The 57,671-nt window shown below is 64.1% G+C and carries 48 protein-coding genes (1 of these 48 cut by a window edge); 28 read left to right on the plus strand and 20 right to left on the minus strand.

The annotated features are described in order from the left end of the window. Positions 1-318 precede the first annotated feature (318 nt). From QCE63_RS28115 to QCE63_RS28155, 9 genes are all read left to right on the plus strand, one after another. Positions 319-1,353: a M14 family zinc carboxypeptidase gene (locus QCE63_RS28115; protein WP_309837745.1), complete on the plus strand. Its 1,035-nt coding sequence runs from the start codon at positions 319-321 to the stop codon at positions 1,351-1,353. Beyond that, the gene (locus tag QCE63_RS28120) at positions 1,350-2,132 is read left to right on the plus strand and encodes an alpha/beta hydrolase (protein WP_309837746.1); all 783 of its coding nucleotides are present in this window, start codon (positions 1,350-1,352) and stop codon (positions 2,130-2,132) included. Before QCE63_RS28115 ends, QCE63_RS28120 begins: the two co-directional genes overlap by 4 nt. A 395-nt stretch (positions 2,133-2,527) precedes the next feature. Next, positions 2,528-2,767 (plus strand): hypothetical protein, encoded by a 240-nt coding sequence (locus QCE63_RS28125; protein WP_309837748.1) that lies wholly within the window; start codon positions 2,528-2,530, stop codon positions 2,765-2,767. 127 nt (positions 2,768-2,894) lie between these two features. Then, on the plus strand, positions 2,895-3,785 hold the full coding sequence (locus tag QCE63_RS28130) for a GNAT family N-acetyltransferase (protein ID WP_309837750.1): 891 nt from the start codon (positions 2,895-2,897) through the stop codon (positions 3,783-3,785). 77 nt (positions 3,786-3,862) lie between these two features. Next, entirely contained in the window at positions 3,863-4,519 is a 657-nt protein-coding gene (nthA, locus tag QCE63_RS28135) for a nitrile hydratase subunit alpha (RefSeq protein ID WP_309837752.1), read from the plus strand. Then, positions 4,516-5,193 (plus strand): nitrile hydratase subunit beta, encoded by a 678-nt coding sequence (nthB, locus tag QCE63_RS28140; protein WP_309837753.1) that lies wholly within the window; start codon positions 4,516-4,518, stop codon positions 5,191-5,193. Before nthA ends, nthB begins: the two co-directional genes overlap by 4 nt. Then, positions 5,186-6,031 carry a nitrile hydratase accessory protein gene (locus QCE63_RS28145; RefSeq protein ID WP_309837755.1) on the plus strand — a complete coding sequence of 282 codons (846 nt, stop codon included), beginning with the start codon at positions 5,186-5,188 and terminating at the stop codon, positions 6,029-6,031. The genes nthB and QCE63_RS28145 overlap by 8 nt, the downstream gene beginning before the upstream one ends. Positions 6,032-6,058: 27 nt before the next feature. Next, on the plus strand, positions 6,059-6,445 hold the full coding sequence (locus tag QCE63_RS28150) for a tautomerase family protein (protein ID WP_309837756.1): 387 nt from the start codon (positions 6,059-6,061) through the stop codon (positions 6,443-6,445). After that, complete coding sequence (locus QCE63_RS28155; RefSeq protein ID WP_309837757.1) at positions 6,442-7,140, plus strand: 4'-phosphopantetheinyl transferase superfamily protein; 699 nt, start codon at positions 6,442-6,444, stop codon at positions 7,138-7,140. Before QCE63_RS28150 ends, QCE63_RS28155 begins: the two co-directional genes overlap by 4 nt. Positions 7,141-7,156: 16 nt before the next feature. Here QCE63_RS28155 and QCE63_RS28160 read toward each other — a convergent pair whose 3' ends face one another. After that, positions 7,157-7,663 carry a YgjP-like metallopeptidase domain-containing protein gene (locus QCE63_RS28160; protein ID WP_309837759.1) on the minus strand — a complete coding sequence of 169 codons (507 nt, stop codon included), beginning with the start codon at positions 7,661-7,663 and terminating at the stop codon, positions 7,157-7,159. Between the two features lie 259 nt (positions 7,664-7,922). On the opposite strand from QCE63_RS28160, the gene QCE63_RS28165 reads away from it, so the two are divergent. Then, positions 7,923-8,450: a metal-dependent hydrolase gene (locus tag QCE63_RS28165; RefSeq protein WP_309837761.1), complete on the plus strand. Its 528-nt coding sequence runs from the start codon at positions 7,923-7,925 to the stop codon at positions 8,448-8,450. Between the two features lie 22 nt (positions 8,451-8,472). Beyond that, positions 8,473-8,967 carry an LEA type 2 family protein gene (locus QCE63_RS28170; RefSeq protein WP_309837763.1) on the plus strand — a complete coding sequence of 165 codons (495 nt, stop codon included), beginning with the start codon at positions 8,473-8,475 and terminating at the stop codon, positions 8,965-8,967. Here the strand turns inward: QCE63_RS28170 and QCE63_RS28175 are convergent. Next, positions 8,961-9,389, minus strand: coding sequence for a cupin domain-containing protein (locus QCE63_RS28175; protein WP_309837764.1), 429 nt, complete (start codon positions 9,387-9,389; stop codon positions 8,961-8,963). The two genes, QCE63_RS28170 and QCE63_RS28175, sit on opposite strands and share 7 nt — an antisense overlap. Before the next feature lie 224 nt (positions 9,390-9,613). On the opposite strand from QCE63_RS28175, the gene QCE63_RS28180 reads away from it, so the two are divergent. Beyond that, positions 9,614-14,467 (plus strand): NAD-glutamate dehydrogenase, encoded by a 4,854-nt coding sequence (locus QCE63_RS28180; RefSeq protein ID WP_309837766.1) that lies wholly within the window; start codon positions 9,614-9,616, stop codon positions 14,465-14,467. 383 nt (positions 14,468-14,850) lie between these two features. Further along, a complete protein-coding gene (locus tag QCE63_RS28185) occupies positions 14,851-16,239 on the plus strand; it encodes an FAD-binding oxidoreductase (protein WP_309837768.1) in 1,389 nt (462 codons plus the stop codon). A gap of 18 nt (positions 16,240-16,257) precedes the next feature. On the opposite strand, the gene QCE63_RS28190 is transcribed toward QCE63_RS28185, so the two are convergent. The 3 genes from QCE63_RS28190 to QCE63_RS28200 all read right to left on the minus strand — a co-directional run bounded on the left by QCE63_RS28190 (position 16,258) and on the right by QCE63_RS28200 (position 19,701). Next, positions 16,258-16,593 carry a host attachment protein gene (locus tag QCE63_RS28190; protein WP_309837770.1) on the minus strand — a complete coding sequence of 112 codons (336 nt, stop codon included), beginning with the start codon at positions 16,591-16,593 and terminating at the stop codon, positions 16,258-16,260. A gap of 129 nt (positions 16,594-16,722) precedes the next feature. Continuing rightward, complete coding sequence (locus QCE63_RS28195; protein ID WP_309837771.1) at positions 16,723-17,406, minus strand: Fe2+-dependent dioxygenase; 684 nt, start codon at positions 17,404-17,406, stop codon at positions 16,723-16,725. A 54-nt stretch (positions 17,407-17,460) separates the two neighbouring features. Beyond that, on the minus strand, positions 17,461-19,701 hold the full coding sequence (locus tag QCE63_RS28200) for a TonB-dependent siderophore receptor (RefSeq protein WP_309837772.1): 2,241 nt from the start codon (positions 19,699-19,701) through the stop codon (positions 17,461-17,463). A 262-nt stretch (positions 19,702-19,963) separates the two neighbouring features. Here QCE63_RS28200 and QCE63_RS28205 point away from each other — a divergent pair, with 262 nt between their 5' ends. After that, complete coding sequence (locus QCE63_RS28205) at positions 19,964-20,146, plus strand: hypothetical protein (protein ID WP_309837774.1); 183 nt, start codon at positions 19,964-19,966, stop codon at positions 20,144-20,146. 92 nt (positions 20,147-20,238) lie between these two features. Here the strand turns inward: QCE63_RS28205 and QCE63_RS28210 are convergent, their stop codons facing one another. The 8 genes from QCE63_RS28210 to QCE63_RS28245 all read right to left on the minus strand — a co-directional run bounded on the left by QCE63_RS28210 (position 20,239) and on the right by QCE63_RS28245 (position 33,689). Continuing rightward, positions 20,239-24,957, minus strand: coding sequence for a cellulose synthase subunit BcsC-related outer membrane protein (locus tag QCE63_RS28210; RefSeq protein WP_404990199.1), 4,719 nt, complete (start codon positions 24,955-24,957; stop codon positions 20,239-20,241). Further along, complete coding sequence (gene bcsZ / locus QCE63_RS28215) at positions 24,951-26,120, minus strand: cellulose synthase complex periplasmic endoglucanase BcsZ (protein ID WP_309837777.1); 1,170 nt, start codon at positions 26,118-26,120, stop codon at positions 24,951-24,953. Before bcsZ ends, QCE63_RS28210 begins: the two co-directional genes overlap by 7 nt. A 1-nt stretch (position 26,121) precedes the next feature. After that, positions 26,122-28,641 carry a cellulose biosynthesis cyclic di-GMP-binding regulatory protein BcsB gene (gene bcsB, locus QCE63_RS28220; RefSeq protein WP_309837779.1) on the minus strand — a complete coding sequence of 840 codons (2,520 nt, stop codon included), beginning with the start codon at positions 28,639-28,641 and terminating at the stop codon, positions 26,122-26,124. Beyond that, positions 28,641-30,857, minus strand: coding sequence for a UDP-forming cellulose synthase catalytic subunit (bcsA, locus tag QCE63_RS28225; protein WP_309837781.1), 2,217 nt, complete (start codon positions 30,855-30,857; stop codon positions 28,641-28,643). The genes bcsB and bcsA overlap by 1 nt, the downstream gene beginning before the upstream one ends. After that, complete coding sequence (gene bcsQ / locus QCE63_RS28230) at positions 30,854-31,642, minus strand: cellulose biosynthesis protein BcsQ (protein ID WP_309837782.1); 789 nt, start codon at positions 31,640-31,642, stop codon at positions 30,854-30,856. Before bcsQ ends, bcsA begins: the two co-directional genes overlap by 4 nt. Beyond that, positions 31,639-32,376: a cellulose biosynthesis protein BcsP gene (gene bcsP, locus QCE63_RS28235; protein ID WP_309837783.1), complete on the minus strand. Its 738-nt coding sequence runs from the start codon at positions 32,374-32,376 to the stop codon at positions 31,639-31,641. Before bcsP ends, bcsQ begins: the two co-directional genes overlap by 4 nt. A 120-nt stretch (positions 32,377-32,496) precedes the next feature. Continuing rightward, complete coding sequence (gene bcsD, locus QCE63_RS28240) at positions 32,497-32,952, minus strand: cellulose biosynthesis protein BcsD (RefSeq protein WP_309837784.1); 456 nt, start codon at positions 32,950-32,952, stop codon at positions 32,497-32,499. A 539-nt stretch (positions 32,953-33,491) separates the two neighbouring features. Beyond that, positions 33,492-33,689, minus strand: coding sequence for a hypothetical protein (locus tag QCE63_RS28245; RefSeq protein WP_309837786.1), 198 nt, complete (start codon positions 33,687-33,689; stop codon positions 33,492-33,494). A 441-nt stretch (positions 33,690-34,130) separates the two neighbouring features. On the opposite strand from QCE63_RS28245, the gene QCE63_RS28250 reads away from it, so the two are divergent. Next, on the plus strand, positions 34,131-34,745 hold the full coding sequence (locus QCE63_RS28250) for an NAD(P)-dependent oxidoreductase (RefSeq protein ID WP_309837787.1): 615 nt from the start codon (positions 34,131-34,133) through the stop codon (positions 34,743-34,745). A gap of 32 nt (positions 34,746-34,777) precedes the next feature. Here QCE63_RS28250 and QCE63_RS28255 read toward each other — a convergent pair whose 3' ends face one another. From QCE63_RS28255 to QCE63_RS28275, 5 genes are all read right to left on the minus strand, one after another. After that, positions 34,778-35,245 carry a DUF3331 domain-containing protein gene (locus QCE63_RS28255; RefSeq protein ID WP_309837788.1) on the minus strand — a complete coding sequence of 156 codons (468 nt, stop codon included), beginning with the start codon at positions 35,243-35,245 and terminating at the stop codon, positions 34,778-34,780. Between the two features lie 255 nt (positions 35,246-35,500). Then, complete coding sequence (locus QCE63_RS28260) at positions 35,501-36,337, minus strand: ABC transporter permease (RefSeq protein WP_309837789.1); 837 nt, start codon at positions 36,335-36,337, stop codon at positions 35,501-35,503. A gap of 13 nt (positions 36,338-36,350) precedes the next feature. Beyond that, positions 36,351-37,622 carry an ABC transporter permease gene (locus QCE63_RS28265; RefSeq protein ID WP_309837790.1) on the minus strand — a complete coding sequence of 424 codons (1,272 nt, stop codon included), beginning with the start codon at positions 37,620-37,622 and terminating at the stop codon, positions 36,351-36,353. A 66-nt stretch (positions 37,623-37,688) separates the two neighbouring features. Beyond that, a complete protein-coding gene (locus QCE63_RS28270; protein ID WP_309837792.1) occupies positions 37,689-38,723 on the minus strand; it encodes an ABC transporter substrate-binding protein in 1,035 nt (344 codons plus the stop codon). Positions 38,724-38,794: 71 nt separating this feature from the next. Then, positions 38,795-39,904 carry an ABC transporter ATP-binding protein gene (locus tag QCE63_RS28275; RefSeq protein WP_309837793.1) on the minus strand — a complete coding sequence of 370 codons (1,110 nt, stop codon included), beginning with the start codon at positions 39,902-39,904 and terminating at the stop codon, positions 38,795-38,797. Positions 39,905-40,106: 202 nt separating this feature from the next. Here QCE63_RS28275 and QCE63_RS28280 point away from each other — a divergent pair, with 202 nt between their 5' ends. The 12 genes from QCE63_RS28280 to QCE63_RS28335 all read left to right on the plus strand — a co-directional run bounded on the left by QCE63_RS28280 (position 40,107) and on the right by QCE63_RS28335 (position 55,922). Further along, positions 40,107-41,600, plus strand: coding sequence for a PLP-dependent aminotransferase family protein (locus QCE63_RS28280; protein ID WP_309837795.1), 1,494 nt, complete (start codon positions 40,107-40,109; stop codon positions 41,598-41,600). A 418-nt stretch (positions 41,601-42,018) separates the two neighbouring features. After that, positions 42,019-42,570: a fimbrial protein gene (locus tag QCE63_RS28285; protein ID WP_309837796.1), complete on the plus strand. Its 552-nt coding sequence runs from the start codon at positions 42,019-42,021 to the stop codon at positions 42,568-42,570. Between the two features lie 111 nt (positions 42,571-42,681). Beyond that, positions 42,682-43,422 (plus strand): fimbria/pilus periplasmic chaperone, encoded by a 741-nt coding sequence (locus tag QCE63_RS28290; protein WP_309837798.1) that lies wholly within the window; start codon positions 42,682-42,684, stop codon positions 43,420-43,422. 269 nt (positions 43,423-43,691) lie between these two features. Then, the gene (locus QCE63_RS28295; protein ID WP_309837799.1) at positions 43,692-46,190 is read left to right on the plus strand and encodes a fimbria/pilus outer membrane usher protein; all 2,499 of its coding nucleotides are present in this window, start codon (positions 43,692-43,694) and stop codon (positions 46,188-46,190) included. A 154-nt stretch (positions 46,191-46,344) separates the two neighbouring features. Then, entirely contained in the window at positions 46,345-47,337 is a 993-nt protein-coding gene (locus QCE63_RS28300; RefSeq protein WP_309837800.1) for a fimbrial protein, read from the plus strand. 78 nt (positions 47,338-47,415) lie between these two features. Next, on the plus strand, positions 47,416-47,925 hold the full coding sequence (locus tag QCE63_RS28305) for a fimbrial protein (RefSeq protein WP_309837803.1): 510 nt from the start codon (positions 47,416-47,418) through the stop codon (positions 47,923-47,925). A gap of 446 nt (positions 47,926-48,371) precedes the next feature. Continuing rightward, positions 48,372-48,893: a fimbrial protein gene (locus QCE63_RS28310; RefSeq protein ID WP_309837805.1), complete on the plus strand. Its 522-nt coding sequence runs from the start codon at positions 48,372-48,374 to the stop codon at positions 48,891-48,893. A 201-nt stretch (positions 48,894-49,094) separates the two neighbouring features. Beyond that, on the plus strand, positions 49,095-49,250 hold the full coding sequence (locus QCE63_RS28315) for a hypothetical protein (RefSeq protein WP_309837807.1): 156 nt from the start codon (positions 49,095-49,097) through the stop codon (positions 49,248-49,250). Between the two features lie 1,001 nt (positions 49,251-50,251). Then, positions 50,252-51,376, plus strand: a complete 1,125-nt coding sequence (locus tag QCE63_RS28320; protein ID WP_309837809.1) for a hypothetical protein — start codon at positions 50,252-50,254, stop codon at positions 51,374-51,376. Further along, positions 51,264-52,496, plus strand: coding sequence for an HlyD family efflux transporter periplasmic adaptor subunit (locus QCE63_RS28325; RefSeq protein WP_309837811.1), 1,233 nt, complete (start codon positions 51,264-51,266; stop codon positions 52,494-52,496). The genes QCE63_RS28320 and QCE63_RS28325 overlap by 113 nt, the downstream gene beginning before the upstream one ends. Positions 52,497-52,498: 2 nt before the next feature. Further along, positions 52,499-54,607 carry a peptidase domain-containing ABC transporter gene (locus QCE63_RS28330; RefSeq protein ID WP_309837813.1) on the plus strand — a complete coding sequence of 703 codons (2,109 nt, stop codon included), beginning with the start codon at positions 52,499-52,501 and terminating at the stop codon, positions 54,605-54,607. Then, positions 54,600-55,922 carry a TolC family protein gene (locus QCE63_RS28335; RefSeq protein WP_309837815.1) on the plus strand — a complete coding sequence of 441 codons (1,323 nt, stop codon included), beginning with the start codon at positions 54,600-54,602 and terminating at the stop codon, positions 55,920-55,922. Before QCE63_RS28330 ends, QCE63_RS28335 begins: the two co-directional genes overlap by 8 nt. A 7-nt stretch (positions 55,923-55,929) precedes the next feature. Here the strand turns inward: QCE63_RS28335 and QCE63_RS28340 are convergent, their stop codons facing one another. Continuing rightward, positions 55,930-56,511 carry a TetR/AcrR family transcriptional regulator gene (locus QCE63_RS28340; protein ID WP_309837817.1) on the minus strand — a complete coding sequence of 194 codons (582 nt, stop codon included), beginning with the start codon at positions 56,509-56,511 and terminating at the stop codon, positions 55,930-55,932. Positions 56,512-56,631: 120 nt separating this feature from the next. Between QCE63_RS28340 and QCE63_RS28345 the strand changes: the two genes are divergently transcribed. Continuing rightward, on the plus strand, positions 56,632-57,099 hold the full coding sequence (locus QCE63_RS28345) for a nuclear transport factor 2 family protein (RefSeq protein WP_309837818.1): 468 nt from the start codon (positions 56,632-56,634) through the stop codon (positions 57,097-57,099). Positions 57,100-57,107: 8 nt separating this feature from the next. Here QCE63_RS28345 and QCE63_RS28350 read toward each other — a convergent pair whose 3' ends face one another. Next, positions 57,108-57,671, minus strand: the 3' portion of a protein-coding gene (locus tag QCE63_RS28350; protein WP_309837820.1) for a transporter. 459 nt of this gene lie beyond the right edge of the window; the window shows 564 of its 1,023 coding nt (coding positions 460-1,023); the start codon falls outside the window, past its right edge; its stop codon occupies positions 57,108-57,110.

The raw sequence follows: 57,671 nt of genomic DNA on the forward strand, positions 1-57,671 counted from the left end.
CGAACCACAGAGGCGAACCACAGAGGCGAACATAAGGCAGTGATTCGATTCTAGGTGACGAAGCGCTTTCGCGCAGTGACCGTCGCTGCGCGATGCACACGGCGCGAGGCTGTCGCAAGTCGTCGCATCGACATATTGCGTGCCGATCATCCGCCTATACTCGGGGCTTCCGGGTGGAGCGCAGCGGCGTCGCCAGTGCTCGGTCAGCACAAGGTCAGCACGATGTCAGCGCCGCGCCAGCGAGGCACCGAAACACGGAACCACAGTCTGATTCAAAAATCGCAGCACAGAACAGATACAGGACCGCGGGCCGTCGTCATGAACGCAAGCAGTGTCGTCACCAGCAGTTTTCCCGAGATGGACGAACTCGAGGCGCTTCGCGTCGCGGGCGGCGCGCACTTCGAATGGCGCACGCGCTGCGAAGTGCGCGCGCGCGGACAGGTCTTTCCGCTGCTCACCGCGTCCATCGGTTCCAATGATCCGGGCGCGCCCGCCATCGGCTTCTTCGGAGGCGTGCATGGGCTGGAATGCATCGGCACGCAGCTCGTGCTCGAATACATGCGCGCCTTGCTGACGCGCCTCGAATGGGACGACACGCTGCAACAGCAATTGCGCGCGATCCGTCTGATCTTCATGCCGATCGTCAATCCCGGCGGCATGTTCGCGCGCACGCGGGCGAATCCGAACGGCGTCGATCTGATGCGCAATGCGCCGCAAAGCGCCGAGGGACGGGTGCCGTTTCTCGCGGGCGGGCAGCGCATCGGGCCGTGGCTGCCGTGGTATCGCGGTCCCGTCGACGGCCACATGGAAGCCGAAAGCGCCGCGCTGCTCGGCGTGGTCGAGGAAGAGCTGATGTCGCGGCCGCTCAGTTTCGCGCTGGACTGCCATTCGGGCTTCGGCTGGGACGACAGCATCTGGTTTCCGTATGCGCGCACCGAGCGGCAGATGGCGCATCTGCCGGAGATGTTCCTGCTCAAGCGGATGTTCGAGGAGTCGTACCCGCATCACGGCTATGCGTTCGAGCCACAGAGCCACCAGTACCTGCTGCACGGCGACCTGTGGGACTTCGCTTACGACCGCTCGCGCCCGCCCAACATTTTTCTGCCGATGACGCTCGAACTCGGCTCCTGGCGCTGGATCCGCAAGAATCCGATGCAGTTGTTCTCGCGGCTCGGCATCTTCAATCCGATCAAGGCGCATCGCACGCGGCGGGTGCTGCGGCGTCATCCGAACTTTTTCGATTTCCTGACGCGCGCCGCGTATTCATCGCAACGCTGGCTGCCGGGCGGCGCGCCGCGCGACGAACTGTTGCGGCGCGCGCAGGCGCACTGGCAACGCACGGGCCTCCGATGAGCCAATGGATCCTGCTGCGCGGCCTCACGCGTGAAACGCGGCACTGGAGTGGTTTCGACGCGGCGCTGGTGGCGCACGGGCTGGCGGAAGGCGCTGAGGACATCGTTGGTATCGATTTGCCGGGCAACGGTGTGGAGCAGGGACGCCCGGCGCCGCTCTCGGTCGAGGCGATGATGGAATTCATCCGCGCCCGGGCCACGGCACTTGGCGTACGCATGCCGTGCCGGGTGATCGCGATGTCGCTCGGCGCGATGGTGGCGACCGCCTGGGCGCAACGGCATCCCGACGATATCGAGCGCCTGGTGTTGATCAATACCAGCATGCGGCCGTTTGCCAGCATGCACGAACGACTCCGGCCGTCGGCGTGGCCGGTGTTGCTGCGCATTGCGGCGAACTCGCGGCGGCCTGGACCCTGTGAAGCGTTGATTCATCAGCTGACCTGTCATCGGCAAGACGGCGCGGACGCGGACATCGCGCACTGGACGGCGTTGCGGCGCACCCACGGCGCCAGCGCGGGCAACGCTTTGCGGCAACTGCTCGCGGCGGCGCGGTTTCGCGCGGAGAAGCAAATGCCGGCGGGGAAAGCGCTGGTGCTGTCGGCGGCGGGGGACCGGCTGGTCGATCCCGTCTGTTCGGTACGCGTCGCGATGCACTGGGGCGCTGTGCATGCCGTGCATCCGTGGGCCGGCCACGACCTGCCTCACGATGACCCTGAATGGACCTGTCGCGCCATTGTCACGTGGCTCGCCGCGCTCGAAGCGCAGGCAGCGCGGGCGTGAAATCGGGCCCCTCGCGCTTCGAGCGCGTTGGCCTTGCGCAGGAACAGCGGCATCGGCGGCCCATCCGCCGGGCGATTTCAAAAAAGGGACATCGGAGCGTCAATACGGGGACGCAGGCATTGCGTTACCTTGGAATCGGCATCAGGCTTTTCCGTCAGGCAGCGACGTGTCCCCCGCGCGACTCCACCCCGACCCTAGGGAAACTTCGTGTTGCGCCGCAGCATGGCATTGCGTATGCTGTTCCATGAGGCGGCAGGGGCCGTCCGTACGGCCATCTGTCAGGCCGTGTTCACATTCGGCAGCGGATTGAACTTTGGCAAGCCAGCCGCCGGCAAGCAAGGCGAGCGTCGAAGGCAGCAGGCGGGCCTTGCGGACATCGCGGGAAGGAGCCGCACATGGAACTGACCACAACGTCGAACCCGACGCTGCACGTCTTCCATCAGGAAGGCGGGTGGCACTGGGGCATCACCATCGAACGCGCAGCGGGCGGTGGCATGAAGGTCGTCGCTTACAGCGACGAAGGCTTCGATTCGGAAGAGCAGGCGCGCGAGGACGGCGAGCATGTCCTGCGTTCGGAAGACTGGCGTTCGCGCCAGAGTTTCAGCCGCAGCGAGCGGCGACACGGGTATTCCTGAGCGGGGCGGCGCGTCATCGTCCCGTTCTTTCCGCACATCCTCCGCAGTCCGCCGCTCTTCCCGCATCTTTTCCCCACATCAGAATCGCGCGACACTGAAGTTCCTTCAGTTCGATGAGGTCGCCCACATGTCCTCCATGGAAGCCCCGTCGCGCGCCCGTCCCGATGATGCACGCTTCACCATCCGCCGCATGACGCCGCCCGAGGTGCAGAGCGCGCTCGACTGGGCCGCCACGGAGGGCTGGAACCCCGGTCTCGACGATGCCCGCGCCTTCTTCGCCACCGACCCGCAAGGTTTTTTAATCGGCACGTGGGACGGCGAGCCGATCGGCTGCCTCTCGGCGGTCGCCTATGACGACGCGTTCGGCTTCATCGGGCTCTACATCATGCGTTCCGGATGGCGCGGCAGGGGCTTCGGGCTACGCCTGTGGAACGAGGGCATGGCGTACCTGGGTGCGCGCAACATCGGACTCGACGGCGTGCTCGCGCAGCAAGCCAACTATCGCAAGTCGGGGTTCGTGTTGGCGGGCCGCAATGTGCGCTATGAAGGCGTGGCGCGGGCCAGCGTAGAACCGGTCCAGACGACGCTGACCCTTGCCGACGCGAAAGCTGTTCCCTTCGCCACGCTGCTCGACTATGACGCGCGCGTGTTCGGCTGCCGGAGAACAGCATTTCTGCAAGACTGGTTGACGATGCCGCAGGCATGCGCACGCGTGGCGCTGTCCGGCGATAGGGTGCGCGGTTTCGGCGTCATCCGCCGCTGCGCGCACGGCTACAAGATCGGTCCGCTCTTTGCCGACGATTCGCCCACCGCGCATGCGCTGTATCGCGCGCTCGTCGCGGAGGTCGCGGGTGAAACCGTGTTCCTCGACGTCCCGGAAAGCAATCCCGCGGCGGTCGCGCTCGCTGTCGGGCGTGGCATGACGAGCGTGTTCGAAACCGCGCGCATGTACACGAGCGGCGCGCCGGACGTGCCGCTCGACCGGGTCTTCGGCGTGACCACGTTCGAACTGGGTTGATACGCGCTTGCCCGATGTTTGCACGCCTTCGCGCACTCCGGTAACGTGATGCGTCTGTGTCACTCGCGAGACCGCTCATGAGCCACGATCACCCTCATCACCACGACGACCACGACCACGACCACGCCGGCAGCCCGCTGCCTGAAATGGATCTGCGCGTGAAGGCGCTCGAATCGCTGCTGGTCGAGAAAGGCTATATCGATCCGCAAGCCCTCGATATCTTCATCCAGACCTACGAGCACAAGGTCGGACCACGCAATGGCGCGCGTGTCGTGGCCCGTGCATGGAGCGATCCGCAGTTTCGCGCGTGGTTGCTGGACGATGCCACCGCGGCCATTGCATCGCTTGGTTTCACCGGACGCCAGGGCGAACATATGGTCGCGCTCGAAAACACCGCGCAGATTCACAACATGGTCGTCTGCACGCTGTGCTCGTGCTATCCGTGGTCGGTGCTCGGCTTGCCGCCGGTGTGGTACAAGTCCGCGCCGTATCGGTCGCGGGCCGTCATCGATCCGCGCGGCGTGTTGCAGGACTTCGGTGTCCGCTTGCCGGACGAAGTCGAACTGCGCGTATGGGATTCGACGGCCGAGGTCCGCTATCTGGTCCTGCCGATGCGCCCGCCCGGCACCGATCATCTCGACGAAGACGCGCTCGCCGCGCTCGTCACGCGCGATGCGATGATCGGCACGGGTCTCGCGTCGAGTCCGTCGGAAGCAAGCGAGGTGGCGGCATGAACGCGGCGCACGACATGGGCGGCATGCAGGCCTTCGGGCCCGTCGAGATCGATCCGTGCGATGCACCGGGCGCGTCGCCTTTCCATGCGGACTGGGAGCGGCGCGTGCTGGCCGTGACGCTCGCGATGGGCGCGACGGGTCAGTGGAACATCGACACCTCGCGGGCCGCGCGCGAAAGCCTGCCGCCTGCGCAATATCTCGGCAGCAGCTACTACGAAATCTGGTTCGAGGGCTTGAAGAAGCTGTTGCTCGCGAAGGGCCTGGCGAGTCCAGCCGAGATCGAGGCCGGTCATTCGCAGGCCGCGCCCGTCCCCAACGTGCGCATGCTGCGAGCCGCGGACGTCAGCGCCGCGTTGCTGCGTGGCGCGCCGGTCGATCGTCCGGAGCAGGCACCGGCGCGCTTCGCCATCGGCGACACCGTGCGCACGAAGCTGATGAATCCGCCCACACACACGCGTCTGCCGCGCTATTGCCGGGGCAAGAGCGGACAGGTGATCGCGGTGCGCGGCGCGCACGTTTTCCCCGATGAAAACGCCCTTGGCCACGGCGAGCATCCGCAATGGCTCTACACGGTGCGTTTCGACGCCGCCGAGTTGTGGGGCGCGGACACGAGCGCGTCATCGGTGTGCGTGGATTGCTGGGAGCCTTATCTTCTCGATGCCGCGCATGCATGACATGACCCTGAACGATCCGGCACTCACCCCGCTGCAACTGCAGGAACTCCGCGCCGCCCTGCCGGCTTTGCCCTTCAACGACGATGGCCCGGTGTTCCGAGCGCCGTGGGAAGCGCAGGCTTTCGCGATGACGCTCGCCTTGCACGAGCGCGGGGTGTTCACGTGGCAGGAATGGGCGCATGCATTGAGCGAGGCGATCCGCGCGGCGCAGGCCGCCGGCGATCCCGATCACGGCGACACCTACTATGCGCACTGGCTGAGCGCGCTCGAACGCCTGAGCACGGCAAAGGGCTGCGTCAGCCAGGAGACGCTGACGCAGCGCCGCCACGAGTGGGACGAGGCTGCGCGCGCCACGCCGCATGGCCAGCCCATCGTGCTGGACATGGCGCATGCGTCGAAACAGCACGTACTGCGCGCGCTGCCCGCCGCCACGCTCGACGCCTATCGCGCAGCGATCTACCGGATCGACGCAACGCCGGCAATCGACATGAAGATCGGCGTGACCAATCCGGCGCTCATCGCCTTGCTCGAAGAACATGGAGCCGACACCGCCGTGTTCGTGACCGCGTGCAATCCGTTCGGCCATCTGCTGCCGCCGGACGCCAACGCGACGCGGCAACGCGCGCTGGCTGCACGGATCGCGCAATCGGGACTGCGTGCATTGTCCGGCGCGGGCATCGACCCGTTGCACGTCTGGGCGGCCGAAGACAGCCTGCTGGTGCTCGGCGCGACCCAGGCAACCGCCGATGCGCTCCTGACCGAATTCGAGCAGCACGCCGTGGTCATGGTGGATCGCGCGAAGCCGCCGCACTTGCTGCTGCATCCGGGGCATCGCTGAGCCCCATCATCCAACAGGAGAATTCACATGCCGCTTGTACGCATCGATTTGCTGAAGGGAAAAGACAGCGCCTACCGCACGGCCATCGGCGACGTGGTGTATGACGCGATGCGCGCCACTCTCGACGTGCCCGAGAACGATCGCTTCCAGATCATTGCGGAGCGCGACGCGCCGGACTTCATCGTGGATCGCACTTATCTCGGCATTGCGCGCAGTGACGATTGCGTGGTGATCCAGGTCACGTTGAACGAGGGCCGCGATGTGGCGAAGAAGCGCGCGTTCTACAAGGCCGTCGCCGATGGCCTGCACGAGCGTCTGAAGCTGCGTCGCGAGGATGTGTTCATCGGTCTCGTCGAGGTGAAGAAGGAGAACTGGTCCTTCGGCAACGGCGAGGCGCAGTACGCGCCCACATGACCGTCACCGCCGTACCCTTCGATCTCGAACCGCTCGCGCTGCCTGCCGGCGTGCCTGCCGACATCCGCGTCTGGCGCGTTCCGATCCCGTTGACCGTCACGCCCGACGATCCCGCCTGCGCCGTGCTGGACGCAAGCGAACGCGCGCGCGCGGCGCGTTATCTGCGGCCTGAAGATGTAGCGCGCTTCAGCGTCATGCGTGCTTCGCTGCGTCACGTGCTCGCGACGCTGACCGGCACCGAGCCGGCCCGCCTCAAACTCGACGCCGGCGAGAACGGCCGCCCGCTGCTCGACCAGCCGGCCGCGCCGGACTTCAACGTCTCGCATTCGGGGTCGTTCGGGCTGATCGGCGCGTCGCGGGTCCGACGCGTCGGTGTGGATATCGAGGCGGCACGCGCCACTTTCGCCTGGCATGAACTGGCGCCTGCCGTGCTGGCGGAGCGCGACCGGCAGGCCATCGAGACGCTGCCCGAGGCCGCGCGCCACGGCGCATTCTTCGATTGCTGGACCGCCAAGGAAGCGGTGCTGAAGGCGCAGGGCGTCGGTATCGGCGGCGGGTGGATCGGGCTGAAAGGCTTCTCGGTGCTGCCGCGCAAGGGCTTGCGTCATGCGGTGTCGCCGGAAGCGGGCGGCTTCTCGGCAGTGGCACTGGACGCGCCTTCCGGCTATGCCGCCGCGCTCGCGTGGCAAGTTTGATGCGGTGCAGCGAGGCTCACACAGTCTTGGCGCGCACCAGGTCGCGATGCGTGAGATACAGCCGCAGATCGAATTCGATCTGATGGTAGCCCGGCTGCATCAGCTCACAGAGCCGATAGAACGCCTTGTTGTGATCGCTTTCCCTGAGATGCGCAAGTTCATGCACGACGATCATGCGCAGGAACTCAGGCGCCGTGTCGCGAAACAGCGAGGCGATGCGAATCTCCTTCTTTGCCTTGAGCCGCGCGCCCTGCACGCGAGAAATGGCTGTGTGCAGGCCGAGCGCGTGACGCAGCACGTCGAGCTTGCTGTCGTAGATGACCTTGTCGATGGCGGGCGCCACGCGCAGGAATTCCTGCTTCAGGTCCGAGCAATACGCATACAGCGCGCGATCGGACTGCACGGCGTGCCGGCTCGGATAGCGTGCGTCGAGATACGTGCCCAGTTGCTGCTGGGCGATCAGTCGACGCACCTTGTCCTGAAGCGTGTTCGGGTAAGCGCTCAGGTATTTCAGGTGTTGCATGACGGCGGTGTTCTGAAGAATCTCTCAAAACCTGCTTGCGCAGGCGGGCGTGGGACGCGCCAGGGGCGTCCGCAGCGGGAAGGGCGCAGCAATCTGACAACCATTCTAGTCAACGCGACGCAGACTCGCCCATTGCGACGGCGGCGCGGCGTGTTTCCGCGTACGCATTTGCGTAAGTTTATGTTTCAGCCCGGCGCGTCGTGTAACGCGCATGCGAACATTCGCGCTCTCCCGGCAAGCGATCAAGGCAGGTTTTTCCATGGCGTCGAACAAGGCTCATCATGCAACCGGATGGGCTGCGGGCATTATCGCGGCGGCGCTCGTGACGGCCGCGCACGGACCCGCCTCTGCGGGAGCGGGCATGGTTCCAGCGGTACTCGCACTGCTTGCCGCCGTGGCCGGCGCCACCGCGCCGGATTGGCTCGAAGTCGCGTGGTGGACGCGCGCCCGCAAGCTCTGGATCACGCATCGCACGTTGACGCATTGGGGCGTAGGCTGGGCCGCGCTGCTCGCGCTGTCCTGGCATGAACTCGGGCGGCATCCGGCGGCGCCCGTGGCCTTCGGCTTCGCATGCGGCGGCCTGATGCACCTGCTGGCGGACTGGCCCAATCCGCTCGGCGTGCCGTGGGTCGGCCCGCGCCACTCGCTCAATCTGTGGACGAGCGGGCACTGCGATCTGATCGTCGTGGGCGCGGCGTGGGTTGCCGCGCTGTTCGTCGTCGATGATGTCTGGTTTCATCATGCCGGTAGCCGTATGCTGCTCAACGTGCTGCGGTCCGGAGCATGATCACGCGAGGAACCTCGATCCCATGCAAGCGAATCACCCGCGCAGCCGCTTCTTTCTCTTTCTCGCCGGCCTGGCCGTGCTGTTCGCGCTGCATGGCTGCGCAGGCTTCTTCAATCGCGATGCCATGCGCGTGACGGTGGCGGGCATCGAGCCGCTCGAGGGACAGGGCCTCGAGATGCGCTTTACCGTGAAACTGCGCGTGCAGAATCCAAACAACGAACCGCTCGATTTCGACGGCGTCGCGCTCGATCTCGACCTCAACGGCCGCCCGTTCGCCAGCGGCGTCAGCGACCAGCGCGGCGTGGTGCCGCGTTTCGGCGAGACGGTGGTGGCCGTGCCGGTGACGGTGTCGGCGTTCTCGGTGGCGCGGCAGGCGTTCGGCTTCGCCACGGGCGAGGTACCGAACAAGGTCTCGTATGCGGTGCGCGGCAGGCTCGCGGGCGGGCTGCTCGGCGGCGCGCGCTTTGCCGATACCGGTTACGTCGACTTGCCGATGAACGGCGCGTCCGGCTACTGAGACGCCTGAGCTTCGCCGGGATCGTAGGGCACGACGCGGTCCGCTTCATTCGCGTCGTTGCGGGCGATCACCGCGCGCGCAGGCTCGGTGTCGCTCAGATTGACCGGCTGATGCGGCACGCCGGGCGGAATGAAGACGAAGTCGCCCGGCTCATTGATCATCGATTGCGCCAGCCCCGCTCCGTAGCGTGTCTCGATGCGTCCTTCCAGGATATAGATGCCGGTTTCGTAGCCGATGTGAACATGCGGCTCGCCGCGCCCGCCCGGCGGCACGACGACAAGGTGCATTGCGAGGCCGCGCGTGCCGGCCGTCGCCGCCGAGAGACCGATGAAATAAGGCAGATGTTGAACCGAAGCGAGCTTTTCCTGAGGCCGCACGGTGACGACCGTCTGCTGCGCGGGGACTTCCGTGGTGTCCTGCATGGCGATTCCTCCGTGTCCGGACTGCGCTGCGAATCTTCCCCTCGACGATAGGTCGAAAGCGCGTGTCGCGCAAAGGTCACGCGCGGGGGCTACCGTGGAAGGGCGCCGGCCTTGTGCAGGCGCACATGCCTGGCGGAAGGCAAACGCGCGTCGCGGCGCATAATCTCGATGACGTGAAGAGCAGACCATAGCGGCATCGCAACCGACACCCTCGGGAGGACACCATGCTGGTCAGGAACGAAGCGCGGGTCGAACAACTCATCAACGATCTCCTCGAATTCGCGCGAGGACGGTTGCCGGAGCAGACCTGGCCGATCATCGAGCCGCTGCTTCGCCACTACTACGAGCAGGTCGATGTCGAGGACATTGCGAGCCGCGATGTCGCCGATCTCTACGGCGCCGCCATGGCGCACATCCAGACGGCGCAGAAGTTCGTCCACGGGCGCGAAGTGCTGCGCGTCTACAACCCGAATCTGGAGCAGCACGGCTGGCACTCGGACCATACGGTGGTCGAGATCGTCAATGACGACATGCCGTTCCTCGTCGATTCGGTGAGCATGGAGCTCAACCGGCTGGGACTTGCGCTGCATTCCGTGATCCACCCGGTGTTCCGTGTCTGGCGCGGCGCCAAGGGCGAGATCGAGCGCATTGCGCAAGGTCACAGCGAGCCAGGCGACGGTCAGTCCGAGCTTGAATCGTTCATTCATTTCGAAGTGGACCGCTGCAGCGACGGCGCGCGTCTTGATGAAGTGCGCGACAACATCGCGCGCGTGCTGGGCGACGTGCGCGCGTCGGTGGAGGACTGGCCGAAGCTGCTCGACACCGCGCGCGCCGCGATCACCGAACTCAAGACCCGCGACACGACGCCGGACGGCATCGAGTCCCGCGCGTTCCTCGAATGGATGGTGGGCGACCACTTCACGTTCCTCGGCTGCCGTGACTACGATCTGGTGGAGCACGAAGGCGGCTTCGCGCTGCGCGGCGTGCCGGGTTCCGGGCTGGGCTTGTTGCGCGAAACCTTGCGCGCGCCGGCGGCGGGCGACCTGACGCCGCTGCCGCCGGGCGCGGCCGCGATCATCGAAGGCGCGGCGCCTGTCTTCCTGACCAAGGCCAATTCGCGCGCGACGGTGCATCGGCCCGGGTATCTGGACTATGTCGGCGTGAAGCGCGTGTCGCCCGAGGGCAAGGTGATCGGCGAGCGGCGTTTTCTCGGCCTGTACACGTCCACGGCCTATCTCGTTCCCACCTACGAGATTCCGATCGTGCGGCGCAAGTGCGCGAACATCGTGCGGCGCGCGGGGTTTCTGGAGAAAGGGCATCTGGCGAAGTCGCTCATCACGGTGCTGGAGCAGTATCCGCGCGACGAACTGTTCCAGGCCGACGAAGACGTGCTCTTCGACATCGCGCTCGGCGTGCTGCGGTTGCAGGAACATCAGCGCACGCGGCTGTTCGTGCGGCGCGACCGCTTCGACCGCTTCGTGTCGTGCCTCGTGTTCGTGCCGCGCGACAAGTTCAACACCGACCTGCGCCGCCGCATCAGCCGCGTGCTGATGGAGGCCTTCAACGGGCGCAGCATCGAGTTCACGCCGCTGTTGTCGGAGTCGCCGCTGGCGCGCATTCATATCGTGGTGCGCGCGGATCGCGGCACGATGCCTGACGTCGATACGCGCGAGCTCGAAGCGCGCGTCGTGCAGGTGGCGCGGCGCTGGCAGGACGATCTCGCCGACGCGCTCATCGACAGTCACGGCGAGGAAGCCGGCAACCGCCTGTTGCAGCGTTACGCGGATTCGTTCCCGGCGGGTTATCGCGAGGATTATCCGGCGCGTACGGCGGTGCGCGACATCGAGTTGATCGAGGCGACGCACACGAGCGCCGGCGGGCTCTCCATGAGCCTGTACCGGCCGATTGAGGCCGGCAAGCGCGCGTTCCGCTTCAAGGTGTATCGCGTGGGCGAGCCGATTGCGCTGTCGCACAGCCTGCCGATGCTCGAACATCTCGGCGTGCGCGTGGATGAAGAGCGACCGTATCTGATCGAGCCGACCGGCGCGCCGAACGCGTGGATCCACGACTTCGGCCTGGAGTTGCAGGACGATGTGGAGTTCGACATCGACCGCGTGAAGCCGCTGTTCGAGAACGCGTTCGCGAGCGTGTGGTCGGGCGAGATCGAGAACGATGACTACAACCGGCTCGTGCTGCGCGCGGAGTTCGGCTCGCGCGACGTGACCATCATGCGCGCCTATGCGAAGTATCTGCGCCAGGTGGGCTCGACGTTCAGCGACGCTTATATCGAGCGCGCGCTGATCGGCAATCCGCTGATCGCGAAGAAGCTGCTGCAACTGTTCATGGTGCGTTTCGATCCGACGCATGGCGGCGGCAGCGAGGCGCGCGACGCCGCCGCCGAGCGCGTGCTCGCCGACATCGAAGCGGCGCTCGACAAGGTGCCCAATCTCGATGAAGACCGCATCCTGCGGCAGTTCCTCGGCGTGATCTGCGCGACGGTGCGCACCAATCATTTCCATCGCGATGCGCACGGCCAGCCGCGGCCTTATGTGTCGTTCAAGCTGGATCCGTCGAAGGTGCCGGGGCTGCCCGAACCCAAGCCGATGTTCGAGATCTGGGTCTATGCGCCGCGTGTCGAGGGCGTGCATCTGCGCGGCGGACGCGTGGCGCGCGGCGGCTTGCGCTGGTCGGACCGGCGCGAGGATTTCCGCACCGAAGTGCTCGGCCTCATGAAGGCGCAGATGGTGAAGAACACGGTGATCGTACCGGTGGGATCGAAGGGCGGCTTCGTCGTGAAAAATCCCCCGCCGGTGACGGATCGCGAGGCGTTTCTCAGCGAAGGCGTCGCGTGCTATCAGATGTTCCTGCGCGGCCTGCTCGATGTCACCGACAACCGCACACCAGAGGGCATCGTGCCGCCGCCGGACGTGGTGCGTCACGATCCCGATGATCCTTATCTCGTCGTCGCGGCCGACAAGGGCACGGCCACCTTCTCCGATTATGCGAACGCGATTGCCCATGAATACGGCTTCTGGCTCGACGATGCGTTTGCCTCCGGCGGCTCGGTCGGCTACGACCACAAGAAGATGGGCATCACGGCGCGCGGCGCGTGGGAGTCGGTGAAGCGCCACTTCCGCGAGATGAACTTCGATACGCAGAGCACGGATTTCACGGTGGTCGGCGTAGGCGACATGTCCGGCGATGTGTTCGGCAACGGCATGCTGCTGTCGCGTCACATCCGGCTGATCGCGGCATTCGATCATCGCCATATCTTTCTCGATCCGACGCCCGACACCGCCAAGAGCTTCGAAGAACGCGCGCGTCTCTTTGCGCTGCCGCGTTCCAGCTGGGCTGACTACGACGCCTCGCTGATCTCGACCGGCGGCGGCGTGTACCCGCGCACGGCGAAGTCCATCCCGGTGTCGCCGCAGGTGCAGGCGGCGCTCGGCATTAGCGCGTCGGTGCTCGCGCCGAATGAACTGATCCGCGCGATCCTGCTGGCCGAAGCGGATCTGCTCTACAACGGCGGGGTCGGCACATATGTGAAGGCGACGGCGGAAACGCATCTCCAGGTCGGCGACCGCACCAATGACCCCGTGCGCGTGAACGGCGCGGAGCTGCGCGTGAAGGTGGTCGCGGAGGGCGGCAATCTCGGTCTCACGCAACTGGGGCGCATTGAGTTCGCACAGCGCGGCGGCCGCATCAATACCGATGCCATCGACAATTCCGCAGGCGTCGATTGCTCGGATCATGAAGTCAATATCAAGATCCTGCTGGGCCTCGTGGTCGCGGATGGCGAGATGACCGAGAAGCAGCGTAACGCGCTGCTCGCCGAGATGACCGACGAAGTCGGTCTGCTCGTGCTGAAGGATAACTATGCGCAGACGCAGGCGCTGTCGATCGCGAAGCGCTACGAAGCCGAAACGCTCGATGCCGAGGCGCGCATGATGCGCTTCCTGGAACGCGCCGGGCGCCTGAAGCGCCGCATCGAATTTCTCCCTTCCGATGATGAAATCGCCGAGCGCGCGGCGGTCAAGTCCGGGCTGACGTCGCCCGAGCGCGCGGTGTTGCTGGCGTACGGCAAGATGTGGCTGTACGACGAACTGCTCGAATCGGACGTGCCCGAAGATGCGCTCGTCGCGGACATGGTGCCGGAGTATTTTCCGAAGCCGCTGCAACAGCGCTACAGCGACACGATGCAGCGCCACCCGCTCAAGCGCGAGATTCTCGCGACGCATCTGACCAATGCGCTCGTGAATCGCGTGGGCTGCACCTTCGTGCATCGGCTGATGGAAGAGACCGATGCGCAGCCGAGCGACATCGTGCGGGCCGCGCTGATGGCGCGCGATGTCTTCGATCTCGATGACCTGGGGCGCAGCATCGACGGGCTGGACAACATCGTCGCCGATGAAGTGCAGGCGCGCATGTTCGTCGATGTCGTGCGGCTGCTCGACGATACGTCGCTGTGGTTCCTGCGTCATCTGAAGCACACCGGTGCGGACGCGCATGAAGCGCGCGGCGTGCTGGCGCGTTGCCGCGAGGCTGCGCAGCGGCTGGCGCCGCAACTGCCTGCGCTCCTGCCCGCGACGCAACTCGACGCCTGGTACGCGCGCCGGCGTGATCTGGAAGATGCGGGCGTGGAAAGCACGCTGGCGGCGCGGGTCGCGAGCGGCGAGATCGCCACGGCCGTGCTCGACAGCGCCGAAGTCGCGGCCTGCACGGAGCGCAGTCTCGAACTGGTGGCGAGCGTGTATTTCGGCATCGGCACGTTGCTCGATTATCGCGGCATCGCGGAGCGCGCAATGGCCTTGCCCGTCGCGACGCACTGGGACCTGCTCGCGCGCGCGGCCGCGCTGGAGGAACTGGCGCGCCTGAAGCGCGCGCTGACGGTGAGTGCGCTCGAGCAGTCGCGCGGGATCGATGCGGCGGATGTGATCGTCGAGACCTGGCGAGCGAAGCGCGAGCAGGCACTCGATCGCTACACGCGCCTGCTGACCGAATTGCGCGCCAGCGGCGGCGCGAGTCTTTCCATGCTGCTGGTCGTGGTGCGCGAGATGGCGGTGCTCGAACGCGCGTAGACCTTGTTCGCTGAGTGATGAAAAACGGGCGCCTCGCAAGCGCCCGTTTTTTTTTCATGCGTGCTTCATGACATCAGGGATCCGAAGCAATTCGTGAAGCATTGAATTCGATTCATGCCCGCTGTGTGTACTTTGTCGGATCCATGCTAGATCGCATGCGCAAATGCGCTCGACGCGCACTTTACATTCGGTAAATCACGGCATTTAATCAATGAGCGGACGAAGGCGTCCGGCATGTCTTTCTCTTTCCGTTCCCGCGGTCATCTCCGTGTGAATTCAATCGTTACGGCACACACGATCCGATTGCGGGTTCCTTGCGCTTTCGCCGGTCCAGCGGGCAGGGTCGGGCACGTCGCGGCGCGTCAATTGCAGCGAGGTTTCACATGATGAAGATATCGGGCGAAGTGATCGACTCTCTCAAGGCGACGGTACGCGGCAGGGTGATCGCACCCGCCGATGCCGACTACGACGAAGCACGCAAGGTCTGGAATGCCACCATCGACAGGCGGCCCGCGCTCATCGTGCGCTGCGCGGGCGTCGCCGACGTGAAGGCGGCGCTTGCGTTCGCGCGCGGCAACGGCATGCTTGTGTCGATCCGCGGCGGCTCGCACAACATCGCGGGCAGCGCCGTCAGCGACGACGCCGTGATGATCGATCTCTCCGCGCTCAAGTCGGTGCGCATCGATCCGCAGGCAAGACGCGCCTATGTGGAGCCCGGCGCCTTGCTCTCCGATCTCGATCACGAAGCGCAGGCCTTCGGACTCGCGACGCCGCTCGGCATCAACTCGACGACCGGCGTAGCCGGTCTCACGCTCGGCGGCGGTTTCGGCTGGATCAGCCGCAAGTTCGGCGTCACGGTGGACAACCTCGTGGCGGCGGAGATCGTCACGGCGGACGGCGAATGGCGCCGTGTCGACGAACATACCGACCCCGATCTCTTCTGGGCCTTGCGCGGCGGCGGCGGCAACTTCGGCGTGGTCACGCTGTTCGAATTTCGCCTGCATGAAGTCGGGCCGGAGATTTATGGCGGGCTGGTGGTCTATCCGCTCGAACAAGCGGATGAAGTCCTGCCGAAGTATCGCGAGTTCGTCGCACAAAGCCCCGACGAACTAAGCGTCTGGGCCGTCATGCGTCTCGCGCCGCCGTTGCCGTTCCTGCCCGCGGACGTGCACGGCAAGCCGGTGATCGTGCTGGCGAGTTGCTATGTCGGTCCGGTCGAGAACGGCGAGCGTGTGCTGGCGCCGGCGCGCAGCTTCGGCACGCCCTGTGGCGAGCATCTCGGACCGATGCCCTTCGCGGCCTGGCAGAAAGCCTTCGATCCGCTGTTGACGCCGGGTTCGCGCAACTACTGGAAGTCGCATAACTTTGCCGGCCTCACGGACGCGACCTTCGACATCCTGACCAACGCGGTGAAGTCGCTGCCTTCGACGCAATGCGAGATCTTCGTCGGCGCGATGGGCGGCGAGACGAACCGCGTGCCCGCCGATGCGACGGCCTACGCGAATCGCGATTCGATCTATACGATCAACATTCACGGCCGCTGGGAAGACGCCGCCGATGATGCCAAATGCACCGCGTGGGCGCGCGACATGTTCGCCGCGCTGACGCCGCACGCGTTGGGCAGCGTCTATGTCAACTTCCTGACGGGCGATGAAGGCGATCGGGTGAAGGCGGCGTATGGACCGAACTACGAGAAGCTCGCGCGAGTGAAGCAGCGCTACGATCCGGAGAACGTGTTCCGCAGCAATCAGAACATCGTGCCGGCGGCATAAGAAGGTGACGGGCCGGATTTAACGCCGGCCCAGGCCGTGGCGCATGTCGTGTGAGGCGTCGTCGGTGGTTTCTTCGTAGACGAGGGTGCGCGTGTCACTGGTCAAGTGCGCGCGCAGCACGTGCAGGAATCGGGGTTCCACTGCGAGGCGCAGCCGGTCGAACCGGTGCTGCTGGCGACTCTGCTCCAGAAAGCCGGCGACCTTGCGCGCGAACGCTGCGCCGTCGTCGTCCGCCATGCTTGCCGCCGGATTCCTGAGGTCTTCGACCTGCCGCAGATCCAGCGTCAAACCAAGCGTCTCGAAGACGCGCGCACGCTTGCCGTCAGCCGCGAGAACCCACGTGATGGCGGTCATGGCGCTCCTCCTGTTCGCCCGTCCACGCGAGCTTTCGCCATTGTGCGCCCGATCTTCGCGCGCCGGCTTCGTTCGTGCGGAGATTCGCTTTTGCGACGCAGCACGAAGTACGAAGCAGGATGCCTGCGCCTAGGTCTCGCTCCACATGCGCAGCAGGTTGTGATAGCAGCCGACCAGCGTGCGCTTGGCGGCTTCATCGCCGTCGGTGGCGTTGAGGCGCTGGATGGCGTTGTCAAGATCGAACAACAGGGCGCGTTGTCCATCGTCGCGCACGAGGCTCTGCGCCCAGAAAAAACTCGACACGCGTGCGCCGCGCGTGACCGGGCGCACTTGATGCAGGCTCGTCGCCGGATAGACCAGCGCATGGCCGGCGGGCAGCTTCACTTCCTGCACGCCAAAGGTATCTTCGATGATCAATTCGCCGCCGTCATATTCGTCGGGCGGCGTGAGGAACAGCGTGACCGAGACATCCGTGCGCACGCGCGCGCCGTGGCCCGGCACGATGCGGATCGCGCCATCGACATGACTGCCGAAGTGCATGCCGCCTTCGTAACGGTTGAACAGCGGCGGATACACGCGATTCGGCAACACGGCGCTGATGAAGAGCGGATGCCGCTCCAGCGCGCCGACGATACTGTCGCCCAGTTCATGCGCGATCGGCGAGCCTTCCGCGATCTGCATGTTGCGCTTGACCGGCGCGCCCTGATAACCCGCGGTGGCGCGGCCGTCGACCCAGGCGTCGCTGGTTTCGAGGCGGGCGCGCATGGCGGCGGCATCGGCGGGACTGAGGACGTTCGGTATCGAGAGGATCATGGTTCTGTGGGACGTGGCGCGCGCCGCGGGCGGGCGGGGCGCGCCGGCACGGCCTCAGCGGAAACCGTAGTTCAGGGGGGCGAGGGACGTGCGGCCCCGACCCCGCCCCGCGCGTCCGCCGTCGGACGGAATCAGGGCGTCGTAGTACTTCTTGTCCGTCAGGTTCAGCACGTTGAACTGGATATCGTAGCGTTTCTGATGATACGCGGCCATCACGTCCCAGCGCACGTAGCCGCCCACTTCGACGAGATTGTTGTTCGCCGCATAGCGCGACGACACATACGAAGGCCCGCCGCCGATCTGCCACACCGGCGTGAAGTCATAGGTCGTCCACAGCGTGAACATGTGATGCGGTGTGTTGGCCGGCGTCTTGCCCTGCGTGCCGTCGAAGGCCTTCAGGATGGTGCCGTCCATGTAGGTATAGCCGCCGAACATCTGCCATTGCTTCGTGATGTGGCCTGCCACGCCCAGTTGATAACCGCGCACGCGGATGTCGCCGTCGAGCGAATAGCTGCCGTCCGAAGCCAGCGTGCGCGCGTTGGTCTTCTCGATGTTGAACAGCGACTGCGTGACCGAGAGACCGCCGTTCAGCAGATCCCACTTCGAGCCGACTTCATACGACTTGTTGTGCTCGGGCGGCAGGTTCTGCTGGCCGTTGGTGAGCGTGAGCGCTTCGAGCGACGGATCGAATGAAGTGCCGTAGGACACGTAGTAGGACTGCGTCTCCGTCGGCTGGAACACGAGGCCCGTGCGCACGCTCGTGAAGTAGTTGGTTTGCGTGCCGTAGGAGGGCGCGTTGATCGAGTTGTGGATCGCCGCTTCATAGCGGTCCCAGCGCACGCCGCCAATCCACTTCCAGTGCTCGCCGAGCGAAATCGTGTCGTTCAGGTACAGGCCAAGACCGTTCGCGCTCGACTCCGCCAGATTGGTCACCACCTCGCGATAGTTCGCCGGACGCGGTACATACGCCGGATCGACCAGCGGCACGATGGCGAGCGTGTTCGAGGGCAGGCCCGGCGTCGTCGCGGTGAAGCTCTGGTTGCTGTAGGTCTCGTGGCTCAGATCGACGCCCACCAGCATGTCGTGCTTCAGGAAGCCCGTGGCGAACTTGCCTTCGAGGTCGGTCGTGTTGTAGACCGAGTGATCGTTGATGTTGCGGTCCTTGCCTTGCAGGCGCACGAACAGCGAGCTCAGCGGCAGGGAAGTGTAGTTGCCGTTGGTGAGCGCCGTCGAAGTGCCGAGTGGTCCGGTCAGCACGGCCGCCGCGTTGGTCGCGCGCGCTTCGGTGCTGTAGTGGCTGAACTGCGTCTGGTTGCGCAGCGTGAACATGTCGTCGAAGCGATGCTGAATGCGCGCGCTCACCGTCTGCACGTCCTGGATCGTGCGGTCGTCGGTGAAGCCGTAGAAAGTCTTCGTGTCCACCGGCGCGGGATGGCCGTTCAGCGGCGGGATGCCGTAGTCGGGCTGGTCGCGGTTGTGCTGGATCAGCGCGCTCAGCGTCACCTGCGTCGGCGTGCCGATGCCGAACTTCACTTCCGGCGCGATGCCGTAGTCCTTGTTGATCATCTCGTCGCGGCTCGAACCCAGCGACTGACCAAACGCGTTGATGCGGAACGCCGAGGTGTCCGTCAGCGGCTGGTTGATGTCGACCGTCGAGCGGAAGCGGTCGTGCGTGCCCGCCTGCAACGAGACATCGGCGCGGGGTTTCAGGTCCGGCTGCTTGCTGACCTGATTGATGACGCCGCCCGTCGAGCCGCGTCCGAAGTACAGCGACGACGGCCCGTAGAGCACGTCGATCGACTCGAGGTTGAACGTGTCGCGATAGTACTGGCCGCGGTCGCGGAAGCCGTCGAGATAGATGTCGGTGCGCGCGGAGAAGCCGCGCAGGTTGATGTTGTTCCCGATCTGGCCGCCTTCGGCCGCGCCGAGCGTGACGCCCGGCACGTTGCGCAGGGCATCGGAGAACGAGCTGATGGCCTGCGATTGCAGCACGGCCTTCGGCACCACGACGACCGCCTGCGGAATGTCGCGCAGCGCGGTGGGCACCTTGGCGCCGACGCTGGACACGTCGGCCTGGAAGTCGGGCGCGTCAGCCTGGCCGGTCACGCGGACAGCGGGCAGGGACGCGGTATCGGGCGCGGACGTTGCCGCATCCGGGCCGGGCGGCGCGGCTTGCGCGATGTTCGGTGCTGCGGTGGGTGTGGGTTGCGATGCAGTCTGGGCGTACAGCGGTGCCGCCATGGGCACGGCGGCAATCGTTACCCATGCCGCTGCCAGCGGCGTCTTCCTCAACATGTCGTTGTCCAGGTCGTTGTTGTTCAGGTCCGATGACAGAGGATCGGGCGTCCTGCTGCCACAGTTTTACGAGGTGCGTGATGTCGTCGATGGAAGGTCGCGGCGCGGCGGTGCTGCGTGCCATTCATTGCGCCGGACTATCGTGTCGATTGGGTAAATGCGAATCGCTATCATTACACGGACGGAAATATTTAGAAAATATCCGTAATGATCGGCGGGATTTATTGCCGGTTTCTGTGACGCTGGCGCAACAGAAAAGCGCATGCGCGATGCGGCTTCAGATTTTGTGGAGATGGCGCTCACGCCCGTTGGGCATGACTTTGCAGACGGGATCGCGACTGGCGCGTCTCGGCGCCAGGCGAATGCGAAGGAATTGCGGACAAAAAGTGGCGGATTAAATTTTCCGACCAGTGCCCGCTTTGGTAATGCGATGAAATATTCGTAATAAATCGACGCAGTCGAGACGGCGAGCTTGGAACCTGCGCGCTCGCGGCTTGCAGGAGGGTTGCGTGAACCCCTCCGCAAGCCGACAACGCCTTAGTTCGACAACGACAGGTACGGCGAGCTGAACGCCTGCGGCGGAAACACGGGCTGCACGCCGCCGCGATTCGAGAATGTATAGCGCACGTACACGGCCGCGAGCCACTCGCGATACTGATACGCGTTGCCGAACGAGGCCGTCGCGCCGACTGCCAGCTGCGGCGCGAGTTGGTACTCGCCGGTTGCGCTGAGCGAATAGGACACGCCGGTCTTGCTCTGGCCGGGATAGACGGCATTGGCGTCGGGCGTGGCGCCGGAGCCGGCGGCGCGCGCCTGGAACGTGCCGTTCGTCGGGAAATAATCCGACTCGTCCTGCCGGTAATGCTGCACGCCGATCGACCCCTTCAGGTCGTAGGTGAAGAGCCCTGTGCGCCCGGCATACTCGACCGGGAAGTTGAGAATCACATACTGCTGCGGGCTGAAATAGCCGCCCTGACCATAGGTGAAGTACGACAGGTTCTTGTCGTAGTGCATCAGCGTGGTGTTCGCGCCAATGGTCAGCGTCTGGTCCGCATCCTTGATGAGGCGCGTATAGATGCCGCCGCCGCCCTTCACCGCGGTGTTGGTGGCGACCTGCTTGCCGTCGAGGAACTGGTACGCGGCGTTGGCGTAGACGCCGTTGGTGCCGTCGTCCCAGCCGAAGTCGGCGCGGCCGCCCGTCGAGGTCACGCCGCCCCATTCGAGTCCCGCGCCCTGATCGCGGGCGCCGGCGTAGGAGAGCAGGCTGTCCGTGACCGCACGACGCGCGACGGCCAGCGAGTAGGAGACCTTGTCGGTGACGGCGTTTTGATATTGCACGCCGCCCACCACGTTGGTTTCGCGGAAGCCAAGCGGCGTGGTGCCCACATCGCCCTTCCAGTTGCGGTTTTCATACCCGATCGACAGGCCGACGCCCGTCGCCGTCTGCGAGCCGTAGTTGTTGGTCGGCGGCGTGGCGACGGCGCCCAGTCCGGAGCCGAAGCGCGCGAGCGTGTTCGCTTCGCTGCTCGCGGTGCCGGCGTCGAGCGTGACCGGCGTCGCGCGCACGATGACGTGGCCATTGCCCGCCTTGATGCGGCCTTCGATGGGCGCTTCGATGTCGGTCAGGTTGGACAGTCCGTCCTCGCCATCGCGATTGCGGAAGATGATGCCGCCCGACACCGTGCTCGCCTGCTCGCGGTTGATCTGCGCGAGTTCATCGGCGACGCTCGTAGTCTGCGAATTGGCGACGGGCGTGGGCATGCCGCCCGTGGACATCGTCGCGGCCGCGGCGGCGCGCTGCTGCTGCGTCTGGGCCGGATAGTACGGTTGGGCATAGCCCGCCGGCGGCTGCGGAATGTATTGCTGCTGCGCGTATTGCTGCGGCGGATAGTAGGGCTGCGGTGCGTAGGGTTGCTGCTGCTGCGGATAGGGCTGCTGCTGCGGCGCGCCATAGGCGTACGGATTCGCGGGACGCGCCGTCGCGGTTTTGCGGGTGGAGGTCGTCGCGGGGCGTTTCGTATGCGTGGTGCTCGCGACGGGCGGCGGCGCGTAGGCATTTGACTGCGCATCGCGCGCGCCGGGCGACATCGGCCACGGCGATGCATACGGATCCTGCTGTTGCGGATACGCCTGCTGTTGCGGGTAAGGCTGCTGCTGCGGATACGGCTGCTGCTGCGGATACGCCTGCTGTTGCGGATACGCCTGCTGTTGCGGGTAAGGCTGCTGTTGCGGATAAGGCTGCTGTTGCGGGTAAGGCTGCTGTTGCGGATACGCCTGCTGTTGCGGATACGGCTGATACGCCGGCTGCTGTTGATACGGCTGCGCCTGATAAGCCGGCTGCGCGTAACCGCCCGACGCACCCCCATCCTGTCCCGGATAGGGCTGAAGCGGACCGCCCGACTGTCCTGAACCGGACATGTCGGGACCATAGCCGCCGCTCGTCACCTGACGCGGCACGCCTTGCTGCATCGGCGCGGGCGCGGCGGAAGGCGCCAGATACGGCGTGGAATACGTAGCGGGCTGGGGAGGCGGCAGATAGGTCGGCACGGGCTGCGAGTAACTCTGAGGAATGGCCTGGCGATACGACGCGCCGGACGCCAGCGCCGGATTCGACGCTGTATCGACCGCGGTCTTGCCTTCGAACGGATTGGTGCCGGGCAGCGGATTCGAGCCGATGCGGCTCAGCGCGCTTTCCCAGCCCGGCGGAACGTTGCCGCGCGCCTGGGCGGGCGCGGCGGCCTGCATCGGCGGCGTGTTGGCGGCGATGAGCGAGCGCTGCAGGAACTGCGCGGCCAGATCGAGCTTGCCCTGCGCGCGATACATCCGGCCAATCGACGCCAGCACGCCCGGGTCGTTCGGCGCGGCCTGATACGCCTGATTTGCGTAGGTCTCGGCCAGCCGGAAGTCGCGCACGTTGCTCGCGGCGGCCATCGCGGCGGTCTGCAGCGCAAGGTCGTCGGGGCGCCGCGTGAGTGCCTTCTGAAAGCACGTCAGCGCACTGCGGTCGTCGCCCGCCGACGTGTACATGCGGCCGAGCGCGGCCTGCAGATCGGCGTTGTCGGGCATCGCGGCGAGCCACGGCGAGATGACGTCGTAGGCGCTCGCGAGATTGCCCTGTCTGCGCACCTCGTCCGCACGCGCGACGACGATGCCCACATTCAGATTGTTGAAGTCGGTGCGTTGCTGCGTCGTGAGCGACATCGACTGGAGGCGGCGCATCACGGAACCGAGTTCGGCGGTCTGCTGCGTCGCCGAGAGAATGCCCGCGTATTGCAGGAGCAGCCCGGTGTCGTTCGGCGCCTGGGCAATCGCGCCGCGCACCAGCGCCAGCGCGCGTGCCGGATCGCCGGCCTTCACATACGCCGTGGCGATCGCGCCCGTCAGCTCAGCGTTGCCGGCCGCGACCGGCGCGGCACGGCTCAGGATCGCAAAGGCCTGTTGCCGTTGTCCGGCGGCGGCCGCCTGCGTCGCGAGCTCCGTCTGCTGCTGTACCCACAGTCGATGCTGGAGTGCGGTCATCGCGGGCGTTCGCTGGGCCGCCGGAATGCGTTCGAGTTGTCCGAGGCCGGTCGCCCAGTCTTGCGTCTCGGCGGACAGCAGCGCGCTCGCGTAGAGCGCGTCGGTCATGTCCGGATGCGTGGCGAGCAGGCCGTCCATCATGCTGCGCGCGTTGCCCACCGCGCCCTGACGCACGTAGATGCGCGCCAGGTCGAGGCGCAGCCAGGGATCGTCGGGATTGTTGAGCAGCGCGTCTTCGAACAGGCTGCGCGCCGCGCCGAGATCGCCGCGTGCTTCGGCCGCGCGCGCCTGCGCGGCTTGCGCCTCGCCGCGCAGCTTGTTGATGCCGCCGGCCTTGGCTTGCTGTTCGGTGTTGAGGCGATTGGCGAATTCGAGGGCCTCGTCGCCGCGTCCCTGCGCGGCCAGCGCGCCGACGAGCCCGCGGATCGCGTCCGGATTGTCGGCCTGACGGCGCAGCGCCATCCGATACGCCTGCTCCGCGCCGCGCGGATCGTTGTTCGAAAGCAGCATCTCGCCGAGCAGCACCTGGGCAGTGACATCGGACGGATTGACGGCGATCGCGCGTTCGAACAACGCCTTCGCCTGTGCGATCTGCCCGTTGCTGCGCGCGCCGATGGCGTCGCTCGTGTAGGACCAGTATGTGGCGCTCGTGAGTGCGTCTTTCCAGCGCGCCGGATTGCCGGTCCGCGACGCGCGTTCGAGATCGTTGCGCGCCTCGGTGAAGTGCTCCTGCTTGAGCGCCGCGATGCCCATGCCGCCGAGCGCGTCGGCGTCGTTCGGGTTGCTCGCGAGCACCGACGAGAAGCGTGTGCGCGCCGTCACGAGATCGCCGCGATCCAGCGCCGCGAAACCTTCGCCGACAGTGCGTCCGCGCGTATCGACAGCCGTGCCCGCCTGCGCGCGATCCTGCGCCGCGCGGTCCTGCTGCACCATCGAATCGAAGCGCGCCTTCACGGCGGCGTCGTCGGGCGAGGTCTGCAGATAGGCCTGATACAACGGCGCATCCGATGCGCGCGCCCCGAGCCACAGCAACGCCTGACGCCAGCTCTTCTTCGCGTCGGCGCCGACAGCGCTGTCGCTGGCAAGCTTTGCGAGCCGCGCGATGCCGTCGCGCCGCGTCGAGTCGCGGTAGGTCAGATGCTGCGCGTAGGCGAGTTGGTAACGCGGCTCATCGGGATTGTCGCGCGCGAGCTGTTCGAGTCCGCGACGCGCTTCGTCCCAGCCTTGCGGCGTGGCGGCGAGCGCCTGGTAATACTCGAGCTGCAACTGCGGCGTCGACGGCTTGCCGTCGATCGCGCGGCGGTATTCCTGCACCGCCGACGCGCTTTGCCCGCTCTGCGCGAGACGGCGGGCGTCGTTGACGGTCTGGTCGCGCGAACTGGTTTCGCCGAGCCGGCGGCCGAGTTCGTCGAGGTTCGGATAGTTCGGCGCGACCTGACGCAACTGCGCGAGATACTGCTGCGCGCCGCTGCCGTCCTTGCGGTCGGCGAGCACCATGCCCATGCCGAACAGCGCATCGGGCTGCTTCGGGTTGATGCGCAGCACCTTCTGCCACGCCTGCTCGGCGAGATCGCCGCGCTTGTGCGCCTGCCAGTACTTGCCTTGATCGACCAGTACGGTCAGCGGATCGGCGCTGGCCTGGGCGAGGGCGAACATCGGCGCGCCGGCCGCGATGGCCGCCGCGATATGCATTGCGAGAGTCCGCTTCATTGCGTGTTTCCTGACCCGGATCAGCATGCGCTTCTCCAGTTCGGCACCAGACGGCCGGTTTCATCGAAGCGATAGCGTCCTTCGACGAAACCGCCGCCGAACAGGCCCAGCACGCGGTCGTAGTAGGCCGGTTCGCGTCCCGCGACAGCCGGCGCCGTCAGCGCTTCGAGATGTGCGCGGGCGAGGCCCAGGCCGTGCTCGTCGTTCAGTGCCTTGAAGTAGGGCGCCAGCGCGCCCCAGTAAGAGAGCGGGCCTTCGCCGCTCGCCGCGCCGTTCAAGGTGGAGACCTTCTCCGGCGGGAAGCCGTTTTGCGCGACGCTCTGGCGCATGCCGCCGAGCGCGTCGAGCCACGGGCGCGCGAGCGGGTCACGGCTCGCCGTCATGCCGGCCCACAGATACACGCGGATGGCATCATAGCTGCCGACATCGCCGTTCTTCGGATCGACGGCGAACTGGCCGTTCTGATACGCCGCCCAGTCCGGCGCGTAGCCGCGCGGCGCGGTGATGCGGATCATCATCGCGGCGTTCTGCGCGAGCTTCGTCCATGGACCGTCGGGCATCTCGTGCGCCAGCGCGCGCAGCAGCGGCAACGGCAGATAACTCGGATTCAGACGCGTCACGTCGCCGTTGCGAAAACCGTGCGGGCCGGGCAGGAGCATCGGTCCGAGGCCCGGGAGATCGGCGATTTCCTGCTTCACGATCTGCGTCGCCAGCGCGTAGGCGAGTTTCGTGTACGCCGGTTCTTTCCATAGCCGGCCGGCCTGGAACAGGTCGTAGGCGATCCACAGGTCCGAATCCGAGGCCGAGTTCGGGTCCAGCACGCCGAACGAACCATCCGGTTTCCTGCCCCATTGCCAGGCGGGCAAGCGGACGTTGGCGGCATCGAACTGATTGCCCGAGAGGTTCGTGCGGGTCCAGCCGAGCAAGCGCTCGAAGGTGGCGCGGTCGTTCGCCACGAGTGCGAAGAACAGGCCGTAGGACTGCCCTTCGGAGGTGGTCTGCTGCACTTCGGTCGAACGGTCGATCACGCGGCCATCGGCCTGCACCGCGCGCTCGACGAATTGCCGGTACGCCGGCCAGTCGCATTGCTGTGCGGCTTGCGGAGACTGGGCGCGGGCGGCGCCGGCCGCGCCCGCGCTGGCGGCGGCAACGAACGCGCCGGCCACGACGCTTGCGGTGAATGGCCGCATGTCAGTCCCTCAGGCGCCGCGCGGCGAGTGAACGCAGCGCGCGATAGAACAGGGCGGCGATGATCAGCGCGGCGAGCACGCCGCCGAGCACCAGCAACACCGGATGCGACGAGAGCGCCCAGCGCATGTAATGCATCGGCGACAGATGACCGACGTAATACGCTTCGCCGTTCGAAGTCACGGTCACGGTGCGTCCGTGGATGACGGCCATCGCGCCCTGGATGGACGGCAGCAGGTCGTTGTCGAGCAGGGCGGCGGAGAGATCGGCATCCGACTGTCCCGCCGCGCTGATCAGCGCCACCGCGCTGCGTCCGCTCTTCAGCGGCGATTCGAAGCCGGTGAGCAAGGCGTCGCCGTTCGAGCTGACGAGCGAGAGATCCGCGCGCGCTGGCGAACGTTCCGGACCATGCTCGCCATGCCACCAGTCGACCAGCTTGAATGCGACATCGGTGAGCTGGAAGGTGTGCGTGTCGCCATCGCTGGAGAACGGCATCTGCTTGGCCCAGCGCTGCAACAACGGCTGACGGCCCGGCGCGCCGAGGATCAGCAGATCCTTGTCGGCGAAGCGGTCGACATCGTTGGCGCTGGTCACGGTGACGCCGGTCACCGGGTAGCCCGTCGAGGTGCCCATGCGACCCATTTCAAGCAGATACAGGCTGTAGTCGGCCGAGTTCGGGTCGTTCGGCAGGACCACCGCCGTCTGCGACAGATCGGCCATGCGGGTGAACGGGAAGTCGCCGTTGGCGAACGCGGCCAGATCGGGCAGCGCCATATAGTGCGGGAAGCCCGACAGGTCGATGGTCGAGTTCGGGTCCACCGCCCCGACCACGTTGTCGAGCACGCGGCCCTGGCATTCGCCGGTCTTCGGGATGTCGTAGTAGAAGTGCAGGCGCAACTGCGCGCGCGGAGTCAGCAGCAGCGGCGGAATGTAGATCTCGCGACGCGCCGACACGGTCTTGTCCGGCAGCACGCGGCTGAAGTAGTGACCAAGGTCGAAGGTCGAGGCGGAGACGGCCGGGATGCGCAGGGACTGCACGAAGCCGTCGTTGACGCTGATGTTCAGCGAGGAACGATCCGGCGCGGGCCGCACCGTGTAGCGGTAGCCGAGATCGATCGGCACGCCCTTGGTCTGCCACATGAAGAGATCGGGCGGCACGCGCAGGTTGACGCGCACGGCATCGGCGTCGTAGCCGCGGGCGGTCAGCTCGCGCGCTTCCGCGAGCTCGCCGAAGCGCACCGGGCGATCCGTCGCCAGCCAGTTCGGCGCGTCGTAGGGGCGGCGCGGTTGCAGGTCGCTGAGCTGCGTGATCGTCGCGCTCGTGCCGGTCAGCGTGTTCTGGCCGATGCCCAGCGCCTTCGCGGCGGTCTTCAGCTCGTTCTCGTCGCGGCCCTGGATCAGCAGGATGCGGCCGCGCGCGTTGGCATCGCGCTCGACGACGGAAATCGTCGGGCCCGACACCGCCGGAATGTCGACGCCCGCCACCTTGGCGTCGCCGACGGCGAACACCACGGCATTGCCCGAGAGCGGCACGTTGTCGGTCTGGGCCGGGAACATCGCGCCGCGATAGCCCGCGAGCGAGCCGAAATACGACGCCACCATGCCGGCCGCTTCGAGCGTCGGCAGGCTCGGCTTGCCGGCGAACACGAACGGCAGTTCGAGACGGCGCACGTCGCGGCGGTCGAAGAACGGATTCGGCAGCGCGGCGAGGTCGGGCTTGTTCGCGATCGACGCGTAAGTGAGGTCCAGCGAGCTCGAATTGCTGACGGTGGCCCACAGCGTCGAATTCGACGGATCCTCGCACTGTTGCGTGTAATGGCCGATCAGCTGGACGTTCAGATGGTTGAACTCGGTGATGAAGCGCGGGTCGACGGCCACGTCGCGCGCCACCAGCACGCCCGCCTGGTCGCGCGGCACCGGCAGCGTCGCGGCCACTTCGCCGTTGATCAGGACCTTCAGTTGCGAGATCGACGGCAGCAGCGACGGCGAGTAGCTGTAGATCAGATGCAGGATCGCGCCCGTCACGACTTCGTCGCCACGCACCGAAAAGGCAATGCCGTTCTGGCCATCGGTGCCACGCAGTTGCAGCGGATCGAGCGCGCCGTAATCGGCGAAGGTCAGCGTCTGACGGCGGCCTCCGGGAACGAGCGTGCCGGGATCGGCGGTGGTCGGAATGCGCGAGGTCAGCGGCTTCTCGGGCTTGCCGGAGAACGCGGGCACGGGCATCGCGAGCGCGGGCTGCTGGATTGAAGCTGGGTTGTACACGGCCGCCGGGCTCGGCGCAGGGACGGCGCCAGCGCCGGTCGCCTGCGGCGCTGGCGCGGACGGAGCAGCCGTGGCGGAGGCCGGGGCCGCAGCAGCGGTCGCGGTCGCTGCCGCCGCGATGGACGCAAGCGGCCCGGCGAATGCGGTCTGCAAGGCCGCGAAGACGGCCAGCGCGCGCACCAGAGGTCTTTCGCAAAAACGCGGCGCGCGCCCGCCCGTTCCGGATTCAACGTGCAACTTCGACATACCCATGCCCATTATTGGTCTTTGGTTTTCAGCTTCTTCACGTCGACCGGGCGCTTGTTCATCCAGGTACGAAGGTCGCTGTACAAGTGCTCGAACAGTCCGGCGATACCGCGCGTGCCTACCAGCAGCACATGCGACAGGCCGCGCAGCGGCGTATCCGGGCGGCGTCCCTCGGACCAGCCGGTCCAGGCGTCCGCGCGCGCGAAAGTGGTTTTCACGAAGTCATATTCCTGCTCGCGCGTGAGCTGCCCGAAACGCAGGCCGACGCGGCCCGGCTCGGTATAGCCGACGCTCGCCGGGAACGCGTATTCCTCGTCGCCGCGGAACAGCGAGACGGTCACGCGTTCGTGCATCGGCACTTCGATCTTGCTCGGCAGCGCGACGCCGACGCCGCCTTCCGAATAGTCGATCGTCTCGCAGGCCAGCGTCCGGCCAGTGGAGAACTTGAGCATCACGGGCATCTTCATGGTCACGCGATGGGTCGCGCGCACTTGCCGCCGCTCGCTCGCCGCCGCCACCGACGCGCCCAGGATCAGCATGTTGTAGACGGTCCAGCAGAGGTTGAGGATGGTCGTGTTCACCTCGCTGCGGATCTGCCAGTACATGACGATATGCACGATGCCCGCGATGAAGCCGAGCAGGTTCAGCAGCAGCAGGAACAGATAGGGCCGCGAGATGGACCAGTCGAAGTAATCCTTGGCGATCTGGCCGCCCTTGGCCGTCACGTTGAACTTGCCGAGCTTCGGGTTGATGACGGCGAGCAACGTGGGCGCGGTGATGTAGGACGCCAGCACCGACTCGTAGACCTCGGCCCAGAACGAATGGCGGAAGCTGCGCTGCATGCGCGAATTGGTGATGCTCGCGTGCATCATGTGCGGCAGCGCGAAGATCGCGATGGTGCTCGCCGCGGCCTCGATCACGTGCGCCCCGAAGAACAGGTACGACAGCGGCGCGGTGAGGAACACCAGACGCGGCACGCCGTAGAAGAAGTGCAGCATGCCGTTCAGATAGCAGAGCCGCTGGCCGAGCTTCAGCCCCTTGCCGGTCAGCGGATTGTCGATCCGGAAGATCTGTGTCATGCCGCGCGCCCAGCGGATGCGCTGCCCGATATGGCCGGAGAGACTTTCCGTCGCGAGACCCGCGGCCTGCGGAATCGCGAGATAGGCGGTGGTGTAGCCGAGACGGTGCAGCTTCAGCGCCGTGTGCGCGTCTTCGGTCACGGTCTCGACCGCAATGCCGCCGATTTCCTCGACCATCGAGCGGCGCAGCACCGCGCACGAACCGCAGAAGAAAGTGGCGTTCCACAGGTCGTTGCCGTCCTGCACGAGGCCGTAGAACAGTTCGCCCTCGTTCGGCACCTTGCGGAACGTGCCGAGATTGCGTTCGAACGGATCGGGCGAGAAGAAATGGTGCGGCGTCTGCAGCATCGACAGCAGCTTGTCGCGCAGGAACCAGCCGAGGCAGATCTGCAGGAAGGAGCGCGTGGGAATGTGGTCGCAGTCGAAGATCGCGAGGAATTCGCCCTTCGTGATCTTCAGCGCCTCATTGATGTTGCCCGCCTTCGCGTGCCGGTTGTGCGTGCGGATCGTCCAGTTGACGCCCACTTCCTCGCAGAAGGTCTTGAATTCGGGACGGCGGCCGTCGTCGAGCACGTGGATCGCAAGCTTGTCGCGCGGATAGTCGAGCGCGAGCGCCGCGTAGATGGTCGGCTTCACCACCGACAGCGGCTCGTTGTACGTGGGGATGAGGACGTCGACGGTGGGCCAGTCGGCGCGGTCGGCGGGCAGTGGCAAGGGCTTGCGCTTGAGCGGCCAGGCCGTCTGGAAGTAGCCGAGCAGCAGCACCAGCGTCGCGTAGACTTCCGCGGCCACCAGGAGCAGGCCCCAGGCTGCGTCGAGCGGACGCTCCCAGTAGGTCGTCTCGGTCAGGCGCCAGAACATGTAGCGGCCCGACGCGATGATCGACAGCATGATCATCACGAGTGTTGCGTACTGACCTTGCAGACGGCGGAAACCCAGCGCGCAGACGAAGCAGACGCTCGCGAAGGCGAGCTGCTGGCCAAACACCAGCGGCACCGTGACCACGAAGTACAGCGCGCACAATGCGAACGCCGTAAGCAGGGTCACGAGAATGCGGCTGCCCCAGATGCGCGCATCGACGATGCGTTCAAGGCGCGAGGTCGGCACGCTCACTTCCGTTTCCGGCGACGGGATCTTGGCGGAGCTCATGCAAGTTTCCTCGCCGAAGCGGGCAGCGCATCGATCGCGGCGAGCAACCATTCGCCGCACGCGCGGAGATCGGCGGCGGCCTGCGACAGCGGATCGTAGTGGATCAGCGTGGTGTCGCACGCGAGCGATTCGGAGACGCCTTCGTCCAGATGGATGACACCCGGGAACAGCTTCGTGCCGAGCATGTTGCGCAGGACCTTCAGCACGTCCTTGCTCAACTGGCGCGATTGGTCGACCTGGTTCACGACATAGCCCTGGCCCGCGAAGTTCTGGCGCGGCGCGGCGTAGGCGTCGACCATGCGCTCCATGCCGGGGATCGCGGCGTACGACGCGGCGTCGGCCAGCACGACATTCAGCGCGAAATGCGCCGCCGTGAGCGCCGTGCGCGTGTAGACGGACGAACCCGGCGGGGTGTCGACGATCACGATGTCGTTGGCATCGAGCGCCAGTGAATCGAGCGCGTGCGCGAGCCAGGCGGGATCGGCGTCGACGAGCGCCTCGAAGCGCCGGCGATCGTCCTCGAGCAGCGCGCCGTAGGGCAGCACGGTAACGCCGTCGATGCCGTCGAACATCACGGTCTGCCAGGGATCGCCGGCGAGCGTGGCGCGCGAGAGGCCGTCGATGCTGTCGAGCGGAATGCCGAAGTGCAGGCGCAGCGCGTTTTGCGGATCGAGATCGAGCACGATCACGCGGCGGTTGCGGGCGGCGAGCACCGAAGCGAGATTGGCGGCGAGCGTCGTCTTGCCGACTCCGCCTTTCGCGGAAACTACCGTGATGACTTTCATGACCGTGAGAGGCGGCTCGTGCGAGAGGCGGCGGGTTGGGTGGTCGCGGATTCGCCGCTGTGGCGCAGGCGGTCGAACATCGACTGGAGCGAGTTCGCGGGCGCGCCCGGCGCGGGCGGCGTCTGCGGCTTGAACAGCTTGCCGAGAATGGAGGGCGCTTCGGCGTCGGGGGCCGGCTGGACGCGCGGCGGTTCTACGGGCGTTGCGGCTGGCGTTGCGACTGGGGCGGCGGGCGCGGCGCGGCGCGCGAGGACGCTCGAACCGAACGTGGCTGCAGGGCGAGGTTCTGCTGCCTGCACAGGCGCCTGGACCGGCGGAATGCTGACAACGGGAATGGCGGCCGGCGCCACATTCGGTTCGGATGCCGTCGCAGCCGGATCGGCGAGTGCCGAAAAACGCAGCGCGCTCAGCGATTGCGCCGCGGGCGCATCGACCGGCGGAATCGTGCGGCGATGCGGCCGCGTGAATAACTGCGGCCGGCCGCGATGGATCGGTGTCGGCCGTGCGGCGGGTTCCATGGCGGGTTCGCTGCCTGCGGCGCCAGACGTTCCGGCCTGGCTATCGCGGCGCGGCGCGATTTCAGGAATGGCCGGCTGCGCGAAGTCCAGCGTCGCGAGCAACGGCCAGCGGGTACGGGCGGACTTGGCCTCGTTCTCCCGACCGATCTCCTGATAGTCGCCTGCATTGCCGCCGAAATGATCAAACAGCTTCTCGATGTCGCGCGAAGTATTCATGATGCCGCTTCCTCGTCCGTGCCTTCCCTGCCTGGCCGTTTCAACTTGTTTGCGCCGCCTGACCGACAGGCGGCTGGAGCCGCCGCGTCGAGGCGGCGGTCGATGATTCCGGGGTGTTCGTCAAACCACCGTGCGCGCGAGCCTGAACTCGATGGCAGTGTCATCGCCGAATTCGCTCGCCTGGCGGACCGCGAGGCCTTGCGCGCCGAGCGTGGCGAGCCACTGCTGGTATGCGCCTTCCAGAAACGCGGGCGTCCACGCGAGCGCGCGTTCGCCGAAGGCCGGCAGCGGCGCGCAGTAATGAACGATGCTCAGGTGATCGCGCTCGTCGGCGAGTTCGACGAAGCCCCAGTCGGCGTCGCGCCAGTGCGCGTTGAGCGCCTCTGCCAGCTCGGCTGTCGAATGACAGGGCGGCAGCGGCCGTGCGTCGGCGAAGCGGCTGCCGACGCGCTGCATCAGCTGACGCAGCTCGGTGCGTCCGATTTGCGCCTCGAATTCATCGGCGAGCGCGGACAGAAGCCCGCGCCATTGGCGAGAGGTGTGGCTGTCCAGCAGGTGTTCGAAAATAGCGGCCATGTGTAGTCGGCTGGGCGCACGCGCGCCACGTGATTAGTCGTGTTTTACGTCTTTGGCGGACATCTCTTGACCGAGAGCATTGATCCGGACGGCTGTCCAGGCGCGAGTACACGTCTGAACGTATCTCAACGCTGATTTTTTCGCCAGTAGAAACACTAACAGGAGATTTTTTTGGCGAATTGACCAATTAAGACGCAACAGGCCGTCCAGTTTGGACATTTGACCCGCGCTGACCTGAACGGAAATTCGACAAACAACGCGCACTTTTTGACGTGCACCCGCAAAAGCGGCGGCAGTGTACCACTCCGTTAATTCAGCGCTGAGGGGCTTCGCGGTGCTTCATACGGATTGACTTTTGCCTTCACCGCCTGGCGCGGAGGTTGGCTGGTCGACGGCGGAAATTTCACCCGATTTTTGCGTGCCGATCTGCAACAGAGTGATTTGTATGAGCAAAATGCGTTGCGGTCAGACCGCGCGCATCCCGACTGCCCAAAAAAAAAGCGCCCCGACAGGGACGCTTCAGATGGGTTTCGCGACGCTTACAGGTTCGCGCGGACGGCGTCCCTGACGGCGTCCATCACAATGCCGTAATTGAGCGGGATGTCCAGGGAGTCGGAGTAGCCGGAATCTTCGGCGGACTCCTTGGGGACGGCGCGGGCCTGAATCGGCTCGAAGCCGGATTCGCCTGCCGGATTTTCGCGTCCTTCGATGGCACCCTGCAATTGCGGATTCTTCACGATTAACTCCTTCCGGTAATGGAGCGGCGAGGAACTGCAATATAAACCAACGCGATGACAATTTGGCGACTGCCGTATCGGAAACTCGGTCTGAAACCGCTGCGTGCAGCGCGCCGGTATCGCCACGAGGCACATTTCAGACAGAGCACAGGGCTTTCCAGTTTAACGGCGTGACGCGCCAGGAATGGCGCTTACGCATTATGAAGAGTGCCCGGCGGTATCTCTTGAGGATAGGAAATTCGGCCCGAAATTTGCATAAACACGCTCCGTCATGTAAATGCTGAAAACGTGGTACGAATGCGTTGATTCTTATTTTTCAGAAGCGGGCACAATAAAGGCTAACCCAAACGGCTTGGACGTCATGCTTTATTTCCTCTTATCATGCAGCGAGCACTTGTATGTGTTCGGGGCGAATGCCCTCGAAAAAAGGAGTCGATGGCAATGAGCATAATCGCAATTATCGGAGCAACGGGGAACGTGGGCAGCCGTCTGCTCGACGAATCATTGCGGCGTGGGCACACGGTCACCGCGCTCGCCCGCGATACGTCGGGCGTCGAGGCACGATCCGGCGTGACCGCCCGAAACGTCGACGCGCTCGAAGCCGACGCACTCTCCAGCGCTGTCAGCGGGCACGATGCAGTCTTCAGCTCGGTGCCGTTCGGCAAGGTATCGGCGGAGGCGATCGTGGAGCCGGTGAAGCGTGCGGACGTGCGCCGTCTGCTCGTGGTGGGCGGCGCGGGAAGCCTGTATGCGGCGCCCGGTCAACGCGTGCTCGATGCGCCGGATTTCCCCGCCGACTGGAAACCCGAGGCGACGGCAGGCGCCGCGTTCCTCGACACGTTGCGCCGCCAGCGCGACATCGACTGGACCTTTATTTCACCGTCGGCCGAGTTCGTTCCGGGCGCGCGCACGCAGCGATACCGGCTCGGCGTGGACGAGTTGCTGGTCGACAGCAACGGCCGCAGCTGGATCACGTTCGACGACTACGCCATCGCTTTTCTCGACGAGTTCGAAGCGCACGCGCACATCAAGCAGCGCATCACGGTCGGATACTAAGTCGGACCCCCGGTCGCGACGGCACGGTACGCCTAGCCGTGCATGTCGACTTCGACTTCCTCGCTGTTCGCAGGCATCGCGGCCGCGAGGATCATCGCGGCCGCGTTCTGCGGCTTCGGATCGCGCTGCGAAGGCCGATACACCTGATCCCCGCGATGAACCGGCATTCCCGACAGCGAGCACACGCCTTCACTCGTCGCAGTCGTGGCGCGCCAGCCCTGATAGCCGTAATGGCAGGTGCCGGGATCGGACCAGTAGACGAGCGCCGTCGCGCTGCTCGGACGTTCGATCACCCGAACGATGGCCTGCGGATACGGCAGTCCGTGATCCACGTGTTGCGGATGCGTGCGGTTCCAGTCGCGAGTAAGACGCTCGAGAAACGAACTTTCGACGCGCGCGGATTTCTGAGATGGCGCGGTGCGGGCGACGTCCGCAGGCGCCGCCTCGAGCAGGTGAACCGTCTGTGACCACGGGTCCGCCCTTTTCGAAAAAGCTGTCATGGCAATGTTCCAGGCTTTGACTCGACCTAGAACGTACGTCATTAAGCATATTCCGATAAAGGCCGCATCAGTGAATACACTATCCCGTCGATGCGAATAATCGAACGGTGGTGTGAAAAAGCCTTGTGCGACAGGACTTTACGTGAATTCTGAGCATCCTTGTCCTGCATCAACAATGCCAGGAAGAAGCATTTTGTAAGCTTGAAAGTCTGAATGTCGGACGAGAAAGCCCGCCGGCAGCGGGTCCCGCCCGTCTCAAGCAACAGCCCGCGCCGCGGCACGCCCGCGCAACCATTCCAGCGCCAGCAGCAGGCTGGTCGAGAACACGATGAGGATCGTGGCGAGCGCCGCGATGGTCGGGCTGATGTTCTCGCGGATGCCGGTGAACATCTGTCGCGGCAACGTGGTCTGGTCGGCGCCGGCGAGAAATAGCGTGACGACGACTTCATCGAACGAGGTTGCGAAGGCGAACAGCGCGCCGGAGATCACGCCCGGCGCAATGACCGGCAGCGTCACCTTGAAGAAGGTGCGCAGCGGGCCGGCGCCCAGCGACTGACTCGCGCGCACGAGGTTGTGGTTGAAGTTCTGCAGCGTCGCGCCGACCGTCGTCACGACGAACGGCACGCCCAAGGCTGCGTGCGCGAGGATCAGCCCAAAGTATGTGTTCGCGATGCCGAGCGGCGCAAAGAACAGATACATGCCGACGCCCACGACGATCACCGGCACAATCATCGGCGAGATCAGCACGGCCATCAGCAGGCTCTTGCCGAGGAAGTTCGCCTTGGTCAGCCCGACCGCGGCGAGCGTGCCGAGAATGGTGGCCACCAGCGTCGCCGAGGGCGCCACGATAAAGCTGTTCTTTGCCGCCATGCGCCACTCGTCGGACATGACGAGGTTGTGATACCAGCGCATTGACCAGCCGGGAATCGGATAGACGAGGAAGGTGCTCGACGAGAACGACAGCGGCACGATGGCGAGCACCGGCAGGATCAGATACAGCAGCGTCAGCACGCAGAGGATGCGCAACGCGAAGTACCAGACGCGTTCGATGGCGGACGTGTGCGGCGCGAACATCGGTTTGGCGAGTTTCATGTGGCGTTCCCAGTCAGCCCAGGCTCACGTTCGAGCGCGTGAAGCGGCCGTAGACGACATAGAGCAGCAGCGTCGCGGCGAGCAGCAGTGCGCCGAGCGCGCACGCCATGCCCCAGTTGATCGTCACGTTGGTGAAGTAGGCGATGTAGTAGCTGACCATCTGGTCATTCGGTCCGCCGAGCAGGGCCGGCGTGATGTAGTAGCCGATCGCCAGAATGAACGTGAGCAGCACGCCCGCGCCGATGCCCGGATACGTCTGCGGCACGTACACGCGCCAGAAGGCCGCGAACGGATGACTGCCCAGCGATACCGCCGCGCGCTGGTAAGTCGGCGGCACCGACTTCATCACGCTGTAGAGCGGCAGGATCATGAACGGCAGCAGGATGTGCGTCATCGAGATATACACGCCGACACGGTTGAACAGCAGTTCGAGCGGCGAGCCGATCAGGCCGCTGCCGAGCAACGCCTTGTTCACCAGGCCCTCGCTCTGCAACAGCACGATCCACGCGGCCACGCGCACCAGCACGGAGGTCCAGAACGGGATCAGCACGAGCACCATGACGAGGTTCGCGCGACGGGCGGGGAGCGTCGAGATCCAGTAGGCGAGCGGATAGCCGAGCAGCAGCGCGAACAGCGTCACCCCGACGCCGATCACGAAGGTGCGCGAGAAGATGTTGAGATAGATGGACTGGTCGGGACCGGCATGGACGAGGTTGCCGAAGCCGTCTTGCTTGTGATCGAGCGATGCGAGCACGTAGAACGGCGAATAGCGTCCGGCGTTCTTCGCGATGGCCTGCCAGTACGCGGGATCGTTCCAGCGCTCGTCGAGCTCGACGATCTTCTCCTTGATCTGCGGCGCGGCGAGCGGCTTGCTGTCGTCGCCGGTGAGCGGCATGGCGCGCGCGGTCTTGGCGACCAGCGAGCGATAGCCCGGAATTTCGGTGTTGAGGCGGCGCGCCAGCGCGCCCATCGAATCGCCTTCCTGGATGGCCGTCAGATCCTGCGCGAGCGTGGCATAGGCTTCGTCCGGAGGCGCCGTCTTGCGGTCCCAGTTCTTGAGCGCGGCGCCCGTGTGCGGCAGCGCATTCGCGACTTCCGGATTCTCGATCGCGCGCGTGAGCAACGCGGCGATCGGCACCACGAAAATCAGAAACAGGAAGATGGCGAGCGGCGCGATGAGCGCGAGGGCCATCGCGCGCTTCTTCGCGTCGGCGATCTTCAGTTCGCGTTTCAGACGCGCGCTCGATTCATGCGCGTCTTCCGCCGGGATCGTCATGGTTTGCACGGGGATGTCTCCTTCCCGGCCGCGCTTCATTTCGCCAGCGCGGCCGCCGGTTTCACGGTTGCGCGCTTACTTCGTCGCCCACGCGGTGAAACGCTGTTCGAGTTCGTCGCCATGGTCAGTCCAGAACGCCATGTCCTGCAGCACCGCGTTCTTCGCGTTGTCCGGCGAGTTCGGCATGTCCGCCTTGGTCTTCGCGTCGAGCGCGGAGATTGCCGCCTTGTTCACCGGACCGTAGGCGATGTTCTTCGCATACGTTTCCTGCGGCTTCTGCGACACCGAATACGCGATGAACTGCGTCGCCACGTCCTTGTTCGGCGAGCCCTTCGGAATGGCCCAGTAGTCGAGGTCGTAGATGCTGCCGTTCCACACGACCTTGAGGTTCTTGCCTTCCTTGCGCGCGGCGTCGATGCGGCCGTTATAAGCGGTGGACATCACCACGTCGCCGGCGACCAGGAACTGCGGCGGCTGCGCGCCGGCTTCCCACCACTGGATGTTCGGCTTCAGTTCGTCGAGCTTCTTGAACGCGCGATCCGCGCCGGCCTTCGTGCCGAGCACCTTGTACACGTCCTTCGGCGCGACGCCGTCGGCCATCAGCGCGAACTCGAGGTTGTAGCGCGCGCCCTTGCGCATGGCCCGCTTGCCGGGGAATTTCTTCGTGTCCCAGAAGTCGGCCCAGCCGGTAGGCGCAGTCTTGAGTTTGTCGGCGTTATAGGCGAGCGCCGTCGACCATACGAAGAAGCCGACGCCGCAAGTCGCGGGCGACTCGGGCACGAGGTCCGATTTCTTCGCGATCTTCGACCAGTCCAGCTTCTCATACAGACCTTCGTCGCAGCCGCGTCCCAGGTCGCCCGATTCGACTTCGACCACGTCCCAGTTCACGTGCTTGGCCTCGACCATCGCCTTGACCTTGGCCTGCTCGCCGTTGTACTCGACGGCCGTGACCTTGTTCTTGCTCGACTGCTCGAACGGCTGGTTGAACGCGACCTTCTGCGCGTCGCCATTGGCGCCGCCGAAGTTGACGACGGTGATTTCCGCCGCGCCCGACGCCGCCGACGCGCACGCGAGCGCGGCCGTCATGGAACACAGTGCGAACTTCTTCATGATGGTTTCCTCTGTTTGCTTGTTTTATCGAAGGACCTGCGGGTGGACGGCACAACGTGTGGCTGGAAAGTTCAGGCGAACACGCGCAGATGCTCGGGCGCGAATTCGAGCGCGACGGGCGCGCCGGGCGTGAATGCGTCGAGCGCGGCGGTGCCGAGCGGCACCTTGACGAAGCATTCGTCCTGCTCGCGCACGCCACAGCGCATGCGCACGTGGTCGCCGAAATAGATCAGGCTGCGTGCCTCGCCGGACAGCGCGTTGCTGTTGCCGTTCGCATGGCCGTTGCCGTTGCCGCTGCCGTGCGTGAGCGTCATGCGCTCGGGCCGGATGCACGCGACGGCCGGCGCGCCCGGCTTGGCGTTCGCGATGTTCAGGCCGGAGAGGCGCGTGCCGTCGGCGAGGCGGATGGCGCAGTAGTCGCCCTGCGCCTGTTCGATGGTGCCGCGCAGCCGGTTGCTGTCGCCGATGAAGTTGGCGACGAACTCGTTGCACGGCGCTTCGTACAGGTGATCGACGGTGTCGAGCTGCTGGACGATGCCCTTGTCGAACACCGCGACGCGGTCCGACATCGTGAGCGCCTCGCCCTGATCGTGCGTGACATACACGAAGGTGACGCCGAGCTTTTCATGCAGCGCCTTCAGTTCGATCTGCATGTGCTCGCGCAGTTGTTTGTCGAGCGCGCCGAGCGGCTCGTCCATCAACACGAGCTTGGGTTCGAAAACGAGCGCGCGCGCCAGCGCGATGCGTTGCTGCTGTCCGCCCGACAGCTGCGCCGGATAGCGCTTCGCGAAACTCTCCATGCGCACCATCCTGAGCGCGTGGTCGACGCGATGGGCGCGTTCCTCGGCGGACATCTTGCGCACCGACAGCGGATAGTCGACGTTCTGCTGGACCGAGAGATGAGGAAACAGCGCGTAGTTCTGAAACACCATGCCGATGTCGCGCTTGTGCGGCGGCACCTTGTTGAGCAGCTTGCCGTCGAGCCAGATCTCGCCGCCGGTCGGAAACTCGAAGCCCGCGAGCATCATGAGACAAGTGGTCTTGCCGGAGCCGGACGGACCGAGCAGCGTGAGGAATTCGCCTTGGTAGATGTCGAGATCGAGCGCCTTGACGACGAGCGTCTCGCCGTCGTAAGTCTTTCTCACCCCGCGAAAGCTGACGATCACCTGATCGGATTTCATCGTCGGTGTCTCCCTTCGGAAATTCTGGTGGCTTCCTTATCCGCCGGGCATACGGAGATACCCGGAAATTTCTTCTCTTGCTTCGGATAACTATAGCCCGGCACGGTTCTACAATGGGGAGCCATTTCAATATTCAGAATGGAACCACTTGAGACGGTGTGCGTGTTGGCAGTGAAGTAAAGAAAAAAGAGGAGACAGGCGCATGGACACCATCATCCTGGCCGACTGGCTGAGCGCGCGGCTCGACCGTTCGGCCGCCGAGCCGATGTATCGTCAGATGCTCGAGCTGATGCAGCAGGCCATCCTGACGAGCCAGCTCGCGCCCGGCACCAAGCTGCCGAGCTCGCGCACGCTGGCAATCGATCTCGGCATCGCGCGCAATACCGTGCTGCACGTCTATGACCAGCTGACGGCCGAAGGCTATGTGAGCTCGACTACCGGCAGCGGCACCTACGTCGCCGACACCGCGCCACGCGACGGCGCGGCCAGCCCGCAGCGCCCGGACGAACCCAAGCCGCCCAGCGCCATCTCGCGCCGTGGCGAGCGGCTGATCGCGCAGGCGGGCGTGTCGCCCAGGCAGTGGGGCGCGTTCATGCCGGGCGTGCCGGACGTCGCGGAGTTTCCGGCGCGCACCTGGAGCCGCTTGCAGGCGAAGCTCTGGAAGCGTCCCAGCCCCGATCTGCTCACCTACGCGCCCGGCGGCGGCTACCGGCCGCTGCGCCGCGCGTTGTCGGATTACTTGCGGGTCGCGCGGTCGGTGAAGTGCCAGCCCGACCAGATCATCATCACGACGGGCATTCATCAGTCGATCGACCTGGCCGTGCGCCTGCTCACCGATTTCGGCGATCGCGCGTGGGTCGAGGAGCCGTGCTACTGGGGCGTGCGCAGCGTGCTGCAGTCGTCGGGGCTGACGCTCGCGCCGGTTCCCGTCGACGCCGAAGGGCTCAATCCGGGCGCGCACGACATGGCCCATCCACCGCGCGTCGCGCTGGTGACGCCTTCGCATCAGTATCCGCTCGGCATGGTGATGACGCTGGCGCGGCGCCGCGCACTGCTGGAATTCGCGCGCCAGCACAAGGTGTGGATCATCGAGGACGACTACGACAGCGAATTCCGCTACGGTAGCCGGCCGTTGTCCTCGCTGCAGGGACTCGACGAATCCGGCCAGGTCATCTACGTCGGCAGCCTGGGGAAGATGCTGTATCCCGGCTTGCGGATGGGCTATATGGTCGTGCCGGACGATCTCGTCGATTCATTCCGCACCGGCGTGGCGGAGTTGTATCGCGAAGGGCAACTGATGCAGCAGGCGGTGCTGACGGAATTCATCCTGGACGGGCATCTCACTTCGCACGTGCGGCGCATGCGCGGGCTGTACGGCGAACGGCGCGAGTTGCTGATCCATGCGATTCGCGCCCGCTTCGGCGACGCACTGCCGGTGCGCGGCGACGAAGCCGGGCTGCATTTCGTGCTTGAACTGCCCGGCCATGCCGATGACCGGGCCATCGCCGCCGACGCGCTCGCCGCGGGCGTGGTGACGCGGCCGTTGATCAATTACTACCTGAAGCAGGAGGAGGCGCTGCGCGGCCTGATGCTGGGCTATGCCTGCGTGCCGAATGCCGAGATCGCACCCAACTTCGCGCGTCTCGCGGAGGTGATCGAGCGCGCGCTGGCGCCGGTGGCGATGGCTTTCGGTTGAAGGCGTGGATGGAAAGCGTGCTTTCACGCATGCAATAAGAATAGACCGATGCAGCTGAGCAAGCTGCATAGCTCGATAAACAGCAAGTTGAATCGGTTATCCGACAACAAGCCGCTTATTTTCCATTGCCCTGCGTAAGACTTATCCTGAATTAGCGATCGCTCCTGCTGCAGAATCAAATAGTAGGAAAGATCGTGTAACAAAAATCGATCGGATATTGCATCATTCGTTCCGCGTTTCATGATTCTGTATTCGTTACTTGGTCATCCGAATCAAAATAGGATAAATCTGGGACGAGTGACATTGAAACCGCAACCCCGGGGTTAAGGTGTGGGTAATGATAGATCACCACCTGGTCTATTAGAAAACGACGACACTGGAAACACCAGATGTTAATAATCGATTGGAGTAACAGGAAATGAAGAAGATTGCTGTCTCGGCGCTTGTCGCTGGTATTTTGGGTACGGTCGCCGCAGGCGCATATGCCGATGCAGGCACGATCCAGTTCAACGGTGAATTGATTGCCGGAACGTGCGACACCGACGTCAACGGCGGCGGTTCGGCCGACGGCACGGTTGCGCTGCCGAAGGTTCAGACGCGCGACTTGACAGGTGCTGCCGGCAAGATCACCGCCGGCGACACCAGCTACAAGATCGCACTGAAGAACTGCACGCCGGTGTCGGGTCACTCGAAGGCGGCGGTGTTCTATCAGGCAGGTGCCACGGTTGATCCGGTCGACGGCCGTCTGATCGTGCAGCCGGGCGGTGCGGAGAACGTCAAGCTCGAACTGTTGAACCAGGACGGCACGCAGATCAAGGTGGGTTATGCAAGCGACCTGCAGAACTCGAAGCCGGTGGACATTTCGTCGGGCACGGCCACGCTGTATTACATCGCACGTTACTACGCCACCGGCCAGACCAAGGCAGGCGCGGCTAACTCGTCCGTCGTGTACAGCATCGACTATCAGTAAATTTGGTTTCCCGAAGGCGGACCCGGTTATCTGAGGGTTTGCTGAAAGGCGGGCGGGCTTGTTTGGCCGCCTGTTTGTAATCAGCTTGAGGTTAGGTGTTGCATCGTCACCATGAAACTGGCAAAGAAACTGGCAAGGATCGCGACTACATTCGTCGTGGTGTGGGGATTTTCTGTCTGCGCGCAAGCTTCGGTGGTCATCGCCGGTACGCGGGTTGTCTATAACCAGAGCGAATCGGAAGTCACGGTCAAGCTCACGAATAATGGCAAGGTTCCAGGCCTCGTGAAGGTCTGGCTGGACAAGGGCGATCCAGATGCCAGGCCAGATACGATCGAAGTGCCGTTCACCATTACGCCTCCACTGATGCGGATCGACCCCACCAAGTCGCAGACCCTGCGCATCATGTTTGCCGGTGAGCCATTGCCCGCAAATAAAGAGTCGATCTTTTATTTGAATGTTCTGGAAGTTCCGCCCAAAGCCACGGGCGAGTCCGCCTCCGCCAATCAATTGCAGCTGGCTTTCCGCACGCGCATCAAATTCTTTTATCGTCCTTCCGCCCTCCAGAAGCAGTCTGTGGATGCCGCGGGACAGGTCGTGTGGCATCTGAAGCAGGACCACGGGAAGACGATGATCGAGGCGTCGAATCCCACGGAGTATCACGTTTCGTTCGACAGCGTCACGTACTCCGACGGCACGCGTACCGCGTCTTTCATTGATGGTGGCATGGTTGCGCCCGGCGAGACGAAAGAGTTTCCGCTAAAGGGTGATGTGCCGAACTCCGGCAAGGTTGCCTGGACAGTCATCAACGATTACGGCGGGCCTCAGCATGGCGAATCGCGCCTGGCGCCCTGAGCGTTTCACTCAACAGTTTTCTCCAATGACTTCCCGGCGCGAGGTTGGGCGCCGGGGCGGTCTTTCACGCCTTGATCCGTAGCAAAGCGTAGCGTGCTGGAACGAAGGCATGCGCGGATTTTCGTCCAGCCTTTTGTTCGAAGTACCTACCCATTATGCAATTCGGAAGAACTCAAATGTTCGGTCTGTCGAAACGACCGATCAGCGTTGTGACGCTGCAAGCAATTGCCGCGATGGGTGTCAGTGCCCAGGCGCTGGCGGATGAATCGATGAAACTCTCGCAGGTCGAATTCAATGACCAGTTTCTCGATTCAGGCAGCGGCGAGAAAGTCGATATCTCGCGATTCAACAAAGGCCAGCAAGTCCTGCCGGGTACGTACCGGGCCGAGACTTTCGTGAACGACATGTGGCGCGGAAAGTTCGATGTCGATATCCGCGAGACCACATCGGGTTCGGGTGAGGTCCGGCCTTGCTTCAACAGTGATTTGCTGGAGCGGATCGGCGTGGACCTCAGGAAGCTCTCGCCCGAGTCGGCGGCGAAGCTCGCTGCGGCGGAGGGCGGCGCCGAGGGTGCAGCCGGGAAGACCGCGTGTTTCGCGCTGTCGGACCTGATTCCGAGTGCGTTCGCCTCGTTCGATGGCGGTGAGCAGCGACTGGACGTCAGCATTCCGCAGATCGTGATGTTCAGCCGTGCGCGCGGTTACGTGGACCCGAAGTACTGGGACGAAGGCATTCCCGCAGCCACGCTCCAATACAACGCAAACGCCTATCACAGCACGGCCGGCGGTTTCACGAACGATTCACAATATCTCGGCGTGACGGGCGGCCTGAATGCGGGGCCGTGGCGGTTCCGCTACCAGGGCAACCTGAACAGCTCCAACGCGGCCGGCACCCATTTTCAGACGGTGCAGACCTACGCACAGCGCGGCTTCAGCGATATCAAGAGCCAGCTCTCGCTCGGCGACACCTTCACGGACGGCGCCCTGTTCGACAGCTATGGCGTGCGCGGTGTCACGCTGGGCACCGACGACCGCATGTACCCCGAGTCGCAACGAGGCTATGCGCCGATCGTGCGCGGCATCGCGAACAGCAATGCGCGCGTGCAGGTGCGGCAGGGCGGCAACATCATTTACGAGACCACGGTCGCGCCCGGCGCGTTCGAGCTGAACGATCTGTATCCCACGGGTTATGGCGGCAATCTCGATGTGATCGTGACCGAGGCCGACGGGACCCAGCACGTATCCACCGTGCCGTATGCAGCGGCGGTCAACGCACTGCGGCCAGGGATTACGCGTTACAGCGCCACCATCGGGCAGTATCGCGATGCGTCGCTGAACATTCATCCGTTCGTCTCGCAGGTGACGGTGCAGCACGGCATCAGCAACCTGCTGACGCTGTATGGCGGCTTCACGGGCGCTGACCAATACTTCGCGGGCATGATGGGCGCGGCGATCAATACGAAGATCGGCGCCTTCGGTTTCGACGCGACTCACGCAACCGCGAGTTTCAAGCGTGTCGGCACGCACAACGGCATGAGCTTCCGCTTGAGCTACAGCCAGCTGCTCCAGCCGACCAATACGAATATCGCCATCGCGGCCTACCGCTATTCGACCAACGGCTTCTACAGCCTGTCGGACGCGATGGTCATGCGGCAGTTGTACGAAACGGGCGATCCCGAGCAGATGACGGCGCGGCAGAAGTCGCGCATGCAATTCACGGTCAACCAGGCCCTGGGACCGAACGGCCGGTACGGCTCGGCCTATGCCATCGGCTCCATTGCCAATTACTGGAATCGTTCGGGGCAGGACACGCAGCTTCAGGTGGGCTATTCGAACAGCTGGAAGCGGATCACGTATGGCGCGTCGTTCGTGCGGCAGTTCGTCGTCAACACGAACAAGTGGGATAACCGCGTGATGTTCAACGTGATGATTCCGCTGGGCCTGGGCGCGCGCGCGCCGGTGTCATCGAGCAACTTCCAGTATGACTCGGCGAATCGCGCCTACAGCTTGCAGGAGTCGATCAACGGAACACTTGGCACCGACAACGCTCTTTCCTACGGCATCAACGCCAATTACAGCGACGGCGGCAATGCCGGTTCGAGCGCGACGTCCGTCGGCGGCAATCTGGGCTACGTGGCGCCGTTCGCTCAGATGACCCTGAACGGCAGCACGGGCCGCAACTATTCGCAAGTCGGAGCGGGGGTGTCGGGCGGCGTGGTGGCCTGGAAGGGCGGCGTCGCGTTCACGCCGACCATGGCGGAAACCATCGGCATCGTCGAGGCCAGGGACGCCGCTGGCGCGCGTGTCGCGAGCGGCGCGGGGCTCCGCGTCGATCCATGGGGGCATGCGGTCGTCTCGGGCATGCAGCCGTACTCGAACAACGATATCGAAATCGACCCGAAGGGCTTGCCGATCAACGTCACGCTGAAGTCGACGGTGCAGCGTTCCGCGCCCACCGCGGGCGCCGTGGTGGCGTTGAAGTTCGACACGGAAGATTCCGGCCGCGCGGCGGTGATGCACGTCACACAGCCGGATGGCAAGCCGCTGCCGTTCGGTTCGCAAGTGTTCGACGACAAGGGCGACAACGTGGGCGTGGTGGCCCAGGGCAGTCGAATTATCGCAACGGGTCTGAAGATCGACGAGGGCAGGATGCATGTCAAATGGGATGACTCGCCGAATCAGACGTGCGCGGTGCGCTATCGACTGCCGCCGATGCAGAAGAACAAGCAGCCAGCTTCACTGGCCATTTCCGATGGCGTCTGCGGATAAGCCTGGCGCGCACCATTTCAACGAAGGACAGAACATGAGAGTAATGGAAAGAGCGGTGCGGTTGTGGATCCGTTGCGGGCTGTATTGCGCCGGTGTATTGGCGATTACGTCTGGACATGTGTGGGCAACGTCGTCCTGCCATTCGAATCCGCCTTTGGCCTATACGCTGAATTTTCCGGCAACCGTGGCGGTGGCGCGGGACCTTCCGGTTGGATCGCCGTTGACGGCGTGGATCAGCACGCCGTACGTCACCAATTATTGGACATGCAATCAATCCGATGGCTGGTACACCGGTACCGACTTCGAAGCGGCGGGCATTATCCCCAACTCGCAGACTTCCTACACGCGCGTCTACGACGGTCTGGCCTTTCCCGTCTATACGACGAACGTTCCTGGCGTGGGCATGGCTTTGGGAGGTTATATCTATACCGATGGCCTGCGTCGTGGCCCGTTTGGCTTCAATGGGCTCGGCGCGCAACGGAACAAAATTAATACCGCTGCCAATAACGGCGGCCAGTTGGTCGCATCACTGGTCAAGATTGGAAATATCACGCCGGGGACGGTGACCGGGCAACTTGCTCAGGCCTTTTCGTGGGAATCAGCGACCAGAACAGAACCTCCAGGCAACCTGAATCCGGCTGCGGGCGTCGTCAATTTCTATATGACGCCCGTCGTCATCACGGTTCTGACGTGTCAGACGCCTGACGTCACCGTCGATATGGGCACGCAGACGCCTGCCGACTTTCCCGGCGTTGGAGCGCCTTCGAACAAGTCGCGATCGTTCAACTTGAGCTTCAACAATTGCCCGGCAGGGGGGGCGGACGCCAGTGATCCACAGAGCCTTTCCGGGCTCATTCATAGCGTTCAGTACAGGATCGATCCCGTCTCGCCGGATCGTATGGTTCCGGGCTATAGCAACGTCGTTGCGCTCGACAGCGGAACCTCGCAGGCAAGTGGCATCGGCATCCAGCTTTATGACAGCACAGGTGCGGTCGTTCCGATGGCGACGCTTCGCCCGCTCGGTGGCTTTGATGGAACAAAGGCGAGCAGTTACAGCGTTTCAATGAAGGCGAACTATTTCCGAACGGGCGCAATCAGCCCGGGAACCGGCAACGTCACCATGTACATGACAGTGCAGTATGAATGACATTAATGGCGAGACGAACGCCCCCGGTTCATCGCTCGATGTTTGAGAGGCTGATTTTTGTAAGGGAAAGAAAACACCATGTCCAATTCGAAATCCTTGATCGCTGCGGCAGTGCTGATGACATCAGCCTCCGCGTGGGCGGCTGATGCGACGCTCTTCTTTACCGGGAAGATCATTCTTCCCACCTGCGCGGTGAATGCAGCGTACGTTACCCAGACCATTGACCTGGGAACGGTAAAGATCCCTGACTTCACGGGTACGACGCTGAGCCCCAAGGCATTCCAGATCAATCTTGAAAGCTGCGTGCCGGGAACCAGCGTCTCGATGACCGTCAACGGTACGATCGACACGGTCACCAGCGTGCTCAAGAACACAGGCGATGCCGGCAAGGTCGGCGTACAACTTCTCAAGTCGGCGACGGTAGGCGCCACCACGGGTACCGCGATCGTGATGGGCACGGCCATGTCGCTGGGCGCCGTAGATGCGACCAACAAGATGACCATTCCGATGGTGGCGCAGTTCTACAAGCTCGGAACGCTGACGCCTGGGGACCGTGGCAGCCAGCGCGACTGTGAACTTTACCTATAACTGACCGTGCCTGGGACTTGAGCATGAGTATCAGGGGTAGCGGACAGCATCGAGCGAAAGAACCGTTACAAGCTCATTCATAGCGTGCAATACAGGATCGATGCCATCTCGCAGGATCGTTTGGTTCACGGTTATAGCAATGTCGATGCGCTCGACGGTGGAACCTTGCAGGCAGATGGAATCGGCATCCGGCTTGATGATTGAACAGGGCGCGGCCGTTTCACTCTTGACCCTCGGGCCGTTCGGACGCTTTGATTGAACAAAGGCGAGCAGCTACAGCGTATCAATGAAGGGCGGGCTATTTCCGTACGGGCGCAATCAGCCCAGGCATCGGCAACGCCACGATGTTGATGACAGTGCAGTAGGAGTGACATCCGTGGCGAGACGAACATCCCGTTCTATTGCTCGATGTTTTAAAGGCTGATTTTTAAGGAAACGAAAACACCATGTGCATTTCGACATTATCGAAATCTTTGATCGCTGCGTCAGTGCTGATGACCTCAGCTTCCGCGTGGGCGGTCGATGCGACGGTCAACTTCACCGGGAAGCTCATTCTTCCCACCTGCGCGGTGAATGCAGCGTACGTTACCCAGACCATTGACCTGGGAACGGTAAAGATCCCTGACTTCACGGGTACGACGCTGAGCCCCAAGGCATTCCAGATCAATCTTGAAAGCTGCGTGCCGGGAACCAGCGTCTCGATGACCGTCAACGGTACGATCGACACGGTCACCAGCGTGCTCAAGAACACAGGCGATGCCGGCAAGGTCGGCGTACAACTTCTCAAGTCGGCGACGGTAGGGGACACCACGGGTACTGCGATCACGCTGGGAACGGCCATGTCGCTCGGCGCTGTAGATGCGACCAACAAGATGACCATTCCGATGGTGGCGCAGTTCTACAAGCTCGGAACGCTGACGCCTGGGACCGTGGCAGCCAGCGCGACTGTGAATTTCACCTATAACTGACCGTTCCTCGCATTTTGGAATGTCAGTGATTGATCGAAGTTGATCGCGAGCGTTATAGGTCGTTCGCTGATTAAAGATAGAAGAAAAAAGGTTCTTATTCGTGCTGCGAGTAGGGGCGGACATGTGCCGCTTCAACACGCGCTTGAAGCAATGGAAGTGCAAGACAGAGTCCCTCTGTCACTCAGAAAAGGAGTAAATCAGATGGAAAAAATCAAGCGACAGGATCTGGAAAACATGTTTGTTGCAGGAGGCGGTTCAAGCTCAAGTATTAGCGTCTCGAATACGACTGTGAATATCAATGCCTCCATATCGCGCACCAATACGAAAACACCGACCTTGTCAATTTCCGTTACGTAGCTTCTGACTGGATACATATCAATAGGAATCAGCTGATTCCTGGTTGGATTATGCTCGGTAAATCAGGCCGCTGATCGTCGGCTGTTAAATAAAGGCCAGATTCACTCAATGTGAATCCGGCCTTTTTGCCTTTTCAGGAATCTCACTGTGCTTGGTGATTTCAGGGATTGAGCCTGTCCAGGCTGCGCGAAACTTTTTCACCGACGCATAGGGGTCTGGGGCGGTGAATATGGGCTGAGCGGACTGCCATCCGTCACGGGAAGGTCAGATTATGAAACTCTTGACGATCCGATCGACGCCTCGCTGGCCGATTACGGGGAAGTTCAACCGGTATATAGGAGCTGGATTGAAAGCCTGCCGGCACCTGCTGAATCTAGGATTTGGATTAAGTCTGACTGCTTCGGTTATTTTGAAAAAGACAGATGTGTAACTTTAGATTGTCGCGTATCCGTTATTCAAACGTGCTTCTATAATTTCAATCACCGGCGATTAACAAGTTTGTTGAATCCGACAACTTGTAAAGCAAGTGCCTTTGATATTCGCCGGAATTTTATTTTTAACTGAGGTTTTTAAAATGCAGAAGATTGACCGTAACACACTCATCAAGTCGCAAATCGCTGGTGGTACGGCGAAGGGCGGCTCGAGCTCCAGCTCGGCATCGTACTCGACCACGACTGTGAACATTTCACTGTCGATGTAAGTCAGCAAGCGCGCCGGAATCCGTTCACGCGATAAAGGCGCGCTTCAACTCCAGTTTGTCACCGTCATTCGAAGGAGAATCAAAATGCAAAAGATCGCACGCAAGGACCTGAATGTGTCGAACGTGGCCGGAGGCTGCAAGGCCTCGCGAGCCGCGGCAACCAACGTGACGTACGTCACGATCGTCGCGAAGAAGTGACGCGCTGACCGGCTACCGTCGGTCAGTACAGAAAGAAGCTTGAAAGAGAACGGACCTGCCAGGGTCCGTTCTCTTTCGAATCGCGTTACGGGGCACATTCAAGATGGCTACGCTTGGCTTTTTGATTCGACATTCTCTGGCGCGCGTGAAACTTTCGTTGCGTCGTGCGGTCTTGGGTCGGATTCCCGCGCCCTGGCTTGAACCGGTGGCCAAAACGGCCTGGAGGCTTCACAGCCTGTTCAGTTGCGACGTGCTTGCCAGCGGCAAGATACGCGCGGAGATCGGCAGAGACGTGCTGGGCTTGCCGAAATCGCAGGCAGATCGCGCAAGCATCGGCGCCCAGCTGGAGAGCCTGGTCGATCAACGTCTTCATTTCGGCCGACAGCTCAGGACGCAGGAAATCTGGCCGGACCTGGACGCCATCGCCCGCGAACTGGCAGAGCGCGTTGAGACGCTGAAACGCGAGGCGCCCGGACAGCCCGTGTTCCTGTCGCCGTTCCACTATGTCTCCCAATACGCCAACATCGCGATAGTCGAGCGCGTGGGACAGCTGCTCGGGCTGGAATCCATGGCGGTGGTGTCGGGCGTTCTGCAGAATCAATACGGCGACGATCACGCCCTCATCCCCGGCATCAAGGTGCTGTACACCTACGGCGACGAGCATCGCAACAACCTCGGCGTGCGCGTGGCGCGTTCGCTGAAGCGCGACGGCGTCGCGGTCCTGTTCGCCGACGTACCGCCCTTCACCATGCATCGTTATCCCATGCAGACCGCCGGCGTAACGATGTTCGGCAAGCATGCGCGCATTCACAACGGAATCTTCCGGCTGGGCGAGACCTTCAGGGCGCAGATGGTGCCGTTCTACCTGCGTTTCGGTCAAGGGAAATTCAGTCTCCGAAGCTTCGCGCCGCTGGACCTCTCAGTAGCCGCGGCGCCGCAGACGCTGGCGGACTACATCGAACCGCCTTGCTCGAAAACTACGAGCAGTGGTTGCCGGCAGGCCATCCGGCCATGTACGCGTTCGCGCCCACTCACTGACGCAGCCGGCCATTCCAACACTACGTGCGCAGTCCGTCGTCGCGCACTGACTACGCGCACAGCAAGCTCAATCCTCTATGCAACCAACCGATCTTCCTCACTTCAGGGACGTGCCCTGGCGCTGGATCGCGTATGCCACTTCGGCCTTCACGATCGTCGCGGTGACGTTTTCGTTCCGGCATCAGATTGAACTCAAGCAGGACGTGTCGGGCGAAATCATGTCGCCGTCCGAAATCAAGATTCAGGGCTTGTCGGGGCTCGTGTCTTCCATCTACGTGCGTCCATCGCAAGAAGTGGTGCCGGGCACGCCGTTGTTCCGCCTGCAACGCGACTTCTCGCTGAGCACGGACGGCCTGCGCCGCCAGGTCTTCGACCAGCAGATGCGCGAGGCGCAGATCGCCGCCATCGACGCCCAGTACAGCGAACGCCGCGCGCAGCTGAACGCGCAGCGTGCGGCATCGCGGACCACGGAAGCGAGCCGCCGGGCGGAGTTGGCCGCGCTCGATGCGCAGATCGCCCAGACCAGCCAGTTGGTCGGCGAGTATCAGCAGCGCCTGACGCGGCTGAATTCGGTGGCGGAGTACGTAACCGCCGACAAGGTCGAGCAAGCCCGCGCCGACGTGCATCAGGGCAAGGCGAGCGTGTCGCAGATCGTGGCGCGGCGTCAGCAGCTCAATGGCGAAATCGGCGCCGCGCGGAGCGCGCAGGCCGATCTCGCCGCCCAACTGGGCGAGCTCGACGCCCGCCGCGCGCGCGATATCCAGGACGTACAGGCCCGCTACGAGCAGCAGCGCCAGGACGCGACGGTGTCCGCGCCCCAGGGCGGCGTCGTGACGTTCTCGGGACTGGTGGCGGGACGCATGTTGTCGACGAGCGACGTCGCGCTGGTCATCGCGACCAAGGAGGGCGGGCCGCTGCGTGTCGCGCTGAGCATTCCGTCGCGGCGTCGCGGCTTCGTGCGCGAAGGCCAGCTCGTGCGGCTCAAGTTCGACGCCTTTCCCTACGCCAAGTTCGGCACCTACGAGGCGCGCATCGACTCCATTTCGGGAACCACCGTGCTGCCCGCGAGCCCGCCCAGCAACCAGGGCACGCCGGGCACGCCGGATCCGGAACAGACCGCGGGCTCGAAAGGCTCGGACAGCGAAGGTGACTATCTCGCGTGGGCCACGCTGCGCGGCAATACCTTCGACTTCGAAGGACAACAGTTCGCGATTCTTCCGGGCATGCGCGCGACCGCGAGCATCGTGGTGGAGCGCAGAAGCATCGCCGAATGGGTATTGGCGCCGCTGTTTCGAATGTTGAGGGGATAAACGTGCGAGTGATCTATCAGAATGAAGTGGCCGAATGCGGCTATGCGTGTCTGTCGATGGTGCTGTCGCATCTCGGCCGCTCGACGGAAGTGCGCGAGCTGTCGGCCTACAAGCCCATCTCCGCGAACGGCCTGAACTTGATGGACCTGTACGACGTCGCCATGGACTTCGGCCTGGCGGTGCAGGCGTATCGTTTCGACCCGTCGCATCTTTCTGAAGTCAAGAAGGGCTCGATCCTGCACTTCGGCGGCGCGCATTTCGTCGTGTTCGAGAAGGTCAGCCGAGGCTATATCAGCATCCTCGATCCTGCCACCGGGCGCCGGCGCGTGTCGATGGATACGTTCCGCTCGGCGATTTCCGGCTTCCTGCTCGAGTTTTCGCCCACGGCCGAGATGTCGCGCATCCGCGCGAAGTCGCGCGTGCCGGCGGCACTGAAGCGCGTGCGCGCCGTCAGTCCGCAACTGAAGCGGCAGATTGGCAAGGTGCTGTTCGTCGCGCTTGGCAGCCAGTTCGCCATTCTCTCGATGCCCTACTTCGGCAACCTCACGCTGGACTATGTCGTTGCGGCGGACAATCGCAACCTGCTGAACGTGCTGATCATGAGTTTCGCCAGCATCTTTCTGCTGGGCGCCCTGAGCGAGTACGTGCAGAAGTACCTGACCGAGTTGCTCTACACCCTCACGCAGATCAACTCGACGGAAGGCGTCGTGCGTCATCTGCTGCGCAATCCGATGTCGTGGTTCGAGAAGCGCCACGTCGGCGATGTCTTCGCCCGCGTGAAGGCGCAGGATGAAATCAGCGCGTATGCCACGCGCTCAGCGATTACGCTGCACGTCGATCTGGCGGTCGGCGTGCTGGCCCTCCTGCTGATGCTGATCCAGAGCGCGCAGCTCACGGTCATCGCGCTGGCGGTGTTTGCGCTGTATGTGCTCATTGCGCTGAGCATGTTCCCCGCGATGCGCGACACCCATGCGCTCGTGCTCGAAACCTCCGCGCGGTGCGACGACTCGCTGATCGAGACCATCCGTGCCGCGTCGCTGCTCAAGCTGGCCCAAGGCGAGACGCGCCGCACGGCCATTCACATGACCCTGTTCAAGGCCTATGCCTCGGCCCTGTTGCAGAGCAGCCGCCTGGCCTGCCGGCGCGACGGCTTTCTCAAGCTGGTCAACTACGCAGACACGCTCGTCATCACCTGGATGGCGGCGCGACTCATGCTGGGCGGCAAGATCTCGGTGGGCGTGTTCTATTCGTTCCTGATCTACAAGTCGCTGATGTCGGAGCGGCTCGCGAGCGCCATCGGCGCCATGTTCCAGTACTTCATGCTGAGCGTGCCGACGGCGCGCGTGGACGACATCGTCGAATGCGAGAACGAGCGCTATACGCCGCTGCCGGATATGCAGCGCGCAACGGAAGTGCGTCAGTTCGACTGCATCGACGTGCGCGATGTGACCTTCTGCTACGGCATTTCGGATCAGCCCGTGTTGCGCGATGCGAGTTTCCGCATCAACAAGGGCGACAAGATCGTCATCACCGGACCGTCCGGCAGCGGCAAGTCCACGCTGTTCAAGCTGTTGTCGGCGGCCGAGCCGTTGCAGCACGGGCAGATGGCATTGAACGGCATTGCGTGGCCGAATCTCGCCGTCGATGAAATCCGGCGGCACCAGGCGCACATGCGGCAGGGCGACATCATCCTGCATGGCTCCATCGCCGACAACATCACGCTGTTCGCGGGCCAGGCGGACGAGGACCGCGTCCACGCCATCCTCGACGACGTCGGTCTGCTGCCGGACGTCATGCGGCTGCCGATGCGCACGCGCACGATCATCAGCGACACCATCGCGAACATATCGGCGGGGCAGCGCCAGCGTTTGCTGCTGGCGCGGACGCTGTATCAGCAACGCGAGGTGCTGTTGCTCGACGAACCCACTTCGAATCTCGATCCGGCATCCGTGCAGCATATCGCCACGCTGCTGCGCAATCTCGATCGCACGGTGGTGGTGATCACGCATGACATGTCGCTCGCATCGTGGTTCGACCTCCGCTATCGCTTCGAAGACGGCGCGCTGGTGCGCGAAGACACTCGTGCCGAGCAGGAGGCCGCCTATGCTTAAGCGAAGCTTGAGCGCAACGGCGCTGTTCGTGCTGCTCGGATCCACGCATCTGGCGCACGCCGACGATCTCGCCACCGTCGTGCAGCAAGCGCTCGATTACGACGCGGAGCTGGCCCAGGCCCGCGCTGCTTACGAGGCCGCAAAGCTGGCGGTGCCGATCGCACGAGCGGGTTTGCTGCCGCAAATATCCGGCGGCTGGGGCCGCGCGTATAACCGTATCGACATCGACGCGTATCCGCGCCAGACCTACTGGCAGAGCGGCTGGATGGTCAACATCGCGCAGCCGCTGTTCGACTGGAGCAAGTGGACGGCCTACCGGCAGGCGGATTACATCGTTGCGCAAGGGGCCGTGGACCTGGCTGCGGCGCAGCAGAAGTCCATCCTTCGCGCCGTGCGCGCCTACTTCGACGAACTCGGCGCGGAAGACGAAGTGAAGCGTTCGGGCGAGTATCTGAAGGCCATTGAAACGCAGCGCGAGCAGGTGCGCCGCAAGCGCGCGGCGGGCGAGGCGACCTTGATCGACGAACGCGAAATCGACGCCGCGCGCGAACAGGCGCAATTGCAGGCGACGGACGCGCAAGAGGAACTTGGGATCAAGCGTCGCGCCGTGCAGCAGGCGACGGGGCAGCCTTTCGTTGCGCTGGCGCCGCTGCCGGCCGACATGACCCCGCCGGGTCTGACTGACGGGCAGGAGGCCTGGGCCGAGCAGGCGAAGACGAGCGCGTATGAAGTGCAATCGAAGGAACTGGGCTGGAAGATCGCGCAGTTCGATTCCGCAAAGGCGTGCGCGGCGGGATATCCGGTCGTCAGCGTAACGGGCAGCTATACGCCGGCGGGCGCGGCGGGCGGTTATTCGCGTCCGACCACGACCACGGTCGGCATGTTGCAGGTGCAGGTTCCGCTGTTCGCGGGTGGCGAGATCCAGGCGCGGGTGAAGCAATCGCTCGCGCAGCAGGACAAGGCGGAGCAGAGCTTCAACGCGGCTGCCGTGCAGGCCGAAGCCGCCGCGCGCGACGATCACGCGCGCTATGTGCGCGAACGCATTCGCAGCGAATCGCTGACGCATCTCGTTGCGACGGCGCACGACTCGCTTCAGGCGACGACCGTCGGCTTCAAGGTGGGTAGCCGCGCGAGCAGCGACGTCCTGCGCGCCATCGACACGCTCTATACCGCGAAGCGCGACCTGTTGCGTTCGCGTTATGAGGCGCTGGTTGCGTTTCTGCGGCTCAAGGCGGACGCGGCGACGCTGAGCATGGAAGACATCGATTCGATGAACGCGCTGCTCGGCGCTTCACCCGAAGCGTCTTCGCGTTAAGACTGCGCTAATCGGCGCTGGCGCTCCGCTTCACCGCGCGCACCAGGCGCGCGAGCGCTTTCAACGCATCCGCCGGCGAGTCGGCGAACTGCGCGCCGACAATGGCGCCGTCCACGGCAAGGGCGAGCGCCTGCGCGTCGGCTTTGGCGGTGCGCGTGGCCGGCAGGAGTGCGCGGATGGCCGACGTCATGTCGCGCTTGTGCCGTCGCGCGATATCCACCGCCTGCGGCAGCGTGCCGCCAATTTCCACAACCGAGTTAATGAACGCGCAGCCGCGATAGCTTTCGGCGCCGAACCATTCCGCCAGCGCCGGCACCAGCGCCGACAGCGTACCGCCGTGCCGTTGCAACGCGTCGTTGAACCAGTTCATCCAGTTGTCGTGCCGGAACTCGAGAAACGCGACAATCAGATCGTCCTTGCTCGGAAAGTAACGATAGAACGTCTTCTTCGCGACACCCGATTCGGCGATCACGCGGTCGATGCCCGTGGCGCGAATGCCGTCGCGATAGAACAGATCATGGGCTGTCTGGAGAATGCGTGCATCGGGCGCACGTTCCGCGAAGTCGATCAGGGAGGCTGCCGTATTCATGCGGGCGATTGTAGACAGGTTCGTCTACCTGCGCTAGAGTGCGTCGGGGTAGACAGACTTGTCTACTCAGAAACGACCGTTCCTGTATTAGCCGTCATTCTGTACAGAGGAGGAATCGTCATGGAAAGCAAGCCGCCGTTCCCGCCGTTCGATGAAGAATCGGCTCGTTTGAAGGTGCGTCTCGCGGAAGACGCTTGGAACACGCGCGAACCGGAGCGCGTGTCGCTCGCTTACAGCACGGATACGCGCTGGCGCAATCGCGCTGAATTCGCGAACGGACGTGAGGAAGTGGTGGCGTTCCTGCGCCGTAAATGGGCGCGCGAATTGGACTACCGCCTGATCAAGGAACTGTGGGCATACACGGGCAATCGCATTGCGGTGCGCTTCGCGTATGAATGGCACGACGATGCCAACAACTGGTATCGCAGCTACGGTAACGAGAACTGGGAATTCAACGAGCTGGGGCTGATGACGCATCGTCATGCGTCGATCAACGATCTGCCCATCAAGGAAGCGGACCGGAAATATCACTGGCCGCTTGGCCGCCGTCCCGACGAGCATGCAAGCCTGAGCGACCTGGGCTTCTGACTCGGCGCTCAGCCGTTGCGACGGCGCCGGAAGGCCCACCATCCCGCCAGCGCGGTGAAGCTTGCGACGATCACCACGAGCAGCCAGAAGCCGTGGTGATTCTCCGCAAGCGGAATGCCGCCGACATTCATGCCGAAGAAGCCCGCAACGATATTGATCGGCAACGCCAGCACGGTCACGAGCGTCAGCGTGAACAGGGTGCGGTTGGTCTGTTCGTCCATGCGGGTGCCCACTTCTTCTTGCAGCAGCTTGATGCGCTCGACGAGACCCGCGAGGTCGTTGAGCACGAGCGAGAATTCTTCGGTGGCGTCGCGCAGGTCCTGGATATCCTGGGCATGCAGCCAGCGCGGCGGCCGCGCAAGCAGCCGGAACACGGAGCCAGGTTCCGGCGCGAGCAGGCGTTGCAGCCTGACCAGCACCCGGCGCAGGCCGCCCAGGTCGGTGCGCATCTCGGTGCCGCGCATCGACAGGAAGCGGTCTTCAAGGCCATCGACCTCGACGCTCGTGCGCCGGACGATCTGCACCAGCAAGTCGGCCTGATCGCGCAGCAGATGCGCCAGCACTTCGGCCGG

Source organism: Caballeronia sp. LZ065 (assembly GCF_031450975.1).
Classification (GTDB): domain Bacteria; phylum Pseudomonadota; class Gammaproteobacteria; order Burkholderiales; family Burkholderiaceae; genus Caballeronia.

Bases quoted from the DNA above. Each gene is read 5' to 3' on its own strand.
- QCE63_RS28145 (WP_309837755.1), top strand. From the start codon at position 5,186: ATGCATGACATGACCCTGAACGATCCGGCACTCACCCCGCTGCAACTG.
- bcsB (WP_309837779.1), bottom strand. From the start codon at position 28,641: ATGGGCATGGGTATGTCGAAGTTGCACGTTGAATCCGGAACGGGCGGG.
- QCE63_RS28155 (WP_309837757.1), top strand. From the start codon at position 6,442: ATGACCGTCACCGCCGTACCCTTCGATCTCGAACCGCTCGCGCTGCCT.
- QCE63_RS28260 (WP_309837789.1), bottom strand. From the start codon at position 36,337: ATGAAACTCGCCAAACCGATGTTCGCGCCGCACACGTCCGCCATCGAA.
- QCE63_RS28290 (WP_309837798.1), top strand. From the start codon at position 42,682: ATGAAACTGGCAAAGAAACTGGCAAGGATCGCGACTACATTCGTCGTG.
- QCE63_RS28250 (WP_309837787.1), top strand. From the start codon at position 34,131: ATGAGCATAATCGCAATTATCGGAGCAACGGGGAACGTGGGCAGCCGT.
- bcsA (WP_309837781.1), bottom strand. From the start codon at position 30,857: ATGAGCTCCGCCAAGATCCCGTCGCCGGAAACGGAAGTGAGCGTGCCG.
- QCE63_RS28210 (WP_404990199.1), bottom strand. From the start codon at position 24,957: ATGCTGATCCGGGTCAGGAAACACGCAATGAAGCGGACTCTCGCAATG.
- nthB (WP_309837753.1), top strand. From the start codon at position 4,516: ATGAACGCGGCGCACGACATGGGCGGCATGCAGGCCTTCGGGCCCGTC.
- bcsQ (WP_309837782.1), bottom strand. From the start codon at position 31,642: ATGAAAGTCATCACGGTAGTTTCCGCGAAAGGCGGAGTCGGCAAGACG.
- QCE63_RS28125 (WP_309837748.1), top strand. From the start codon at position 2,528: ATGGAACTGACCACAACGTCGAACCCGACGCTGCACGTCTTCCATCAG.
- QCE63_RS28115 (WP_309837745.1), top strand. From the start codon at position 319: ATGAACGCAAGCAGTGTCGTCACCAGCAGTTTTCCCGAGATGGACGAA.
- bcsP (WP_309837783.1), bottom strand. From the start codon at position 32,376: ATGAATACTTCGCGCGACATCGAGAAGCTGTTTGATCATTTCGGCGGC.
- QCE63_RS28185 (WP_309837768.1), top strand. From the start codon at position 14,851: ATGATGAAGATATCGGGCGAAGTGATCGACTCTCTCAAGGCGACGGTA.
- QCE63_RS28120 (WP_309837746.1), top strand. From the start codon at position 1,350: ATGAGCCAATGGATCCTGCTGCGCGGCCTCACGCGTGAAACGCGGCAC.
- QCE63_RS28280 (WP_309837795.1), top strand. From the start codon at position 40,107: ATGGACACCATCATCCTGGCCGACTGGCTGAGCGCGCGGCTCGACCGT.
- QCE63_RS28175 (WP_309837764.1), bottom strand. From the start codon at position 9,389: ATGCAGGACACCACGGAAGTCCCCGCGCAGCAGACGGTCGTCACCGTG.
- QCE63_RS28205 (WP_309837774.1), top strand. From the start codon at position 19,964: ATGCGCGATGCGGCTTCAGATTTTGTGGAGATGGCGCTCACGCCCGTT.
- QCE63_RS28195 (WP_309837771.1), bottom strand. From the start codon at position 17,406: ATGATCCTCTCGATACCGAACGTCCTCAGTCCCGCCGATGCCGCCGCC.
- QCE63_RS28200 (WP_309837772.1), bottom strand. From the start codon at position 19,701: ATGTTGAGGAAGACGCCGCTGGCAGCGGCATGGGTAACGATTGCCGCC.
- QCE63_RS28270 (WP_309837792.1), bottom strand. From the start codon at position 38,723: ATGAAGAAGTTCGCACTGTGTTCCATGACGGCCGCGCTCGCGTGCGCG.
- QCE63_RS28305 (WP_309837803.1), top strand. From the start codon at position 47,416: ATGTCCAATTCGAAATCCTTGATCGCTGCGGCAGTGCTGATGACATCA.
- QCE63_RS28170 (WP_309837763.1), top strand. From the start codon at position 8,473: ATGCAAGCGAATCACCCGCGCAGCCGCTTCTTTCTCTTTCTCGCCGGC.
- QCE63_RS28130 (WP_309837750.1), top strand. From the start codon at position 2,895: ATGTCCTCCATGGAAGCCCCGTCGCGCGCCCGTCCCGATGATGCACGC.
- QCE63_RS28335 (WP_309837815.1), top strand. From the start codon at position 54,600: ATGCTTAAGCGAAGCTTGAGCGCAACGGCGCTGTTCGTGCTGCTCGGA.
- QCE63_RS28165 (WP_309837761.1), top strand. From the start codon at position 7,923: ATGGCGTCGAACAAGGCTCATCATGCAACCGGATGGGCTGCGGGCATT.
- QCE63_RS28315 (WP_309837807.1), top strand. From the start codon at position 49,095: ATGGAAAAAATCAAGCGACAGGATCTGGAAAACATGTTTGTTGCAGGA.
- QCE63_RS28285 (WP_309837796.1), top strand. From the start codon at position 42,019: ATGAAGAAGATTGCTGTCTCGGCGCTTGTCGCTGGTATTTTGGGTACG.
- QCE63_RS28310 (WP_309837805.1), top strand. From the start codon at position 48,372: ATGTGCATTTCGACATTATCGAAATCTTTGATCGCTGCGTCAGTGCTG.
- QCE63_RS28345 (WP_309837818.1), top strand. From the start codon at position 56,632: ATGGAAAGCAAGCCGCCGTTCCCGCCGTTCGATGAAGAATCGGCTCGT.
- QCE63_RS28255 (WP_309837788.1), bottom strand. From the start codon at position 35,245: ATGACAGCTTTTTCGAAAAGGGCGGACCCGTGGTCACAGACGGTTCAC.
- QCE63_RS28150 (WP_309837756.1), top strand. From the start codon at position 6,059: ATGCCGCTTGTACGCATCGATTTGCTGAAGGGAAAAGACAGCGCCTAC.
- bcsZ (WP_309837777.1), bottom strand. From the start codon at position 26,120: ATGCGGCCATTCACCGCAAGCGTCGTGGCCGGCGCGTTCGTTGCCGCC.
- QCE63_RS28160 (WP_309837759.1), bottom strand. From the start codon at position 7,663: ATGCAACACCTGAAATACCTGAGCGCTTACCCGAACACGCTTCAGGAC.
- QCE63_RS28325 (WP_309837811.1), top strand. From the start codon at position 51,264: ATGCAACCAACCGATCTTCCTCACTTCAGGGACGTGCCCTGGCGCTGG.
- QCE63_RS28275 (WP_309837793.1), bottom strand. From the start codon at position 39,904: ATGAAATCCGATCAGGTGATCGTCAGCTTTCGCGGGGTGAGAAAGACT.
- QCE63_RS28340 (WP_309837817.1), bottom strand. From the start codon at position 56,511: ATGAATACGGCAGCCTCCCTGATCGACTTCGCGGAACGTGCGCCCGAT.
- QCE63_RS28320 (WP_309837809.1), top strand. From the start codon at position 50,252: ATGGCTACGCTTGGCTTTTTGATTCGACATTCTCTGGCGCGCGTGAAA.
- QCE63_RS28180 (WP_309837766.1), top strand. From the start codon at position 9,614: ATGCTGGTCAGGAACGAAGCGCGGGTCGAACAACTCATCAACGATCTC.
- QCE63_RS28190 (WP_309837770.1), bottom strand. From the start codon at position 16,593: ATGACCGCCATCACGTGGGTTCTCGCGGCTGACGGCAAGCGTGCGCGC.
- QCE63_RS28295 (WP_309837799.1), top strand. From the start codon at position 43,692: ATGAAACTCTCGCAGGTCGAATTCAATGACCAGTTTCTCGATTCAGGC.
- nthA (WP_309837752.1), top strand. From the start codon at position 3,863: ATGAGCCACGATCACCCTCATCACCACGACGACCACGACCACGACCAC.
- bcsD (WP_309837784.1), bottom strand. From the start codon at position 32,952: ATGGCCGCTATTTTCGAACACCTGCTGGACAGCCACACCTCTCGCCAA.